The organism is Pseudomonas sp. FGI182 (genome assembly GCF_000511325.1).
Taxonomy (GTDB): Bacteria; Pseudomonadota; Gammaproteobacteria; order Pseudomonadales; family Pseudomonadaceae; genus Aquipseudomonas; species Aquipseudomonas putida_Z.
Genome location: NZ_CP007012.1, coordinates 1,493,503 through 1,547,258 on the forward strand (window position 1 = coordinate 1,493,503; position 53,756 = coordinate 1,547,258).

Annotated in this window: 56 protein-coding genes, 1 tRNA gene and 2 pseudogenes (1 of these 59 running past the window's edge); 25 read left to right on the plus strand and 34 right to left on the minus strand. The window is 63.9% G+C overall.

Going from position 1 to position 53,756, the window contains the following annotated elements; all coding sequences use genetic code 11:
* The 5 genes from C163_RS06710 to C163_RS06730 form a co-directional block, all read right to left on the minus strand.
* Nucleotides 1–39, minus strand: the 5' end (the start) of a protein-coding gene (locus C163_RS06710) for an undecaprenyl-diphosphate phosphatase (protein ID WP_025338140.1). 792 nt of this gene lie to the left of the window's left edge; only the first 39 of its 831 coding nucleotides appear in the window; its start codon is at nucleotides 37–39; the stop codon falls past the left edge of the window.
* 415 nt (nucleotides 40–454) lie between these two features.
* Entirely contained in the window at nucleotides 455–781 is a 327-nt protein-coding gene (locus C163_RS06715) for a hypothetical protein (RefSeq protein ID WP_025338141.1), read from the minus strand.
* Entirely contained in the window at nucleotides 778–1,293 is a 516-nt protein-coding gene (locus C163_RS06720) for a hypothetical protein (protein ID WP_025338142.1), read from the minus strand. Before C163_RS06720 ends, C163_RS06715 begins: the two co-directional genes overlap by 4 nt.
* Before the next feature lie 317 nt (nucleotides 1,294–1,610).
* Nucleotides 1,611–1,886, minus strand: a complete 276-nt coding sequence (locus C163_RS06725) for a DUF3077 domain-containing protein (protein WP_024086490.1) — start codon at nucleotides 1,884–1,886, stop codon at nucleotides 1,611–1,613.
* A gap of 672 nt (nucleotides 1,887–2,558) precedes the next feature.
* A complete protein-coding gene (locus tag C163_RS06730) occupies nucleotides 2,559–3,560 on the minus strand; it encodes an NADP-dependent oxidoreductase (RefSeq protein WP_025338143.1) in 1,002 nt (333 codons plus the stop codon).
* A gap of 175 nt (nucleotides 3,561–3,735) precedes the next feature.
* Between C163_RS06730 and C163_RS06735 the strand changes: the two genes are divergently transcribed.
* A complete protein-coding gene (locus C163_RS06735) occupies nucleotides 3,736–4,497 on the plus strand; it encodes an SDR family oxidoreductase (protein WP_025338144.1) in 762 nt (253 codons plus the stop codon).
* Between the two features lie 162 nt (nucleotides 4,498–4,659).
* Here the strand turns inward: C163_RS06735 and C163_RS06740 are convergent, their stop codons facing one another.
* Nucleotides 4,660–5,817, minus strand: coding sequence for an MFS transporter (locus C163_RS06740; protein WP_025338145.1), 1,158 nt, complete (start codon nucleotides 5,815–5,817; stop codon nucleotides 4,660–4,662).
* Between the two features lie 274 nt (nucleotides 5,818–6,091).
* Here C163_RS06740 and C163_RS06745 point away from each other — a divergent pair, with 274 nt between their 5' ends.
* From C163_RS06745 to C163_RS27655, 3 genes and pseudogenes are all read left to right on the plus strand, one after another.
* The gene (locus C163_RS06745) at nucleotides 6,092–7,489 is read left to right on the plus strand and encodes a PLP-dependent aminotransferase family protein (RefSeq protein WP_025338146.1); all 1,398 of its coding nucleotides are present in this window, start codon (nucleotides 6,092–6,094) and stop codon (nucleotides 7,487–7,489) included.
* A gap of 668 nt (nucleotides 7,490–8,157) precedes the next feature.
* Nucleotides 8,158–8,685, plus strand: a pseudogene (locus C163_RS27650) (HAMP domain-containing protein); the annotation flags it as partial.
* On the plus strand, nucleotides 8,683–9,546 hold the full coding sequence (locus C163_RS27655; protein WP_370290417.1) for a methyl-accepting chemotaxis protein: 864 nt from the start codon (nucleotides 8,683–8,685) through the stop codon (nucleotides 9,544–9,546). The pseudogene C163_RS27650 and the gene C163_RS27655, both read left to right, overlap by 3 nt.
* Nucleotides 9,547–9,851: 305 nt before the next feature.
* Here C163_RS27655 and C163_RS06755 read toward each other — a convergent pair whose 3' ends face one another.
* Nucleotides 9,852–11,042, minus strand: coding sequence for a benzoate/H(+) symporter BenE family transporter (locus C163_RS06755; RefSeq protein ID WP_025338148.1), 1,191 nt, complete (start codon nucleotides 11,040–11,042; stop codon nucleotides 9,852–9,854).
* Between the two features lie 146 nt (nucleotides 11,043–11,188).
* Here C163_RS06755 and C163_RS06760 point away from each other — a divergent pair, with 146 nt between their 5' ends.
* Nucleotides 11,189–11,791, plus strand: coding sequence for a glutathione S-transferase family protein (locus tag C163_RS06760; RefSeq protein ID WP_025338149.1), 603 nt, complete (start codon nucleotides 11,189–11,191; stop codon nucleotides 11,789–11,791).
* A 130-nt stretch (nucleotides 11,792–11,921) separates the two neighbouring features.
* Here the strand turns inward: C163_RS06760 and C163_RS06765 are convergent, their stop codons facing one another.
* The 5 genes from C163_RS06765 to C163_RS06785 all read right to left on the minus strand — a co-directional run bounded on the left by C163_RS06765 (nucleotide 11,922) and on the right by C163_RS06785 (nucleotide 14,689).
* Nucleotides 11,922–12,293 (minus strand): glutaredoxin domain-containing protein, encoded by a 372-nt coding sequence (locus C163_RS06765; RefSeq protein WP_025338150.1) that lies wholly within the window; start codon nucleotides 12,291–12,293, stop codon nucleotides 11,922–11,924.
* Nucleotides 12,294–12,352: 59 nt separating this feature from the next.
* Nucleotides 12,353–12,898, minus strand: coding sequence for a GTP cyclohydrolase I FolE (gene folE / locus C163_RS06770; protein ID WP_013971502.1), 546 nt, complete (start codon nucleotides 12,896–12,898; stop codon nucleotides 12,353–12,355).
* A gap of 70 nt (nucleotides 12,899–12,968) precedes the next feature.
* Nucleotides 12,969–13,529 carry a Smr/MutS family protein gene (locus tag C163_RS06775; RefSeq protein WP_025338151.1) on the minus strand — a complete coding sequence of 187 codons (561 nt, stop codon included), beginning with the start codon at nucleotides 13,527–13,529 and terminating at the stop codon, nucleotides 12,969–12,971.
* 163 nt (nucleotides 13,530–13,692) lie between these two features.
* Nucleotides 13,693–14,013, minus strand: coding sequence for a hypothetical protein (locus tag C163_RS06780; protein WP_024086500.1), 321 nt, complete (start codon nucleotides 14,011–14,013; stop codon nucleotides 13,693–13,695).
* A gap of 85 nt (nucleotides 14,014–14,098) precedes the next feature.
* Nucleotides 14,099–14,689 carry a cysteine hydrolase family protein gene (locus C163_RS06785; RefSeq protein WP_025338152.1) on the minus strand — a complete coding sequence of 197 codons (591 nt, stop codon included), beginning with the start codon at nucleotides 14,687–14,689 and terminating at the stop codon, nucleotides 14,099–14,101.
* A 180-nt stretch (nucleotides 14,690–14,869) separates the two neighbouring features.
* Between C163_RS06785 and prmB the strand changes: the two genes are divergently transcribed.
* Nucleotides 14,870–15,778 carry a 50S ribosomal protein L3 N(5)-glutamine methyltransferase gene (gene prmB / locus C163_RS06790; protein WP_015269350.1) on the plus strand — a complete coding sequence of 303 codons (909 nt, stop codon included), beginning with the start codon at nucleotides 14,870–14,872 and terminating at the stop codon, nucleotides 15,776–15,778.
* Nucleotides 15,779–15,931: 153 nt separating this feature from the next.
* On the opposite strand, the gene C163_RS06795 is transcribed toward prmB, so the two are convergent.
* Both C163_RS06795 and C163_RS06800 read right to left on the minus strand, forming a co-directional pair.
* Nucleotides 15,932–16,714 carry a hypothetical protein gene (locus C163_RS06795; protein ID WP_025338153.1) on the minus strand — a complete coding sequence of 261 codons (783 nt, stop codon included), beginning with the start codon at nucleotides 16,712–16,714 and terminating at the stop codon, nucleotides 15,932–15,934.
* A gap of 214 nt (nucleotides 16,715–16,928) precedes the next feature.
* The gene (locus tag C163_RS06800; protein WP_025338154.1) at nucleotides 16,929–17,891 is read right to left on the minus strand and encodes an alpha/beta hydrolase; all 963 of its coding nucleotides are present in this window, start codon (nucleotides 17,889–17,891) and stop codon (nucleotides 16,929–16,931) included.
* A 236-nt stretch (nucleotides 17,892–18,127) separates the two neighbouring features.
* Between C163_RS06800 and aroC the strand changes: the two genes are divergently transcribed.
* From aroC to C163_RS06815, 3 genes are all read left to right on the plus strand, one after another.
* Nucleotides 18,128–19,219: a chorismate synthase gene (gene aroC / locus C163_RS06805; RefSeq protein WP_025338155.1), complete on the plus strand. Its 1,092-nt coding sequence runs from the start codon at nucleotides 18,128–18,130 to the stop codon at nucleotides 19,217–19,219.
* Between the two features lie 132 nt (nucleotides 19,220–19,351).
* Entirely contained in the window at nucleotides 19,352–20,506 is a 1,155-nt protein-coding gene (locus C163_RS06810; RefSeq protein ID WP_025338156.1) for an MFS transporter, read from the plus strand.
* A complete protein-coding gene (locus tag C163_RS06815) occupies nucleotides 20,506–21,042 on the plus strand; it encodes an oxidase (RefSeq protein ID WP_025338157.1) in 537 nt (178 codons plus the stop codon). The genes C163_RS06810 and C163_RS06815 overlap by 1 nt, the downstream gene beginning before the upstream one ends.
* 124 nt (nucleotides 21,043–21,166) lie before the next feature.
* Here the strand turns inward: C163_RS06815 and C163_RS06820 are convergent, their stop codons facing one another.
* Entirely contained in the window at nucleotides 21,167–21,439 is a 273-nt protein-coding gene (locus tag C163_RS06820) for a DUF3509 domain-containing protein (RefSeq protein ID WP_025338158.1), read from the minus strand.
* A 265-nt stretch (nucleotides 21,440–21,704) separates the two neighbouring features.
* On the opposite strand from C163_RS06820, the gene C163_RS06825 reads away from it, so the two are divergent.
* Together C163_RS06825 and C163_RS06830 are read left to right on the plus strand one after the other, a co-directional pair.
* Nucleotides 21,705–22,229 carry an ankyrin repeat domain-containing protein gene (locus tag C163_RS06825; protein ID WP_025338159.1) on the plus strand — a complete coding sequence of 175 codons (525 nt, stop codon included), beginning with the start codon at nucleotides 21,705–21,707 and terminating at the stop codon, nucleotides 22,227–22,229.
* Between the two features lie 60 nt (nucleotides 22,230–22,289).
* Complete coding sequence (locus C163_RS06830) at nucleotides 22,290–22,820, plus strand: hypothetical protein (protein ID WP_025338160.1); 531 nt, start codon at nucleotides 22,290–22,292, stop codon at nucleotides 22,818–22,820.
* A gap of 123 nt (nucleotides 22,821–22,943) precedes the next feature.
* Here C163_RS06830 and C163_RS06835 read toward each other — a convergent pair whose 3' ends face one another.
* Nucleotides 22,944–23,882 carry a ZIP family metal transporter gene (locus C163_RS06835; RefSeq protein ID WP_025338161.1) on the minus strand — a complete coding sequence of 313 codons (939 nt, stop codon included), beginning with the start codon at nucleotides 23,880–23,882 and terminating at the stop codon, nucleotides 22,944–22,946.
* A 124-nt stretch (nucleotides 23,883–24,006) separates the two neighbouring features.
* On the opposite strand from C163_RS06835, the gene C163_RS06840 reads away from it, so the two are divergent.
* The 4 genes from C163_RS06840 to C163_RS06855 all read left to right on the plus strand — a co-directional run bounded on the left by C163_RS06840 (nucleotide 24,007) and on the right by C163_RS06855 (nucleotide 27,467).
* Nucleotides 24,007–24,198, plus strand: coding sequence for a PLDc N-terminal domain-containing protein (locus C163_RS06840; RefSeq protein WP_025338162.1), 192 nt, complete (start codon nucleotides 24,007–24,009; stop codon nucleotides 24,196–24,198).
* Between the two features lie 240 nt (nucleotides 24,199–24,438).
* Nucleotides 24,439–26,514: an LTA synthase family protein gene (locus C163_RS06845; RefSeq protein ID WP_025338163.1), complete on the plus strand. Its 2,076-nt coding sequence runs from the start codon at nucleotides 24,439–24,441 to the stop codon at nucleotides 26,512–26,514.
* 207 nt (nucleotides 26,515–26,721) lie between these two features.
* Nucleotides 26,722–26,958: a hypothetical protein gene (locus C163_RS06850; protein WP_025338164.1), complete on the plus strand. Its 237-nt coding sequence runs from the start codon at nucleotides 26,722–26,724 to the stop codon at nucleotides 26,956–26,958.
* A gap of 176 nt (nucleotides 26,959–27,134) precedes the next feature.
* Nucleotides 27,135–27,467: a ribonuclease E inhibitor RraB gene (locus tag C163_RS06855; protein WP_003260395.1), complete on the plus strand. Its 333-nt coding sequence runs from the start codon at nucleotides 27,135–27,137 to the stop codon at nucleotides 27,465–27,467.
* Nucleotides 27,468–27,590: 123 nt separating this feature from the next.
* Here the strand turns inward: C163_RS06855 and C163_RS06860 are convergent, their stop codons facing one another.
* Both C163_RS06860 and C163_RS27065 read right to left on the minus strand, forming a co-directional pair.
* Nucleotides 27,591–28,391 carry a cytochrome c gene (locus C163_RS06860; RefSeq protein ID WP_025338165.1) on the minus strand — a complete coding sequence of 267 codons (801 nt, stop codon included), beginning with the start codon at nucleotides 28,389–28,391 and terminating at the stop codon, nucleotides 27,591–27,593.
* Between the two features lie 66 nt (nucleotides 28,392–28,457).
* Nucleotides 28,458–28,700: a hypothetical protein gene (locus C163_RS27065; protein ID WP_128637193.1), complete on the minus strand. Its 243-nt coding sequence runs from the start codon at nucleotides 28,698–28,700 to the stop codon at nucleotides 28,458–28,460.
* Nucleotides 28,701–28,919: 219 nt separating this feature from the next.
* Here C163_RS27065 and C163_RS06865 point away from each other — a divergent pair, with 219 nt between their 5' ends.
* Entirely contained in the window at nucleotides 28,920–29,651 is a 732-nt protein-coding gene (locus tag C163_RS06865) for an amidotransferase (protein WP_025338166.1), read from the plus strand.
* Between the two features lie 132 nt (nucleotides 29,652–29,783).
* Here the strand turns inward: C163_RS06865 and C163_RS06870 are convergent, their stop codons facing one another.
* The 3 genes from C163_RS06870 to C163_RS06880 form a co-directional block, all read right to left on the minus strand.
* Complete coding sequence (locus C163_RS06870) at nucleotides 29,784–30,755, minus strand: magnesium and cobalt transport protein CorA (protein ID WP_015269363.1); 972 nt, start codon at nucleotides 30,753–30,755, stop codon at nucleotides 29,784–29,786.
* 64 nt (nucleotides 30,756–30,819) lie between these two features.
* Nucleotides 30,820–31,539, minus strand: coding sequence for a 1-acyl-sn-glycerol-3-phosphate acyltransferase (locus C163_RS06875; protein ID WP_025338167.1), 720 nt, complete (start codon nucleotides 31,537–31,539; stop codon nucleotides 30,820–30,822).
* A gap of 181 nt (nucleotides 31,540–31,720) precedes the next feature.
* Entirely contained in the window at nucleotides 31,721–32,410 is a 690-nt protein-coding gene (locus C163_RS06880; RefSeq protein ID WP_025338168.1) for a crotonase/enoyl-CoA hydratase family protein, read from the minus strand.
* Between the two features lie 198 nt (nucleotides 32,411–32,608).
* Here C163_RS06880 and C163_RS06885 point away from each other — a divergent pair.
* Nucleotides 32,609–32,698: transfer RNA gene (locus C163_RS06885), tRNA-Ser, on the plus strand.
* Between the two features lie 167 nt (nucleotides 32,699–32,865).
* On the opposite strand, the gene C163_RS06890 is transcribed toward C163_RS06885, so the two are convergent.
* From C163_RS06890 to C163_RS06905, 4 genes are all read right to left on the minus strand, one after another.
* The gene (locus tag C163_RS06890; RefSeq protein WP_025338169.1) at nucleotides 32,866–34,998 is read right to left on the minus strand and encodes a TonB-dependent siderophore receptor; all 2,133 of its coding nucleotides are present in this window, start codon (nucleotides 34,996–34,998) and stop codon (nucleotides 32,866–32,868) included.
* A gap of 202 nt (nucleotides 34,999–35,200) precedes the next feature.
* Entirely contained in the window at nucleotides 35,201–35,581 is a 381-nt protein-coding gene (locus C163_RS06895) for a hypothetical protein (RefSeq protein WP_025338170.1), read from the minus strand.
* A 159-nt stretch (nucleotides 35,582–35,740) separates the two neighbouring features.
* On the minus strand, nucleotides 35,741–36,928 hold the full coding sequence (locus C163_RS06900) for an MFS transporter (protein WP_025338171.1): 1,188 nt from the start codon (nucleotides 36,926–36,928) through the stop codon (nucleotides 35,741–35,743).
* A 160-nt stretch (nucleotides 36,929–37,088) separates the two neighbouring features.
* On the minus strand, nucleotides 37,089–37,838 hold the full coding sequence (locus C163_RS06905) for a 3-oxoacyl-ACP reductase family protein (protein ID WP_025338172.1): 750 nt from the start codon (nucleotides 37,836–37,838) through the stop codon (nucleotides 37,089–37,091).
* Nucleotides 37,839–37,956: 118 nt separating this feature from the next.
* Between C163_RS06905 and C163_RS06910 the strand changes: the two genes are divergently transcribed.
* Nucleotides 37,957–38,895 (plus strand): LysR family transcriptional regulator, encoded by a 939-nt coding sequence (locus C163_RS06910; protein WP_025338173.1) that lies wholly within the window; start codon nucleotides 37,957–37,959, stop codon nucleotides 38,893–38,895.
* 122 nt (nucleotides 38,896–39,017) lie between these two features.
* On the opposite strand, the gene C163_RS06915 is transcribed toward C163_RS06910, so the two are convergent.
* On the minus strand, nucleotides 39,018–39,488 hold the full coding sequence (locus C163_RS06915; protein WP_025338174.1) for a GreA/GreB family elongation factor: 471 nt from the start codon (nucleotides 39,486–39,488) through the stop codon (nucleotides 39,018–39,020).
* Nucleotides 39,489–39,490: 2 nt separating this feature from the next.
* Entirely contained in the window at nucleotides 39,491–39,889 is a 399-nt protein-coding gene (locus C163_RS06920) for a hypothetical protein (RefSeq protein ID WP_025338175.1), read from the minus strand.
* Between the two features lie 130 nt (nucleotides 39,890–40,019).
* Here C163_RS06920 and earP point away from each other — a divergent pair, with 130 nt between their 5' ends.
* Nucleotides 40,020–41,147 (plus strand): elongation factor P maturation arginine rhamnosyltransferase EarP, encoded by a 1,128-nt coding sequence (earP, locus tag C163_RS06925; RefSeq protein WP_025338176.1) that lies wholly within the window; start codon nucleotides 40,020–40,022, stop codon nucleotides 41,145–41,147.
* 48 nt (nucleotides 41,148–41,195) lie between these two features.
* Nucleotides 41,196–41,765 (plus strand): elongation factor P, encoded by a 570-nt coding sequence (efp, locus tag C163_RS06930; RefSeq protein WP_013971530.1) that lies wholly within the window; start codon nucleotides 41,196–41,198, stop codon nucleotides 41,763–41,765.
* A 223-nt stretch (nucleotides 41,766–41,988) separates the two neighbouring features.
* Here the strand turns inward: efp and C163_RS06935 are convergent, their stop codons facing one another.
* From C163_RS06935 to C163_RS06945, 3 genes are all read right to left on the minus strand, one after another.
* Nucleotides 41,989–42,417, minus strand: coding sequence for an organic hydroperoxide resistance protein (locus C163_RS06935; RefSeq protein WP_025338177.1), 429 nt, complete (start codon nucleotides 42,415–42,417; stop codon nucleotides 41,989–41,991).
* 141 nt (nucleotides 42,418–42,558) lie between these two features.
* On the minus strand, nucleotides 42,559–43,014 hold the full coding sequence (locus tag C163_RS06940) for a MarR family winged helix-turn-helix transcriptional regulator (protein WP_025338178.1): 456 nt from the start codon (nucleotides 43,012–43,014) through the stop codon (nucleotides 42,559–42,561).
* A 58-nt stretch (nucleotides 43,015–43,072) separates the two neighbouring features.
* Complete coding sequence (locus tag C163_RS06945) at nucleotides 43,073–44,026, minus strand: LysR family transcriptional regulator (RefSeq protein ID WP_025338179.1); 954 nt, start codon at nucleotides 44,024–44,026, stop codon at nucleotides 43,073–43,075.
* A gap of 114 nt (nucleotides 44,027–44,140) precedes the next feature.
* On the opposite strand from C163_RS06945, the gene C163_RS06950 reads away from it, so the two are divergent.
* Nucleotides 44,141–44,890 (plus strand): sulfite exporter TauE/SafE family protein, encoded by a 750-nt coding sequence (locus tag C163_RS06950; RefSeq protein WP_025338180.1) that lies wholly within the window; start codon nucleotides 44,141–44,143, stop codon nucleotides 44,888–44,890.
* Between the two features lie 111 nt (nucleotides 44,891–45,001).
* Here C163_RS06950 and C163_RS06955 read toward each other — a convergent pair whose 3' ends face one another.
* Entirely contained in the window at nucleotides 45,002–45,853 is an 852-nt protein-coding gene (locus tag C163_RS06955) for a LysR substrate-binding domain-containing protein (RefSeq protein WP_025338181.1), read from the minus strand.
* A 96-nt stretch (nucleotides 45,854–45,949) separates the two neighbouring features.
* Between C163_RS06955 and C163_RS06960 the strand changes: the two genes are divergently transcribed.
* Entirely contained in the window at nucleotides 45,950–46,168 is a 219-nt protein-coding gene (locus C163_RS06960; RefSeq protein WP_025338182.1) for a DUF1127 domain-containing protein, read from the plus strand.
* A 333-nt stretch (nucleotides 46,169–46,501) separates the two neighbouring features.
* On the opposite strand, the gene C163_RS06965 is transcribed toward C163_RS06960, so the two are convergent.
* Entirely contained in the window at nucleotides 46,502–47,848 is a 1,347-nt protein-coding gene (locus C163_RS06965) for a class II 3-deoxy-7-phosphoheptulonate synthase (RefSeq protein ID WP_003247094.1), read from the minus strand.
* Nucleotides 47,849–47,964: 116 nt separating this feature from the next.
* Between C163_RS06965 and C163_RS06970 the strand changes: the two genes are divergently transcribed.
* Nucleotides 47,965–48,720, plus strand: coding sequence for a spermidine synthase (locus C163_RS06970; protein WP_025338183.1), 756 nt, complete (start codon nucleotides 47,965–47,967; stop codon nucleotides 48,718–48,720).
* Between the two features lie 451 nt (nucleotides 48,721–49,171).
* A pseudogene (locus C163_RS06975) lies at nucleotides 49,172–50,885 on the plus strand (DEAD/DEAH box helicase).
* A 188-nt stretch (nucleotides 50,886–51,073) separates the two neighbouring features.
* Here C163_RS06975 and C163_RS06980 read toward each other — a convergent pair.
* The gene (locus tag C163_RS06980) at nucleotides 51,074–51,841 is read right to left on the minus strand and encodes a class III extradiol ring-cleavage dioxygenase (protein ID WP_025338185.1); all 768 of its coding nucleotides are present in this window, start codon (nucleotides 51,839–51,841) and stop codon (nucleotides 51,074–51,076) included.
* A 101-nt stretch (nucleotides 51,842–51,942) separates the two neighbouring features.
* On the opposite strand from C163_RS06980, the gene C163_RS06985 reads away from it, so the two are divergent.
* The gene (locus tag C163_RS06985) at nucleotides 51,943–52,593 is read left to right on the plus strand and encodes a thiopurine S-methyltransferase (RefSeq protein ID WP_025338186.1); all 651 of its coding nucleotides are present in this window, start codon (nucleotides 51,943–51,945) and stop codon (nucleotides 52,591–52,593) included.
* Between the two features lie 168 nt (nucleotides 52,594–52,761).
* Here C163_RS06985 and htpX read toward each other — a convergent pair whose 3' ends face one another.
* Nucleotides 52,762–53,649 carry a protease HtpX gene (htpX, locus tag C163_RS06990; RefSeq protein WP_003259721.1) on the minus strand — a complete coding sequence of 296 codons (888 nt, stop codon included), beginning with the start codon at nucleotides 53,647–53,649 and terminating at the stop codon, nucleotides 52,762–52,764.
* Nucleotides 53,650–53,756: the final 107 nt, after the last annotated feature.

The window sequence follows — 53,756 nt, forward strand, 5'->3', positions numbered from 1 at the left end:
TCCCAGGATGATTGCCTGGAAGGCAGTCCATAAATCCATTGATCCCCCCGTTGGAGCCGTGCTGCTTGCACGGCCCATGCTCTTGATTTACCTATGATTGCCGGTTGAGGCGGCGAAGATGTTGGTGCGCGCCGGATGCTACCAGAGCGACGGTGCGAAGACTTGTGTGGGGTTGTAACGGTGTGGAAGCGGCCTTGCACAAATTTTTGGCTTTGCGCAAGGCAGGCTCACATAGCAGAGCCAAGCTTCAGGGGCCTGCTCAGGACCTGTGGGAGCGTGTTCACCCGCGAAGCATGCGACGCGATGGATGGCACCGGCTTCGCCGATTAACCCGCTCCCACAAGGGAGGGCAAGCTTTGGACATTGAGCAAGCCAATAATCCCAATGGCGCAGCTGTTGGAAGTTTGTGCTAGCGGTTTCGTCCTCGAACTAAAGTACCCCTTGTAGCTTGAAATCAATAGTCGAAATCGTTCATGAATTTTTGGACATCGCTTTCCACATCGTTAGCGTTGGCGATGACCTCCTCAAAAAGTACTTTCATGTCTTTATAGTCTTGCTCTCTATCAGAAACGGAAAATGGCGTTGAGCCTGAAGCACCATTCAATCGAAACCAAAAGGTGGCGAGTTCTCTGTCTGGGTCGTAGTCAGATGAGATGAATAAGCTCATGTCCTTGTGGCTGGCTATATAGGAGCCGCCTTCCCCTTCGCGCCATTTCAACTTTCCGTTCCTGGTTTGAGTTAGAACGAAGTCCATAAATTTTGCAAACTGAACAGGAATCATACTGGCTCACCTACGTAATCATGTTTTGCGACTGAATGCGCCAAAAGATCATTTTGCATTCTTTTCAGGGCGTCGATCGTAAATTTGTGTGGGTGCTCACTGGCAGCCACATTGGCTTTCGGGTACTGGCTGGTATCGTACATTGGGTTGGGGCCAGTCTTTTTCCCCCTTGACTGGGCCACGTGTTCGTAGCTATCCAAAATCTCGAGATTGTCATGATATCGCTCGGGCGCATTACCTTTCGAGAATCGTGAAATATAGACTTGCTTAATTCTGGTAATGATGATGGTCGAAACCGCTTTCTTTTTTATAAGGTCCTCAAGCACAAGATTGATCAGCTCTTGGCAGGCTTCGGTTTCGCCATGTTCAATTTGTTGTTTAAGTTTGTTGTGTGAGGCCTCGGCGGCGCGAGCAACTTGGCTGGTCACTGAGCCAGTGCGAGCGATCTCAAGGATGGCCACAATTAAACCATAAAGAGTAATCCAAAAGCCTAAAAAGCCAAGAGTATTCACCGCGTTTTCAGTCAGTGTTGGGTAATTGATTTTTACGATGATTGAGATAATCGAAGGCTAAGAGTACTAAGGCGTATATCCATCGATTTAGAGGCTTTCCTTTCATTACTTGCATTCCAGTAGTTGAAGTGCGCCTAGCCAAGCAAGCGGTAAGTATAGACCTGTCAAGGCACAGACTCCATATGCAAAGGGGGGCCACCGATGTCAGGAGTTTCCGAGTTTATGATTGGCTATGAAAAAACCATGCCTTCCTCAGAGTCATAGGTTTCTAAGCAGGCCCAGCTCCTGTGCGGCCTCTGCTGCCAAGGTTTTGCAGGTCAGTGCAGCTTGTTCTTGGCCAGTTCGATGTCGTTCATCAGGGCCTTGGCGATGGCCAGCAGGTAATCGGCGGAGCCCAGCAGCTTGTGGTCATCCTCCATGTCGCCTTCGCGCACAAGGTGCTTGATGTAGCCCAGCAGGACTGACACATGCTCGTAGGCATCATCGATCGGTATGCCGGGTTGTACGCGGAGCAGGTCCAGGGTGGGGTTGCCGGCTTCGAGGAAGGTTTCCAGGCCTGCGGTTAGGATGGGGGAGGGGGTGTACTTTTTCATGGTTAAAATCCAGTGCGTGACGAGGAGCAACCACCCGGATCTTTCTCACGGACAAAGGTGGCAGCCATTGCGCAGGGTGAGAAACCGGTGCACTGACGCCGGCCAAGCCGAAGCCTGCCCGCGAATGGCTGCCATTGAACAGTGGAGCAGCAGTGCATAACAGGTTCTCACACCCGGTCACCAACATGGCGACCCGGTGAAGTTATCCCTGAGGGATTTCCCCGACAATTCAGCTGCTTCCGATCGCTGCGTAGGATAGTTCGCTTGCTGCTTCAAGCTGAAGCGGTGAGGGCAAGGTTCAGGAAAGTCTGACGATTCTGGAGGGGCTGACAGGTGTACGCCTCAAGTGCCTTAGCGCCTGTCAGATCGAGCGCCGCCCGCGCGGCGCTTCGCGGGGCAAGCCCGCTCCCACATTTGTTGCAACGTGGCCATGCCTGTGAGGCCATGGTTGTCAGCCTTGTTGGCATGACTGGACTTCGATTTGGGCATTGATGCCGCCCCACCTGTCTCAAGACCTGCACCAAGGCAGGCAACCATGGCCTGGCAGGTTCGGCACGTTGCAACAAATGTGGGAGCGGGCTTGCCCCGCGAAGCGCCGCGCGGGCGGCGCTCGATCTCACAGGCGCTGCAAAACCCAAGGCATACACCTGGACGCCCAATCGCAATCCCCAATCAAACCTTCAACACCAACTTGCCAAAGTTCTCCCCACTGAACAGCTTCAGCAAGGTCTCGGGGAAGGTCTCCAGCCCTTCCACCACATCCTCCTTGCTCTTCACCTGCCCGCTGGCCAGCCACCCGGCAATCTCCAGCGCGGCCTTGCCGTAATCCTTGGCGTAATCCATCACCACGAAGCCTTCCATGCGCGCGCGGTTCACCAGCAGCGACAGGTAGTTGGCCGGGCCTTTCACCGCTTCCTTGTTGTTGTACTGGCTGATCGCGCCGCAAATCACGATGCGTGCCTTGAAGTTGATGCGGGTCAGCACGGCGTCGAGGATGTCGCCGCCGACGTTGTCGAAGTACACGTCCACGCCTTTGGGGCATTCGCGCTTCAGGCCGGCCAGCACATCTTCGGCCTTGTAGTCGATCACCCCGTCAAAGCCCAGTTCGTCCTTCAGGTACTGGCACTTCTCGGCGCCGCCGGCAATGCCGACCACGCGGCAGCCTTTGATCTTGGCAATTTGCCCGACAATGCTGCCCACTGCGCCGGCCGCGCCGGAAATGACCACAGTGTCACCGGCCTTGGGCTGGCCGACGTCCAGCAGGGCGAAGTAGGCGGTCATGCCGGTCATGCCCAGCGCCGACAGATAGCGCGGCAGGGGCGCCAGGCTGGGGTCGATCTTGTGCAGGCCCTGGGGTTCGCCAGTGAAGTAGTCCTGCACGCCAAGGGCGCCGCTTACATGGTCACCCGGCTTGTAGGCGGGGTGGTTGGAGGCAACAACCTCGCCAACACCCAGCGCGCGCATCACCTGGCCCAGGGCCACGGGCGGGATGTAGGACTTGCCTTCGTTCATCCAGCCGCGCATGGCCGGGTCCAGCGACAGGTACAGGTTGCGCACCAGCACCTGGCCTTCGCCGGGTTGTTCGGCGGGCACGGTCTCGAAGCTGAAGTCGTCACGGCGCACGGTGCCGACCGGGCGTTTGGCGAGCAGGAAGCGGCGGTTGGTGTTGGTCATGGCGGGTCCTTGTGGGCAATGGAAGGGGGAGGCGTCAAATCTACCCTGTTGATGTAGGCAGGTCCTTAACATCACTGACAAGCATGGTAGCCCAACCGGTGGGGTGATGATGCTGCCCGGGCGGGTGGTGGCTGACTATGCTCTGAACCCCACCAAGCACGCTTTGGAGCACGCGATGAGCATGACCTTTTCCGGCCAGGTAGCCCTGGTCACCGGCGGCGCCGCCGGCATCGGCCGGGCAACCGCCCTGGCTTTCGCCCGGGAGGGCCTGAAGGTGGTGGTGGCCGACCTCGACCCGGCCGGTGGCGAGGCAACTGTGGCCCTGATCCACGCTGCGGGCGGGGAGGCGCTGTTCATTGCCTGCGACGTTACCCGTGACGCCGAGGTGCGCCAACTGCACGAGCGCCTGATCGCCGCCTATGGCCGGCTGGACTATGCCTACAACAACGCAGGTATCGAGATAGAGCAGGGCCGCCTGGCCGAGGGCAGCGAGGCGGAGTTCGATGCCATCATGGGCGTCAACGTGAAGGGTGTGTGGCTGTGCATGAAGTACCAGCTGCCGTTGCTGTTGGCCCAGGGCGGTGGGGCCATCGTCAATACCGCTTCGGTGGCGGGCTTGGGCGCGGCGCCGAAGATGAGCATCTACAGCGCCTCCAAGCACGCGGTGATCGGCCTGACCAAGTCGGCGGCCATCGAGTACGCCAAGAAGGGCATCCGGGTGAATGCGGTGTGCCCGGCGGTGATCGACACCGACATGTTCCGCCGCGCCTATGAGGCCGACCCACGCAAGGCCGAGTTTGCCGCTGCCATGCATCCGGTGGGGCGCATTGGCAAGGTCGAGGAAATTGCCAGTGCCGTGCTGTACCTGTGCAGTGATGGCGCGGCGTTTACTACTGGGCATTGCCTGGCGGTGGATGGTGGGGCTACGGCGATCTGAGCCGAAACCGCGTGGCCTTCTTCGCGGGTATATCACTGGCCCTGAGGGCCGTGTAGGAGCGGCCTTGTGTCGCGAGCGGGGTGCGAAGCGCCCCCAAAATCTCAGCTTCGCCGCATGATTTGCCGGGGCTGCTGCGCAGCCCATCGCGACACAAGGCCGCTCCTACACTGACCGCGCTGCCTGTGCGGTTTTCACCGAGCTGGATAGCAATGCCAGCCCTACAACCACACACCCAACCACCAACACCCCACCAAACACCAGCAACGCCAATCGTGACCCCAACCGGTCGCTCAGCAGCCCGGTAAAGATCACCGGCAGGCTGAACCCCAGGTACGCCAGCATGAAGAACCCGGCGCTGGCCCGTGTCTTCTCGCTGCCGGCCAGCTCGTTCACCGCCGCCAGCCCGCCCAGGTAGATAAACCCGTAGCACGCACTACTGGCCGCCACCGCACCCAGCAAGACCGCGTCCAGCTGGCCGCTGTCCGCACCCCAGGCCAGCACGGCATAGCTGCACGGCAATATCACCAGCCCCAGCAGCGTGGCCGTACGGCTGCTGAGGCGCCGGGCCATGGGCTGGAACAACAACCCGCAGCTGATCACGCAAAAGGTCGAGAACCCCGACCAGGCGCTAAGCCCGTGCTGGCGCAGGATACCTGGCAGCAGGGCGATCACCAGCCCCACGCAGGCCCATGCCAGCAAAATGGCCAGGCCATAGGCCACGCTGCCACGGGGGTAGCAGGGCAGGCGCAGCATGGGGTTGCGTGCTGCCGGGCGTGGGTCCGGCAGGCGCCACACCAGCAGCATGGCCAGCGCCGCCAGCAGCAGTTGCAGGTGGAAGCTGCCTGGGGTCAGGCTGGGGCCGCGCAGCAGGAACAGGCTGGTCAGTGCTGCACCCAGGCCAAAGCCCAGCGAGGTGCTGGCGGTAACCCAATTGGCGGCGCGGGCGTTGTCCGCGCCGCCCATCAGTTCACCCATGTAGGCGGTGGCCGTGGCCGAGGCCAGGCCGGTACCCAGGCCGAGGAACAGCCGCGCCAGGCCCAGGGTTTGCAGGCTGGGGGCCAGCAGCATCAGCACGGTGGCGACCATCGACAGGGCCAGTGCGGCGAGCACCAATGGCCGGCGCCCAACCCGGTCGGCCAGCCCGCCCAGGGCCAGTAGCACGGGTAGTACGCCGAGCACATAGCCGGAGAAGGCCACCGCGGTGGCGGCGGCGCCTTGGCCGGAGAGGTCGGCGTAGGTGATGTACAGCGGGGCCTGCAGGTTGACGGCCAGGGTGATCAGGCAGAGGGCGAAGGCCAGGCGGGCCGGGGCGGAGGGCATGGGTAGGGTCCTTGTCTGCAGGTGTAGGAAATCCAGGCATCATGCGGTTCTTGTAGGAGCGGCCTTGTGTCGCGATGGGCTGCGCAGCAGCCCCGAGATCTCCGCTCAAGCACAAATTGCCGGGGCTGCTACGCAGCCCATCGCGACACAAGGCCGCTCCTACAAGAACCGCGTCAGCCGGTTGAATGGTGATAACTCTGATTACCGCCCACCAGACACACCCTTACAGCATTTATGCTTAACTGTTCGCTCAAAACCAGCGAACACTTGCCCCATGCACTTGCCCCTCGACCGCACCAGCACCACCCCGCTGGTACAGCAACTCACCGACCACCTGCAAACCTGGATCGACCAGCAACGCCTGCGCCCCGGCGCGCGCCTGCCGTCTATCCGGGCCTTGGCCCGCAGCCAGGCGGTCAGTGCGTCGTGTGTGATCGAAGCCTACGATCGCCTGGTCGCCAGCGGCTGGCTGGAGGCCCGCCACGGCACTGGCTTTTTCGTCGCCGAGCGCAAACCCGGCCTGGCCGTGGAAGACGCCCAACCCTGGGGCGAGGCCGGCGACGGCAGCTGGCGGCAGTTTCGCGAGGGCCATGACGAGTTGCTCAAGCTGGGCTGTGGCTGGTTGCCCAGCAGTTGGCGCGCCGCCACCGAACTGGCCCAGGCAGTGCGCCAGGTCAGCCGCGGCAACCCACAGGACCTGTTCGACTATTGCCCACCTTTGGGCCTGGCCAGCCTTCGCCAGCAGTTGCACAAGCGCCTGGCGCAGCTGGGCATCGCCGCAGGGCCCGAACGTATCCTCACAACCCACGGCGCCAGCCACGGCCTCGACCTGCTGGTGCGCACCCTGCTGTACCCGGGCGACACGGTGCTGGTGGAAAACCCCGGCTACTACAACCTGTACAACCTGCTGCGCCAGCACCAGGTGCACATGCTGCCGGTGCTGCGCACTGCCGAAGGCCCGGACCTGGCCACCCTCGAAGCCCTGCTGGCGGCGCACAAGCCGCGCTGCCTGTTCATCAACAGCCTGTACCAGAACCCCACCGGCACCAGCCTGACGCCCAAGGTGGCGTATCGCCTGCTGGAGCTGGCCCGCGAGCACGACTTGCGCATCATCGAGGACGATATCTACGCCGACTTCCAGGAAGGCCCGGCCACCCGCCTGGCCACCCTCGACAGCGAACAGCGGGTAATCTACATGGCCAGCTTCTCGAAAACCCTCAGCAGCTCGCTGCGGGTCGGCTACCTGGTCGCCGACCCCGCGTTGCTGGCGCGCCTGGCCGAGTTGAAGATGGTCAGCGGCATCGGCACCTCGCGCTTTGCCGAGCAGGTGGTGGGGCAGATGCTGGCCAACGGCAGCTACCGCAAGAGCGTGCAGCGGTTGCGTGTGCGCCTGGGGCAGCACATGGCCAGGCTGCTCGGCCAGCTGGAACAGGCGGGCTGGCAGGTGTTCTGCGAGCCCTACGGCGGCATGTTCGTCTGGGCCTGCGTGCCGGGCCGGGATTTCGCCAGCCTGGAGCGCCTGGCGCTGGAACACGATGTGCTGCTCACCCCCGGCAGCGCCTTCGATTACCAGGGCGCGGCCAGCGCCTGGCTGCGCATCAATGTCGCCTACGGGCAGGACTCCCGCGCCCAGGCCTTCCTTCAGCACGCAGGGCGACCTCTGGCAAGCTGATAGCGACATGCTCATAGCTATTTGACACTATTCTGACGCCAGGCCCTTGTTCATCGGCTGGCAACGTTGCCACCCTTGGCCTTCGGGATAACCTCGCACGCAGAAGGGGAATCGGCATGGGCGCGAGCAAGCACGGTGTGCTGGCCAACCTGGGCATGGCCCGCAAACTCGGCCTGGGCTTTGCCCTGGTGCTGGTGCTGACCCTGGCGGTGGCGGCCATTGGCATTGCCGCGCTGCACAGCGTTGGCCAGCGCTTCGACAGCTTGCGCCAACTGGCTCAGTTCAATACCGACCTGCTGCGCTTGCGCCAGCACGAGCAGGCCTTTGCCCTGCGCTCCGACCTGCAGCAGGCCGAGGCCTTGCGCAGTGGCCTGCAGGGCCTGGCCGAACGCGCCCGTGGCCTGCCGGCGCTGGCGGCGGCGGAAACCGACCTGGCCGCCTATGGCCAGGCATTCGAGGCCTTTGTCGAAGCGGTGCAGGCCAAGGAGCTGGCGCTGGACATGGCCAGCTGGTCGGTGTCCAGCGTGGCCAACAACCTCGATGTGCTGCAGGCCGGCCTGGCTGATGACGGCGTGTATACCCTCAAGCAGTCCCAGGGCCAGCAGGGCGGCGCGTTCCTCGAGCAGGCCGGGCAGGTGGCGCAGGTGTCGCGGCTGATGCTGCAGGCCATGGACGAAGCGCGGGTACGCCTGGAAAAAAGCCGCAAGGGCGAAGAGGGCGTCAGCCAGGAACGCATCGCCCAGACCGTCGAGGCCGCCAGCCTGGTCAGCCAGTTGCAGGGCGCCGTCAGCGATGCCGGCTACCAGAGTGTGCTGGGCGAAGTGGCGGGGCACATCGGCAGCTTCTCGGAAAAGCTCAACGAATACACTGACCAGCTGGCCCGCGAGCAGGGCTTGAAGGCGCAGTTGCAGGCCAGTGCCGAACAAGTCACCAGCCGGGTCGACCAGGCTTACCTGGGGCAGGAGCAGGCCCTGCAGGGCGAACTGCAACGCAATGCTGTGGCCATCGGCTTGGCTACGGCATTGGCGCTGCTGGTAGGGGTGCTGGCCGCCTGGCTGATCACCCGCGCCGTGGTCGGCCCGCTCAAGCATGTGATTGCCCGCGCCCAGCGCATCGCTGCCGGGGAGTTGAGCTTTGACGCCCAGGCACCACGGCGTGACGAAGTAGGGCAGCTGATGCAGGCCATGCAGCAGATGGCGGCGGGCCTGTCGGGCATTGTCAGCGGTTTGCAGCAGGGCATCGAGCAACTGGCCGGCAATGCGCAGGCGCTGTCGGCGGTGACCGAGCAGACCAACCGCGAGGTGGGCAGCCAGAAGGAAGAGACCGAGCAGGTGGCCACCGCCATGCAACAGATGACCGCCACGGTGCACGATGTGGCGCGTAATGCCGAAGAGGCGGCGCAGGCGGCCCAGGCTGCGGACGAGAAGGTTGATTCCGGGCAGCAGGTGGTGCGCCAGAGCATGCAGCGCATCGAGCAACTGGCGGCGGCGGCGGAGACGGCCAGCGCCGGTATCGACAGCCTCAGTGCCGAGATCCACACCATTGGCGACGTGCTGGAGGTGATCAAGAGCGTGGCCGAGCAGACCAACCTGCTGGCGCTGAATGCTGCTATCGAAGCCGCCCGGGCTGGTGAGCAGGGGCGTGGTTTTGCCGTGGTCGCTGATGAGGTGCGTGCGCTGGCGCGGCGTACCCGGCAGTCTACCGAGCAGATCGAGACCCTGGTCGCCAGCCTGCGTGGCAATGCCCAGCAGTCGGTGGCGCAGATTCGCGGCAGTACCGAGCTGGTGCGTTTGGCGGTGGCCGATGCGCTGCAGACCGAAAGCGCGCTGGGCAGCATCGCGGCGGCGGTGTCGTTGATCCAGCAGATGAACCAGCAGATTGCCGCGGCGGCCGAGCAGCAGAGTTCGGTGGCGGAAGAGATCAGCCGCAGCGTCACGCAGATCCGTGGTAGTGCCGATCAGGCGGCGTTGGCGATGCAGGACAATGCCCGGTCGAGTATCGAGCTGGCACAGTTGGGGACCGATCTGAAGGGAATGGTGGGGCATTTCAGGCTTTAGGTGCCTGGCGTGGGATTTTCGTTGGTGTTGAGATCGAGCGCCGCCCGCGCGGCGCTTCGCGGGGCAAGCCCGCTCCCACATTTGTTGCAACGTGCCGAACCTGACAAGCCATGGTTGCCAGCCTTGGTGGGCTGGCTGGATTTCTGAGTTGGCACTGTTGCCGCCTTTTCTGTCTCAAGCCATGCACCAGGGCTGACAACGCTTCTCCCACAGGCATGGTCACGTTGCAACAAATGTGGGAGCGGGCTTGCCCCGCGAAGCGCCGCGCGGGCGGCGCTCGATCTCAACCCCACCCCAATCTACCGTCATACCCTACGTGGGTTCAAAATCACCAAGGCCAGTACCCCCGCCACAATCCCCCAGAACGCCGAACCAATCGAGAACAAGGTCAGCCCCGAAGCGGTCACCATGAAGGTAATCACCGCCGCCTCCCGCTCACGCGCTTCGCTCATGGCCACGGTCAGCCCGTTCATGATCGAGCCGAACAGCGCCAGCGCCGCAATCGACAGCACCAGCTCCTTCGGCAGCGCCGCAAACAACGCCGCCAAGGTCGCGCCGAACACCCCGGCAATGCCATAGAAAATCCCGCACCAGACCGCCGCGGTATAGCGCTTGGCCGGGTCTTCATGGGCATGCGGCCCGGTGCAGATCGCCGCGCTGATCGCCGCCAGGTTGACCCCGTGCGAGCCGAACGGTGCCAGCAGCAGCGAGGCAAAGCCGGTGGCCGAGATCAGCGGCGAGGCTGGCACCTGGTAGCCGTCCGCGCGCAGCACGGCCACACCCGGCATGTTCTGCGAGGTCATCGCCACCACGAACAGCGGAATGCCAATGCTGATGGTCGCCGCCAGCGAGAAGCTTGGCGTGGTCCACACCGGCGTGGCCGCTTCCAGGCGGAAGCCGCTGAAGTCCAGCAGGCCCAGGGCGCCGGACAGCACCGTGCCCACCAGCAACGCGGCCAGTACGCAGTAACGCGGCGACAGGCGCTTGACCAGCAGGTAGCTGAAGAACATGCCCAGTACCAGCAAGGTGCGGTGCTGGGCGGCAACGAAGATTTCGCTGCCGATCTTGAACAGGATGCCCGCCAGCAGCGCCGAGGCCAGCGAGGCCGGGATGCGCTTGACCAGGCGCTCGAAGCTGCCGGTCAGGCCACAGATCAGCACCAGCACGGCACAGGTGATGTAGGCGCCGATCGCCTCGCCATAGCTGACTCCGCCCAGGCTAGTGATCAGCAGGGCGGCGCCGGGGGTGGACCAGGCCACTGTGATCGGCGTGCGATAACGCAGCGACAGGCCGATGCTGCACACCGCCATGCCGATCGACAACGCCCAGATCCATGACGAAATCTGCGCGCTGGTCAGCCCGGCAGCCTGGCCGGCCTGGAACATCAGCACCAGCGAGCTGGTATAGCCGGTGAGCATGGCGATGAAGCCGGCGACCACCGCCGACGGGGAGCTGTCTGCCAGGGGCCGCAGGCGTGCGGAAGTGGCATCGGTCATGAACAAAATCCTTGTAAAGGTGTAAGCAGTTTTTTCAGACTACAGCGAGCAAGGTTGATCCTTGCCATACAGCGGCCATTGCTTTTAGCCGTACAGTCGCCAACTATTGGGCGCAAATGCAGAACTGCTTGGGGAGTGGAGGGGCGATGTACAAGGTCTATGGCGACTACCAGTCGGGCAACTGTTACAAGGTCAAGCTGATGTTGAGCCTGCTGGGCCGGCCATATGAATGGCACCCGGTGGACATCCTCAAGGGCGAGACCGAAACGCCCGAGTTCCTGGCGATGAACCCCAACGGCAAGGTGCCGGTGCTGGAGTTGGAAGACGGCAGCTACCTGTGGGAGTCCAATGCCATTCTCAACTTCCTGGCCGATGGCAGCGAGTTTCTGCCCACCGAGCCACGCCTGCGCACCCAGGTGTTGCAGTGGCAGTTCTTCGAGCAGTACAGCCATGAGCCGTACATTGCCGTGGCGCGTTTCATCCAGTTCTACCTGGGGTTGCCGGACGAGCGCCTGGAGGAGTACCGCAAGCTGCACAAGGGCGGTTACAAGGCCCTGAGGGTGATGGAGCGGCAGCTGCAGATGACGCCATACCTGGTCGGCGAACAGTATTCGATTGCCGATGTGGCGTTGTATGCCTACACCCATGTGGCGCAGCAGGGCGGGTTCGACCTGGCCGACTACCCGGCAGTGAGGGCCTGGCTGGAGCGGGTCAGCAGCCATCCACGGCATGTGCCGATGGTGGGCTAGTTTCTAGCCTGTGCCGGCCTCTTCGCGGGCATGCCCGCTCCCACAGGTATTCCACAATATTCAGCCCTGTGGTGAACCTGTGGGAGCGGGCGTGCCCGCGAAAGGGCCAGTACAGGCCGCCTGCAAACGGTCAGGCCGAAGCGAACCGCTCATCCAGGTAGGCAATGATCGCCTTGGACTCATACATCCAGGTCACCTTGCCCGCGTCTTCAATGCGCAGGCACGGCACTTTCACCCGGCCGCCACCTTCCTGCAGGGCCTGGCGGTGCACCGGGTCGTTCTTGGCATCGCGCAGCGCCACCGGCACGTTCAAACGGTGCAGGGTACGGCGGGTCTTGACGCAGAACGGGCAGGCGTGGAACTGGTACAGCGCCAGGCCCTGGGCCGCTTGCTCGACGCGGGCCTGGGCGGCGGCGTCGCGCTTGCGCTTGGCCGGGCGGCTGATCCAGTCGCCGAACACGATGAGCTGGCCGAGGCCAACCCGCAGGGCTTTGACGATCATGGGCAACTCCTGAAATGAAAAAGCCGACCCGGCAGGGTCGGCTCGGGGTCAGCAGCCAATCACTTGATCAGGCTGAGGAACTCGCTGCGGGTGGCGGCGTTTTCGCGGAACTCACCCAGCATCACCGAGGTGATCATGGTCGAGTTCTGCTTCTCGACACCGCGCATCATCATGCACATGTGCTTGGCTTCGATGACCACGGCAACACCGGCGGCGCCGGTTACCTGCTGCACGGCCTCGGCAACCTGGCGGCTGAGGTTTTCCTGGATCTGCAGGCGGCGAGCGTACATGTCGACGATGCGCGCCACCTTCGACAGGCCCAGTACCTTGCCCTTGGGCAGGTAGGCCACGTGCGCCTTGCCGATGAACGGCAGCATGTGGTGTTCGCACATCGAATACAGCTCGATGTCCCGGACCAGCACCATTTCGCTGTTGTCAGAGCTGAACAGCGCGTTGTTGGTGACTTCTTCCAGTGTTTGCTCATAACCGCGGCAAAGGTACTTCATCGCCTTTGCAGCCCGCTTGGGCGTGTCGAGCAGGCCCTCACGGGAGACGTCCTCGCCAATCTGGCTGAGGATCTCGGTGTAGTTCTGTTCCAGGGACATGGATCTACCTGTGGGAAAAAATCGCAAAAACGAAGGGTACGGCGGTGAGGGCGGCGCTGCAAGCGCGGCGTTACTCCTCGCGGCCTTCGAGCATGGTTCGCTTGAGCATCACATACACCGCGCCGGTGCCGCCATGGCGGGCGTTGCACGAGGCAAAACCGAGCACCTGCGGGTGCTGGCGCAGCCAGGTGTTGACGTGGCTCTTGATCATCGGGCGCTTGCCGTCCAGGCGCGCGGCCTTGCCGTGGGTAACCCGCACGCAGCGTACTTCCAGTTTGGTGGCTTCGGCGATGAAGTCCCACAGGGTTTCGCGGGCCTTTTCCACGGTCATGCCATGCAGGTCGAGGCTGCCCTCGAACGGGATCTGCCCCAGCTTCAGCTTGCGCAGCTGGCCTTCCTGCACGCCGTCGCGGCGCCACAGCAGCTCGTCTTCGGCGCCAACGTCGATGACGAACTGGTCGGACATGCCGTCGATAACCAGCGCCTTGTCACTGCGCACGGTCGCCGCCTGGCGCAGGCCGGCCAGCTTCTGGCGGTCGGCCTTGGGCTTGCCGACTTCGGCGCGGTCGTGCGTGATCGGTTTGACACCGCGCACTTCGGCCTTGAACAGGGAAAAATCGTCGTCTTGCATGATGCCTCCACGTGGGCGGCGTAGTTTACGCGACTGTGGGGCCTTGTGCAGCCTGTGTGGGCCCTATCGCCGGCAAGCCGGCTCCCACAGGATTACCAAGGGCCTGAGGACTTGTGGGGTACCTGTGGGAGCTGGCTTGCCGGCGATAGGGCCGGTACAGGTTTCAGTCATGCTTCTTCATCAGGTGCGGCGACAGGTTCAGTTCCCGCCCGCGGCGCAGGCGAATGCGGCTGCGCCGCCAGAAGCGCACGCCCAGCCAAAGCAGCAGCAGGCCGGCCACGGTGAGGATGCCGGCCAGCGGTTTGTTGGCATTGAGCTCCGCCAGGGCAGGGTAGTTGCCCAGCAGGCCGGCGACCCCGGCCATCGCCAGCAGCACGCCAAGGGTCGCCAGCATGGCCGACAGGCCGGCCGCCAGGCGGGCGCCCCAGTTACGCGGTTCGCGCGGGCGCAGGCGCTTGGCGTCGAAACTGCCTTTGAGCTTCATTCCGCTCTCCTCTGTGGATATCCGGAATTCGACCTGGAGCCGCCCATCGGGTTCCGCCCGGCTGCCGGGCGGTTGTACCAGCCGATCAGATCAGGCTGGCGGTGGGGGCCACGCAAGCGAAGTTGTCGGCCATCACGGCCATTTCGCACTGGTGGATCTGCGCGGCCGGGATCACCCCATCCTTGAATGCCAGGTCGCGGGTCGCCGAAGCGTCTTCCACCAGGGTGCAGCGGTAACCATAGTCCTTGGCGCGGCGTACCGTGGTGCTGACGCTGGAGTGGCTCATGAAGCCGCAGACGATCAGGTCCAGGTGGCCCAGCGCCTGCAGGGTCTCATGCAGTTGGGTGTTCTTGAATGCATTGGGCATGCGTTTTTCGATGACGATTTCGCCTTCCAGCGGCTCCAGCCCCGGAATGAACTGGCCGGCCGGCCCTTGTGGGTCGAAGCGGCCACCGACAGTGCCCAGGTGGCGAACGTGGATGATCGGACGGCCGCTCTTGCGCGCGGCGTCGAGCAACCTGGCGATGTTGGCCACGGCCTCGTCCATGCCCGACAGCGCCAGGGGCCCGCTGAGGTACTCCTTTTGCGCATCGATGATGATCAGGCTGGCGTGGCTCAGCTTGGCCGGCGGGTAGTCGCGGCCAGTGAGGCGAAACATCGTGGTTGGAACGGACATCAAGGGCTCCTTGGATAGGGCTTTTGTATACCTATTCTCCCCTGCCTTGGCGCCAATGGGAATGGTTGACAACGCAAGCGGCATGGTTACTGGCTTGTGGCTAGCCATTGGGTAAGGCAAAGGAACAAATGTGCGGGTGGGGCTGTTAGACTTTTGTCCGGTCTGAATTAGGAGTACCCCGTGATCACATCCCGCCTGCGCACGCTGCGCGACTACATCCGCTGGGCGGTCAGCCGCTTCCACGAGCACGACCTGTTCTTCGGCCACGGTGCCGACAACGCCTGGGACGAGGCCCGCCTGTTGGTACTGGGGGCGGTTCACCTGCCGTGGGAGGTGGCCGACAGCTACCTGGACTGCATGCTCGAGGACGACGAGCGGGTACGCCTGCAGCACCTGCTGAAGCGCCGTATCGAAGAACGCGTGCCGGCCGCCTACCTGCTGGGCGAGGCCTGGTTCTGCGGCATGTCGTTCATCGTCGACGAGCGCGTGCTGGTGCCGCGTTCGCCGATTGGCGAGCTGATCGAGAAACGCTTCGAGCCGTGGCTGGCGAGCGAGCCGGCGCGCATTCTCGACCTGTGCACCGGTTCTGGCTGCATCGGCATCGTTGCCGCCGATGTGTTCCCCGAGGCCGAGGTAGTGCTGGCCGACCTGTCGTTCGAAGCGCTCGAAGTGGCCAACCAGAACATCGAACGCCACGGCCTGGACGGGCGCGTGTACACCGTGCAGGGCGACGGTTTTGGCGGTTTGCCGGGGCAGCGTTTCGACCTGATCCTGTCCAACCCGCCGTATGTCGATGCCGAAGACTTCGACGACATGCCGGCCGAATACCACCACGAGCCCGAGTTGGGCCTGGCCTGCGGCAACGATGGCCTGGACCTGGTGCGGCGCATGCTGGCCGAAGCGGCGGATCACCTGACTGACAAGGGCTTGCTGATTGTCGAGGTGGGCAACAGCCAGGTGCATGTCGAGGCGCTGTACCCCGAAGTGGACTTTGCCTGGCTGGAGTTCGAGCGCGGCGGGCATGGGGTGTTCATGCTGACTGCCGAGCAGTGCCGCCAGCATCAGGAACTGTTCAAGGCCCGGGTCTGATTCATTGGGGCTGCGTTGCAGCCCATCGCGACACAAGGCCGCTCCTACAGGGATACGCGTCATCCCTGTGCTACGCGATCTCCTGTAGGAGCGGCCTTGTGTCGCGATGGGCCGCAAAGCGGCCCCAATTCCTAACGGCTAGGCGACGCGATGTCAGCGCGTGGCAATCCAGATCAGCAGCCCCGCCTGGAACACCGCAAACGCCACCAGGCAGGTGATGGTAAAGCGCAACCCGCTGTCCTCACGCTGGTACTTGGCAACCCGTTCATCCCGCTCACGCAGTTGCCCTTCCTTTTCCTGCAACTGCTGGTCAGCCTGCTGCAGCAGGCCGGCAGCATCCAGTATCCCCACTCGCTGCAAGCGCTCGCTGTTCCACGCGCCCTTGAGCTGGCCCACCGTCATTTCCACGGTACGGCCCTTCAGATGCTGGCTGTCCTCGTACTCCACCTCGATACCCATGCCGCGCAGGCAGTGGTCACGACGCAGGCGTGAGTCTTCGTTCAGCGCATCCTTGCTCGGCAGCGCCATGCCCTCGATCTGGTAGTGCGACCAATTGCGCTGCAGCCACTGCGCGGCCTGGGCCAGCAAGAAGCGGCCGATGCCACGGTTCAGCGGCTCCAGTTGCAGGCCATGTTCATTGCCAATGCGCACCCGGCGCGCGGTGTGGTCGACGCGAATGTCCAGTCGGTTCTGTTCCTTGTGCACCTTCTGCCCGGGCAACTGGATTTCCATGCGCAACAGGCTGTGGGCCTTGTCGTGGCGTTCGGCATAACCGAACTGCACAAAGCGCAGCGGCCGTGCGCCGGTGTTGCGGTCGGTGGGCAGGGCGGCCAGGCGCAACAGCTGGAAATGTTCGGCGGCCAGCTCGGCCCAGGGCAGGGCGGTGCTTTCCTCGGGCTCTTCGGCCGGCTCTACGGCGGCGGGGGCGGTTGTCATCAGGGCTTGTCCTCAAGTGCGTGCCGGCTGCAAGAGGGGGCACTGCGTGCCCCTTTCGCGACGCAAGGCCGCTCCTACAGAGGATCGCGCATCGCAGAGACGACGCGTAACGCTGTAGGAGCGGCCTTGTGTCGCGAAGGGCCGCGCAGCGGCCCCAATTTTCGCCGTTATCCACCCTATCGGCAGAAGCGCCCAGGACCTGAGCCTATTTCCCTTACGCCGAAGGCAAATGCTGGATAAACGTCACAATCTGCTCGCCAAGCTCCCTTGCCAGCGGCAGTTCAGGGTTGAGGTAGCTGTCGCGCTGCTGGCTCATTGCCTTGGGGCTGATGCGCAGCATGTGGTTCATGCCATCGATCAGCACCAGTTGGGCATCCGGCTTGGCAGCCTTCAGCCGTTCGGCGTCGACCACGCCCACCTGCACGTCGTTGCGCCCCTGCACAATGAGCGCGGGCATGGGCAGGCGGGCAAAGGCCGCCGCCGGGTTCTGCTGGAACAGCGAAATCAGGTAGGGCTGCACGCTGGGGCGGAACACCTGGCGCAGCGGCGCCGGCACCTCCAGGCTGGTCTGCCCGGCCTGCAGGCGGTCGAGCAGGGCGCTGCCACCGGCCAGTTGTGCCGGCGGCAGGCGCTGGGCCAGCTGTTCGCGCAGCACCTCGGCCAGCGGCCGGCCGCTGCCGGCCAGGGTAATCACCGCGCTGGCGCCGGCCTGCTCGGCGGCCAGGCTGGCGATCAGCGCGCCTTCGCTGTGGCCGATCAGGATCAACGGGCCAAAGCGCGGGTCGGCCTTGAGCTTTTGGCTCCAGGCAACCACGTCGGCCACGTAGCGCTCCACGCTCAGGTCACGCTCGTCGGGCGTGGCCGGCTGGCTGGCGGCCACCCCGCGCTTGTCGTAGCGCACGCTGGCGATGTGCTCGTTGGCCAGCAGCAGGGCCAGGCGCTTGAGGTTGTCGACCCGGCCTGACGCCGGGTTGTTGCCGTCTCGGTCGGTGGGGCCGGAGCCGGCGATGATCAGCACCACCGGTGGCGGGGTGGGCTGTTGCGGCAGCAGCAGGCTGCCGTGCAGCACGCCCTGGCCGGTGTCGAGGTCGATCGGGCGTTGCAGCACGGTGGGGGCGGCGGCCTGGGCCAGACCGGTGCACAGCAGGAAGAAGAGGGCGACGAGGCGCGACATCATGCGGTACTACATGGGGAGATGAGGGTTTGACCCAGTGTTTGCGGGAAGGTTCGAAGGGGAGGTTGCCTGTACTGGCCTCTTCGCGGGTAAACCCGCTCCCACAGGTACAGCACAATTTTCGCATCCTGTGACTGCCCTGTGGGAGCGGGTTTACCCGCGAAGAGGCCAGCACAGGCGATCAATCCATCTGTATACTGCCGCTTTCGTTCACTTCAGGCAGATCTCGCGGAGCGTCCATGTCCGGCAATACCTACGGCAAGCTGTTCACTGTCACCACCGCTGGCGAGAGCCATGGCCCGGCGTTGGTCGCCATTGTCGATGGATGCCCACCGGGCCTGGAAATTTCCCTCGCCGACCTGCAGCACGACCTCGACCGGCGCAAGCCCGGCACCAGCCGGCACACCACCCAGCGCCAGGAAGCCGACGAGGTGGAGATCCTCTCCGGCGTGTTCGAAGGCCGCACCACCGGCTGCTCGATCGGCCTGCTGATCCGCAACACCGACCAGAAGTCCAAGGACTACTCGGCGATCAAGGACCTGTTCCGCCCGGCCCACGCCGACTACACCTACCACCACAAGTACGGGATCCGCGACTACCGCGGCGGTGGCCGCAGCTCGGCCCGTGAAACCGCCATGCGCGTGGCCGCCGGTGCCATCGCCAAGAAATACCTGGCCACCCAGGGCATCACCGTGCGCGGCTACATGAGCCAGTTGGGCCCGATCGAAATCCCGTTCAAGACCTGGGAGTCGGTGGAGCAGAATGCCTTCTTCAGCCCAGACCCGAGCAAAGTGCCGGAGCTGGAGGCCTACATGGACCAGCTGCGCCGTGACCAGGACTCGGTGGGTGCCAAGATCACCGTGGTCGCCGAAGGCGTCATGCCGGGCCTGGGCGAGCCAATCTTCGACCGCCTCGACGCCGAACTGGCCCATGCGCTGATGAGCATCAACGCGGTCAAGGGCGTGGAAATCGGCGCCGGCTTCGCCAGCGTGGCCCAGCGCGGCACCGAGCACCGTGACGAACTGACCCCGGAGGGCTTCCTCAGCAACAACGCTGGCGGCATCCTCGGCGGTATTTCCTCGGGCCAGCCGATCGTTGCTCACCTGGCGCTGAAGCCGACCTCCAGCATCACCACCCCGGGCCGCTCCATCGACATCGACGGCAACCCGGTGGACGTCATCACCAAAGGCCGCCACGACCCGTGCGTGGGCATCCGCGCCACGCCGATCGCCGAGGCGATGATGGCCATCGCGCTGATGGACCACCTGCTGCGCCACCGCGCGCAGAATGCCGATGTGAAGGTGAATACCCCGGTGCTGGGCCAGCTCTGATTCCCCCGTACCGGCCTCTTCGCGGGCGCGCCCGCTCCCACAGGAATATCACTGGGCCTGAGGGCAGTGAGGTTCCTGTGGGAGCGGGTTTACCCGCGAAGAGGCCGGCACAGGTCCCCACAAGGCCACCCCATGCAACCAATCCCCTACTGGCGCCTGTCCAGCTTCTATCTGTTCTACTTCGCCCTGCTCGGTTCCACCGCCCCGTTCCTGGCGCTGTACTTCGACCATCTGGGCTTCTCTCCAGCACGCATCGGCGAGCTGGTGGCCATCCCCATGCTCATGCGCTGCATCGCCCCCAACCTGTGGGGCTGGCTGGGTGACCGCACCGGCCGGCGCCTGCTGATCGTGCGCCTGGGCGCATTGTCGACCCTGGCCACCTTCGCCCTGATCTTCCTAGGCAAAAGCTACGCCTGGCTGGCGCTGGTCATGGCCCTGCACGCGTTCTTCTGGCATGCGGTGCTGCCGCAGTTCGAGGTCATCACCCTGGCTCACCTGCACGGGCAAACCGCGCGCTACAGCCAGGTGCGCCTCTGGGGCTCGATCGGCTTCATCCTCACCGTGGTCGGCCTGGGCCGGCTGTTCGAGTGGCTGAGCCTGGATATCTACCCGGTGGCGCTGGTCACGATCATGGCCGGCATCGTCGCCGCCAGCCTGTGGGTACCCAATGCCCAGCCGGTGGAGCAGGGCGAGCGCAGCGGCGCGGGCGGCTTCCTGCAGCAGCTGCGGGCGCCCGGTGTGATCGCGTTCTACGCCTGCGTGGCACTGATGCAACTCAGCCACGGGCCGTACTACACCTTCCTCACCCTGCACCTGGAACATCTGGGCTATGCCCGGGGTGCCATTGGCTTGCTGTGGGCACTGGGGGTGGTGGCCGAAGTACTGGTGTTCATGGCCATGAGCCGCATCTTCGCGCGCTTTTCGGTGCAACAGGTGCTGCTGGCCAGCTTCGTGCTGGCGGCGCTGCGCTGGCTGTTGCTGGGCAACCTGGCCGGCGAGCCGGCGGTGCTGGTGTTCGCCCAGGTGCTGCATGCTGCCACCTTCGGCTGCTTCCATGCCGCCAGCATCGCTTTCGTCCAGGCAAGCTTCGGCGCCCGCCAGCAGGGCCAGGGCCAGGCGCTGTATGCGGCGCTGTCGGGCACTGGCGGTGCGCTGGGGGCGTTGTATTCGGGTTACAGCTGGAAACTGCTGGGGCCCACCTTCACCTTTGGTATGGCCAGTGCCGCAGCCTTGGCTGCAGCCGTTATCATTGCCCTTTGTTCGCAACCGACCAGGACCCGCCCCTGATGAGCATTCTCAGCGTTTTCCACCCCTCCAGCCCGGAACTGCCGAACAAGGTGCTGACCCACCACGACGACATCGCCGCCACCCTGGCCGAGCAGGGCGTGCGCTTTACCCAGGCCGAGCATGGCCTGCGGGTGCGCCCGGGCACGGCCCAGGACGAGGTGCTGGAGACCTGTCGCGATCACCTGGACCAGTTGATGACGGCGCATGGCAGCAAAGCCTTCGTGGTGCTCAACCGTGACGGCGAGGCCCCGGCGCAGGTGGACGTGCGGGATGAGCATGTGCATGACGCCGACGAGGTGTTTGCCATGATCAGCGGGCGGGCGCAGGTTGGCCTGCGTTTGGGGGATTGGGTGTATTCGGTGCTGTGCGAGAAGGGTGACCAGCTGGTAGTGCCAGCGGGGACCCGGCGCTGGATCGAGCTGGGCGATGCGCCGTTTTGCCTGGCGTTGCGGTTGTATGGCAGCGAGCAGGGGATGCAGCCGAGGTTTACCGGGGATGTGACTGCGCGGGCGTTTCTGGGCATTGATGAGTTGTAAGGCTTTGCCGGCCTCTTCGCAGCACAAGGCTGCTCCTACAAGTAAAACGCGAAGCCTGAGGTCGACGCGGGCACTGTAGGAGCAGCCTCGTGCTGCGAAGAGGCCAGATAAACCAACACAAAACTCAGCGATAAGTCGGTAAGGCAAACCGCTGCTGGCTCTGCAGCATCGAAATCACCGGCAGTTCACTGGCCTGTTCCGCCAGATCCCGGCGAATTGCACTGATCGCCCACGAAAGCTGTTCGGCACTGTGCAATTGTGTATAGGTCAGTACACGGCGGGTGACCTTGCCATCAGCAGCGCGCAGGGTCAGCAGCACACCGCCGTCGGGCCGGGCCTGGGTATTTACCTGGTAGGCCGAAAATACCGAAACGAACTTTTCCTGGATGAGGTCCATATCAACTCCTGGCTGTTGCGTGGCAGACGTGAGTTGATCGTTGCAGTGACCGTGCCAGGAAGTTTTTTATGGAAAACTTATTTAATTTCAGTCAGTTACGCATTTTTTCTCAAAACGCTGTCGTGCAAGCTGCACGGTCGTGCATTTTGCACAGTGCATATTGCACGACCCGTGGCCAGCTATCGCCCCGATAGAATCTGAACCTTTGACCCGGCAGCCTTGCCTGACAAAGACTTGGGCAACGATTTCTGCCAGGAGGTTCCAAATGTCCAGCCAACCCACGCCTGCCACCATGACCGACGACGAAACCGCCGCCTTCGCCGAGCAGGTGTTCGAACGTGCTCGCCAAGGCGATGCCGAGATGCTCGGGCGCCTGCTTGCCAGCGGCCTGCCGGCCAACCTGCGCAACCACAAGGGTGACACCCTGCTGATGCTGGCCAGCTACCACGGCCACCACGACGCAGTGCGCGTGCTGCTGGCGCATGGCGCCGACCCGCTGATTGCCAACGATAACGGCCAGCTACCCATCGCCGGTGCCGCGTTCAAGGGCGACCTGGCCATGATCCGCCTGTTGCTGGAGCACGGCGTACCGGTGGATGCCGCCGCGCAGGATGGCCGCACCGCGCTGATGCTGGCGGCCATGTTCAACCGCAGCGAAATCCTCGACTACCTGCTGGCCCAGGGGGCCGACCCGGCCCGTCAGGATGCCCGTGGTACCACCGCGTTGATGGCAGCGCAAACCATGGGGGCCGTGGACGCCGCAGCGCGCCTGCAAGTGCTGGCCGGCTAACCGCAAGGGGGCATTTGCGGCTATCCTTGGCGACTTTTCACCCGTCGCAGGCCCCCTTTCATGAAAACTCAGTTGCTCGAATTCATCAGCCTCATTGGCGCTGGCTGCATGCGCGAGGAAGACATCGAGCGCATCGCCGACGAGGCCGCCCAGGCCTACGCCGACCCCGCCGCCTTCCTGGCCGCCAACCCAGACATCAACTACGACGACAGCTTCCCCATCCCGCTGGGCGAATGGGTGGTGCTGGGCAGCCTGCCGGACACCGTGGTGTTCCAGGCCGACAGCTACCAGGGCCTGTTCCAGCAGATCAGCGATTCGTTCGACCAGAGCGTGCCGTTCACCCTCAAGCCCAAGCAGCTGGCCCGCACCGAGCCGCTGACCGCACTCAACCGCATCCAGGTGCAGATGGGCGCGCTGAACAAAGAGGCGGGTGGTTATGTGCTGCTCAACTTCAGCCAGTTGCTGGATGACGAGCTGCAGATGGTGATGGTGGGGCAGAACGACCTGGCGCGGGTGCTGGAGCTGGGGGCAGAGGTGGGGATCAAGGTCGAGCCGGCCCTGGAGGCCCTGAAGGTCGCCGTGCACGTCTGATTTCCGCGTTTGCTTCTTAGCGGGCATGCCCGCTCCCACAGGATAATCACTGGGCCCGAGGGCAGTGGAGTCCTGTGGGAGCGGGCAAGCCCGCGAAGAGGCCGGTTCAGGCAACCTGAATAGTCAGCCCAGTGCGGTATCCAGGAACATCATCACCGCAAACCCACCCATCAACCCCAGGGTCGCCGCTGTCTGGTGCCCATTGCGGTGGGTTTCGGGAATCACCTCGTGGCTAACCACAAAGATCATCGCCCCCGCCGCCAGCCCCATGCTCACCGGGTAGGCCAGGGCAAAGCCGGTCGAAATCCCCAGGCCGATCACCGCACCCAGCGGCTCCATCAGCCCCGACCCGATCGCCACCAGCGCAGCCTTCAGGTTCGACAACCCGGTAGCGCGCAAGGCCAGCGCCACGGCCAGCCCCTCGGGGATGTCCTGGATGGCGATGGCGCTGGTCAGCGGCAGGCCGATGTTCATGTCGCCATTGGCAAAGCTCACGCCAATGGCCATGCCCTCAGGCAGGTTGTGCAGGGTAATCGCCAGCACGAACAACCACACCCGGCTGATGCGCTCGGCCTCCGGGCCGCACGGGCCGGTGCTTTCGTGTTCATGCGGGGTGAAGCGGTCCAGGCCCAGCATCAGCAGCACGCCCAGGCTCATGCCCAGCACCACGGTAAAGGCCGCGGCCGGGCCGTTGCCGGTAATTTCGCGGGCGGCATCCAGGCCCGGCAGAATCAGCGAAAACGAACTGGCCGCCAGCATCATGCCGGCGGCAAAACCCAGCATCACATCCTGGGTGCGCGCCCTGACATCGCGCAGCACCACCGCCAGCACCGCGCCCAGCGCCGTGGCGCCAAAGCCGGACAACCCGCCCAGTGCGGCCAGGTGCAGGTTTTCGGCGTGGTCGCCGTTCACTGCGTTCCACAGGCTTGCCCCCAGCAGTACCAGTACCACCAGCAGGCTCAGGGCCAGGCCGGCACCTATCCATGGGTTGTCGTGCATCTGTTGGCGCCAGGCGCTGACGGGCGAGGGCAGGGCAACGGGGTGGGTATGAGCGGGGGGCATGGCAACCTCGAAATCAATGGATACAGCAGTTTAAGCAGTGACCCACGCAAACGGCCAAGGATTCCCTTCTATCGACGTGATAGCTGGCTATGCTGTGGCAAAGCCTCTGGACAGGAGTTTAGGCATGGGGTCGACGTTCAACAGCCTTGTCGGGCTGATCATCCTGGCGCTGGATATCTGGGCCATCCTCAATGTGATCAAGAGTGGCATCGAAGTGGGCATCAAGGTGTTGTGGATCTTGCTGATCGCCTTGCTGCCGGTGGTGGGCCTGGTGATCTGGGCGATTGCCGGGCCGCGGGGGAATGTGCGGATCTGAATGGCTGTGCTGGCCTCTTCGCGGGCACGCCCGCTCCCACAGGGATATCACCGGCACCGAGGGCAGTGATCCCCTGTGGGAGCGGGCGTGCCCGCGAAGAGGCCGTAACAGACAAAAGCGGCAACACCCCCGTGACAAAATTTTCACATTGGTTTAAACAGAATCCGCACCCGCACAATGCTGCGTTGGTATACACCTGCGCCATCTCCGCAAACCCGCAATCCTAGGACCTTCCCATTCATGGCTAACCCGGACGCCTTGAAGCAACGGGGCGCGCGAGCGTCGTTCTCGCCCACCCTGAAATCCCACCTGGCCTACACGCTGCTCAGCGGCCTGGTGATCATGCTGATGCTCAGCCTCGTGCGCCTGGCGCTGCTGGTCTACAACAGCGACATGATCGGCGATACCCCCAATGCGACCGTCGCCGAAGGCTTCCTCAACGGCTTGCGCTTCGACCTGCGGGTGGTGGTGTACATCAGCATTCCGCTGCTGCTGGCCATCCTCAGCCCCTGGGCCATGGCCCGGCGTGGCCTGTTCCGTTTCTGGCTGACCATCACCTCGAGCGTGGTGATGTTCCTCGGCCTGATGGAGATGGACTTCTATCGCGAGTTCCACCAGCGCCTCAACGGCCTGGTGTTCCAGTACATCAAGGAAGACCCGAAAACCGTGCTGAGCATGCTCTGGTACGGCTTCCCGGTGGTGCGCTACCTGCTGGCCTGGCTGTTCGGCACCTGGCTGCTGAGCCTGCTGTTCAAGGGCATCGACCGCATGACCCGTGGCAATGGCGACGGCGAGGTCACCCTGCAGCGCCGCGCGGCGCCGTGGTACAACCGCCTGGCGGTGTTCATGGTGATCCTGCTGGTGGCCGTGGTCGCCGCCCGTGGCACCCTGCGCCAGGGCCCGCCGATGCGCTGGGGTGATGCCTTCACCACCGATTCCAACTTCGTCAACCAGCTGGGCCTGAACGGCACCCTGACCCTGATCGATGCTGCCAAGAGCCGCTTCGGCGAAGACCGCGCCAACATCTGGAAACCGGTGCTGGAGCAGGACGTGGCCACGCAGAGCGTGCGCGAGCAGCTGCTGACCGCCAACGACACCCTGGTCGATGCCGACGAGGCTGCCATCCGCCGCGACTTCGTGCCGCCGGCCGAGCGCACCCTGCCGATCAAGAACGTGGTGGTGATCCTGATGGAAAGCTTCGCCGGCCACTCGGTTGGCGCGCTGGGCAGCCCCAACAACATCACCCCGTACTTCGACAAGCTGGCCAAAGAGGGCCTGCTGTTCGACCGCTTCTTCTCCAACGGCACCCATACCCACCAGGGCATGTTCGCCACCATGGCCTGCTTCCCCAACCTGCCAGGCTTCGAATACCTGATGCAGACCCCGGAAGGCGGCCACAAGCTGTCCGGCCTGCCAGCGTTGCTCAGCGCCCGCGATTACGACGACGTGTACGTCTACAACGGTGACTTTGCCTGGGACAACCAGTCCGGGTTCTTCGGCAACCAGGGCATGACCACCTTCATTGGCCGTAACGACTTCGTCAACCCGGTGTTCTCCGACCCGACCTGGGGCGTGTCCGACCAGGACATGTTCGACCGCGGCGCCGAAGAGCTGGCCAAGCACGATGGCAAGAAGCCGATCTACGCGCTGCTGCAGACCCTGTCCAACCACACCCCGTACGCGCTGCCCAAGGACCTGCCGGTAGAGCCGGTAACCGGCCAGGGCCGCCTGGACGAGCACCTGACCGCCATGCGCTATTCGGACTGGGCGCTGGGGCAGTTCTTCGAGAAGGCGCGCAAGGAGCCGTACTTCAAGGAAACCCTGTTCGTCATCGTTGGCGACCATGGCTTTGGCAACCACCAGCAGGTCACCGAGCTGGACCTGGGCCGCTTCAACGTGCCGCTGCTGCTGATTGCCCCGGGCATCCAGGAGAAGTTCGGTGCGGTCAACCACACCGTGGGCACCCAGGTCGACATCGTGCCGACCATCATGGGCCGCCTGGGTGGCCAGGCCCGTCACCAGTGCTGGGGCCGCGACCTGCTCAACCTGCCTGAGGGCGACCAGGGCGTGGGCATGATCAAGCCATCGGGCAGCGAGCAGATCGTCGGCCTGGTGCAGGGCGACCGCATCCTGATCGAGTCCAAGGACATGACCCCGCGCATGTACCGCTACCAGCTGGGCAGCGAGTTCAAGGCCGAGCTGATCGAAAGCCCGGACCAGCCGGAAATGCTGAAGAAGCTGGAAGCGTATATCCAGACCGCGACCAAGAGCTTGCTGGATAACACTGCCGGTGTAGTGCACGGCACGCCGAAGTAGATCGGGGCCGTTTCACGGCCCATTCGCGGGCACGCCCGCTCCCACAGGTACAGCACAGGTTTCGGACCTTGTGGTGGCCCTGTGGGAGCGGGCGTGCCCGCGAATGGGCCCAACACAAATCCCTCAGACTGAACATTCTCCCCACCTCAAGGTCACTTGTTTCAGGCATCACACACCCGGTGTTCGTTGACTTAGAGGGTTCGTTCAATGAAAGAGTGGGAAGTCATCTTTGCCGACCAGAAGGGCGTGCTCACCACCCTGACGCTGCACGGCGACCAGTGCCCCAGCGAGGAGGACGCCGCGCGGGCCATCCGTTCGCACCTGTTCCCGGTGATGGACGAGCTGGACCTCAACGACTTCCAGGATCGCACTGTTTCACCCACCGCACGCTGGCTCAAGGAACAGAGTGGCGTGACCATCACCAGCATCCACGAAACGCCCTGAACCACACGTTTGCGTGGCGCCCTGGCAGGCACTACGCTGCAAGAAGGTGCCGGCCTATTCTGCGGGTTGGCACCGCATCCCTTCGCGTCTTGCATCAGCTCGAACTGCCCGGCCGCTGCCGGCAGGTGCGTAGTGCACGGAAAGTCTATCCATCGCATTATTCAGGAGGACGTTTCATGAGCAGCCAGAACGACGATATCAGCAGCAACGTCCTGCGCCAGATGAAGGCAGGCGGTTTCGACTTCACCCAGATCCACCCCATCGAGTTCTACGCCATATTCCCCGACGAAGCAGGGGCGCGCCGCGCGGCCGGGCAGTTTCGCGGTGAATCGCTGAATGCCCAGGTGAAGGAGCTGGGCGACGGTGCCTGGCATCTGGAGCTGAGCAAGGTCATGTATGCCACCCATGGCGGGATTGGCGACTTCGAAGAGGCCTTCGAGCAGCTGGTGACACCTTATGGCGGTGAGGTGGAAGGGTGGGGGGTCAAGCAGGAGCGGCCCATAGCCTGAGATTTTGGGAATTTGGGGCCGCTTTGCGGCCCATCGCGACACAAGGCCGCTCCTACAGGCGTGCGCGTACCCTTGTAGGAGCGGCCTTGTGTCGCGAAAGGGGCGCAAAGCGCCCCCAGGTTCTCAAGGCCTGCGCCCGGCCATATGCCTCAAATAGGCCAGCAATTCATCCAGCTCCGTTTCACTCAAGACACTTTCTGCAAACCCCGGCATCTTCGCCTGTGGCCACTGCCGCAGGCTCTGCGGGTCCCGAATCAGCTGGCGTAGATATTCAGGCCGAAAATACTCGGTCGGGTTATGCGGCACATTCAGGTCCGGCCCCATCTGCGCATCCCCCGCGCCATTCAGCCTATGACACGCCAGGCAGTTTTGCTGGAACAAGGCAAAGCCCCGGCGCACCGGGCTGTCGGCCGACAGCTTCGGGTCGGGCAGCAGCGCCGGAAAACGCGCCTCGACAGAAGCCAGCTTGCGAATCGTGGAGATCTGGAACGGCCACTGCTCCGGGCGGATGCCGCTGGCCTGCGGTGCAGTCCACACCAGGTAGAACGGCCCCGCACTTGGCTTGCCCTGGCCCAGTGGTGGCCACGGCCGGCCCGGCTCCTCCACCGCCAGCCAGGCCTGTGCCGGCCCGTGCTGCAACAGTGGCGCCGCCGGCATTTCGGCGGCAAAACCGTCCAGCGCCACCGCCTGCAGGTGGTCGCTGGCGTTCACGCCATCCAGCAGCGCGGCCAGCGGCACCGCCCGATAATGCATGGGCTGCTTGTAGGAAACGTCCTGGTCGATGCTGATGTCCCGGGCCTGCGGGTGGTCGAGCAGTTCGGCACTGCTCCACTGGCGCGTCGTGGCGCCCAGTTCAAGGTGCAGTTGCGCCGCCGACAGCGGCAGGCTCAGGAGCAACACTAACAGTGCAAGGCAGTGGCGCATGGGTAATCTCCGACCATCAAGGCCAGCAGGTTACCTGTGCGTTGCCTGTTGGCGCCACAGCGGCAGTCAGCCGAACAAACGTGTGAGGTTCGGCAGGATCAGCAGCAAAGTCGTGGCGAAGAGAATGAGCCCAGCTTGGCGAATTTTCGATTGTCTGAACATGGCGGACCGCCTTCTTGTTGTTATTCCTGAATACCCGTTGGCTTCCCTGTCGCGCTTCGGGTCGATCGCAGTGGCGTTGCGTGACGCCTGAACTGCCTGCCTCTTGAAAGTGGATATACAACCAACAGTAGGGTGTGCGTCATCCATGTTTGAGAACCCTTTGTTCTAATACTGTAGTTCGTTGATTTCGTCTGGCTATGAGGCCAAGTGCCAGCCGGCTGGCATGCTCTGGCTAGACGGTGGCGCAAGTGCCAGCAGGGCACCGACGAAATGTGACCGTTCGTCAGTGCGGCCTACTTGCTTGTACGTGCCTTTCGCGTCAGTCTCTACAGCAGATTCCCACCCATGTCGTTCAGGACTACCCCTATGTCGTTACGCATCTGCATCCTTGAAACCGATGTCCTGCGACCGGAGTTGACCGCGCAGTACCAGGGCTACGGCAGGATGTTCGAGCAGCTCTTCTCGCGTCAGCCGATCGCCGCCGAATTTCGTGTGTACAACGTGATGAATGGCGATTATCCCGCCGACAACGAAGTGTTCGATGCCTACCTGGTGACGGGCAGCAAGGCCGACTCGTTTGGTACCGACCCGTGGATCCAGACCCTCAAGGCCTACCTGCTGAAGCTGTACGAGCGTGGCGAGAAGCTGCTGGGTGTGTGTTTTGGCCACCAGTTGCTGGCGTTGACCCTGGGTGGCAAGGCCGAGCGTGCCGAGCAGGGCTGGGGCGTGGGTATCCACCGCTATTCGCTGGCGGCCCATGCGCCGTGGATGGACCCGGAGGTGTCGGAGCTGACCTTGCTGATCAGCCACCAGGACCAGGTGACCGAGCTGCCGGAAGGCGCCACGGTGATCGCCTCCAGCGATTTCTGCCCGAACGCTGCGTACCACATTCGTGACCAGGTGCTGTGCTTCCAGGGGCACCCCGAGTTCGTGCACGACTACTCCCGTGCACTGCTCGATGCGCGCCAGCAGTATCTGGGTGATGAGGTGTACCACAAGGCCGTGGCCAGCCTGGCCACCGAGCACCAGGGCGACCTGGTGGGGGAGTGGATGTTGCGGTTTATCCAGCAGCCGGTGAGCAAAGATACCGCAGCGTGATGGCTGGGGGCTGCTGTGCAGCCCATCGCGACACAAGGCCGCTCCTACAGGGATCGCGAATAATCTGACTGGCGCGCCCCCCTGTAGGAGCGGCCTTGTGTCGCGATGGGCCGCAAAGCGGCCCCGACAATATCAAAGCCAGCCAGACTTCTTGAAGCTGGCATACAACGCGGTACAGCCCAGCCCGATCACCCCCAGCACCCCGAAGTACCCATAGTGCCACCCCAGCTCCGGCATGTTCTGGAAGTTCATCCCGTAAACCCCGGCAATTGCCGTGGGGAACGCCAGGATCGCTGCCCAGGCTGCAAACTTGCGCTGCACGATGCTCTGCCGTGACGACTCCAGCAGCATGCCGATCTCGATGGTCTGGCTGGCGATGTCGCGGATGCCAGCCAGGTCTTCCATCTGCCGCGTCACATGGATCTGCACATCACGGAAGTACGGGCGCATGTTCTTGTCGATGAACGGGAAGCTCAGGCGCTGCAGTTCCTCGCTCACTTCCACCATCGGTGCCACGTAGCGGCGCAGGCGCAGGATGTCGCGGCGCAGGCTGTGCAAGCGGCGGATATCGTCCTCTTGCAGCGAACCGCCAAGCACGCTCTGCTCCAGCTCTTCGATCTCGCCATGAATGGCCTCGCTGACCGGCTGGTAGTTCTCGGTGACGAAGTCGAGCAGGGCGTACAGCACGAAGTCTTCGCCGTGCTCCAGCAGCAACGGCCGCGCCTCGCAGCGCTGGCGCACCAGGGCATAGGATTTGGAGTGGCCGTTGCGGCAGGTGATGATGTAGCCGTTGCCGGCGAAGATGTGGGTTTCGATGAACTCCAGCTTGCCTTCGTGGCGCACCGGCGAGTAGGTGACAATGAACAGGGCGTCTCCAAAGGTTTCCAGCTTGGGCCGGCTGTGCTTTTCCAGAGCGTCTTCGATGGCCAGTTCGTGCAGGTTGAACTGGCACTGCAGGTTGGCCAGCTCCTCTGCGTTGGGCTCTTCCAGGCCGATCCATACAAAGTGCCCCGGCTTGCGCGCCCACTCGCTGCCTTCATCGATGCTGATGTTGGTGACCTTTCTGCCGGCGCTGTACACCGCCGATGCCACGACTCGACCCATGGTTGTTCGCTTATTCCGGTTGGACACGGGTTACAGCTTGGGCTGTAGTGGGCTCAAGAGCAACCTAGCGCTTGGCCAGTTCCCCTTCCATGCGGTCGATGCATTGCTGCATCTGCCCCCGGCACTGTTCGATCAGCGCCGGCAGGTCCTGCAGGGTCATGCCCGCCGTGGCGATCGGTGGCAGCGAGCGCACGATCACCGTGCGCTGGCGCCAGCTGTTCAGGCTCAGGCGCCCGGCATAGCGGCTGACGCATACCGGCACGATCGGCACACCGGCCTCGATGGCCATGTGAAACGCGCCTTTCTTGAAGGCCAGCAGGTGCTCGCCGGGATTGCGCGTGCCTTCGGGGAAAATCCAGATCGAGGTATCGTCCTGCAGCACCCGGGTGGTCTTCTGCATGGCCTTGCGTGCCTGGTAGGCGTTCTTGCGGTCGACCAGCACGTTGCCACCCAGCCAGAACAGCTGGCCGAACAGCGGGATCCAGCCCAGGCTTTTCTTGCCGATGGCGACGGTGCGCTGCGGCACCACCTGGCCTAGCACGAACAGGTCGAAGTTGGACTGGTGGTTGGCGACGATCACGCAGCCTGGCGGCTGGTCCCACAGCGGGCCGACTTCGGCCTTGACCCTGATGCGCATCAGCCAGGTGGCCGGCAGGCTATAGAGGCGGGCGAACAGGCGGCTGTTGTCGGGGTTGAAGGGACGGCACAGGCCAATGACCAGGCCCAGGGTACCAACCACAAGGAAATGCAGCGCCAGCAGGAACATGCGCAATGAATAAAGCATGGTACGACTCACACCAGACAGTCGCCGGGCAGTGTACGGATGTGCACTGGTTGGGGCAAACCCTGGTGTAAGCCTGTTGCGGCCTCTTCGCGGGCTTGCCCGCTCCCACAGGTACAGCGTTGCCATCGGCTCTGGCGCTGTCCCTGTGGGAGCGGGCACGCCCGCGAAGAGGCCGGCCCGGCTAACCCATATGCTGCTGGTCCAGCTCGATCGCCTTGTCCAACGCTTCCAGCAGCCCTTTGCGCACCTTCAGCTTGGTGTTCTTGTGCGCCAGCATGTTCAGCTTCTTCAGCTCTCGCGCCGCCGCCAGTGCCGCTTCCTGCAACTGCTCGGCCGGCACTACCTTGTCGAGGAAGCCTGCGTCCACCGCGCCCTGCGGGTCAAACACCTCGGCATTGATCACCGAGCGGTGGAAGGCCGAGCGGCGCAGGCGGTCGCGGGCCAGTTCGATGCCGGCATGGTGCATGGTCATGCCGATCTGCACTTCGTTCAGGCACACCTTGTACGGCCCTTCGACGCCAATGCGATAGTCGCCCGACAGCAGCAGGAAGGCACCCTTGGCCACGGCATTGCCCGGGCAGGCGACTACCACCGGGAACGGGTGCGAAAGCAGGCGGCGGGCGAGGGTGGAGCCAGCGGTGACCAGGCTGACTGCTTCCTTGGGGCCGCTGGTCATCACCTTGAGGTCGTAGCCGCCAGACAGGATGCCGGGCTGCCCGGTGATGATCACCACCGCGCGTTCTTCGGTGGCGCGGTCTAGCGCGGCGTTGAAGGCGGCGATGACGTCTGGCGAGATGGCGTTGACCTTGCCGTTGTTCAGGGTCAGGGTAACGATGCCGTCTTCGGCGTGGTAGGTAATCAGCTCGCTCATGGCAGAGTCCTTTTGTTGGCGTGGCGACGACGTTACCCAGCGCCAGGGGCGAGGTAAAGCAGTAAGGCTGACTGGTCGGTCAGCGTTCGCCGGGGCTCAAATGCAAATGCATGAAAAAATTGAAAAAAATGCTTGCCAAAGGGAAGGTCTTTCACTAAATTAGCGCACCTCGACAGGCTGCAAGGCTTGAAGAGAAACGGTGAAGTGTCCGAGTGGTCGAAGGAGCACGCCTGGAAAGTGTGTATACGAGAAATCGTATCAAGGGTTCAAATCCCTTCTTCACCGCCACATTCTACGAAGAGCCCCCGAGCTGAGAAGCCGGGGGCTTTTTGTTTTTGCGCCTTTGGGGGCCGCTTTGCGGCCCTTTCGCGACACAAGGCCGCTCCTACAGGGGACCGCGTACGCCTGTAGGAGCGGCCTTGTGTCGCGAAGGGGCGCAACGCGCCCCCAAAATTCTAGAAACTCACCGAAGCCGAAAGCCGAGCCGTCCGCGGCGCTCCCTGGAACAGGTAGTTATCCCCCAGGTAATCCCCCACATCGCGCCAATAACGCTTGTCGAACACGTTATCCACAGTCAGCCGCAGCACCGTGTCATACCCACCAATGCGCGTGCGGTAGCGGCTACCCACATCGAACACCGTATACCCACCAACTTCCACATTCCCCGCTTGGCTCGCATACTTGCTGGCGCTGTAGCGCGCCCCGCCCAGCAGTGCCAAGCCCGGTACCGGCAGGGTGTATTCCGCCTGCAGCGCCGCCCGGAACCTGGGCACGTTGATCGCCTGGTGGCCTTCATAGGCATCGGTGTCGCTGTTCTGCACCCGCGCCCGAATCGCCGCAGCGCTGGCCTGCACCTGCAGGTTCGAGGTCACCCAGCCGCTGGCGCCCAGTTCCAGGCCGGTGTTCTTCTGCTGGCCTTGTTGCACATAGGTGAAAGTGCCGGCGCCGTCCGGGCGCGCGTACTGGTATGCCTGGCGTATCTGGAACAGTGCGGCGCTGAAGCTCAGGCCTTGCCAGTCATGCTTGAGGCCCAGTTCCAGTTGGTGCGAGGTCGTCGGTGCCAGGATTTCGAATTTGTTCTCGGCGAACCACGGTGCGGTGCCGCCTGCCGACAGGCCTTTGGAATAACTGGCATATACCGTGGTATCCGGCTGCGGCTTGTAGATGAGCGCGGCGTTGGGCAGCAACTCGTACTGCCGGGTATGGCGACCGGCAACGCCGTCCTCATTCCAGGTTTTCTCGTCCAGGCGTACTTCACGGGCACCCAGTACGGTCTGCCAGTGCTCGTTGAAGCTGATGCGGTCGCTCACGAACAACCCGTACTGGCGGCTGTCCAGGCGACGTTCGCTAGACCTGATGGGCTTGTCGGATGGGTCAAAGGCCGGTGCACCCGTGTAGATGTTGCCTGTACCTACCCATTCCATATAGCTGGGGCGCTGATCCAGCGTGCGCCGCTGCGCACTGGTGCCCACGGTCAGCTCATGCCCCACGCCCAGCGCATCGAAACGCCCGTTGAGCATGGCCTGCGCCTCGTCGGTACGGCGGGTGTCGTCGGGGCTGCGGAAGTCGTAGATGTCGTAGTCGCCGTTGCTGCCGAAGAACGCGCCTTCGCTCGAACCCCAGGCAAACGAGCTGTAGTCATCGATAACCACCTTGCTGCGCGAGGCGCTCAAGGTCCCGGTCCAGGCTTCGTTGAAACGGTACTCGAAGCGCCCACCCAGGTTCAGCGAATCGTTCTGCACCGGCTTGGCCCAGTGCTGGTAGGCCAGGCGGTCGTCGGGGTCGATGCCATGGGGGACTCCGCTGCCACCGAGCAGCTGGTATCCCGGCACCGAGCGCTGTTCGCGATGCTGGTATTCGGCATCCAGCTGCAGGGTGGCATCCGGGTTGATCTGCCAGTCGAAGGCCAGCGAGGCGAAGTCGCGCTTGCCGTCGGCGTGGTCGACGTAGGAGCGGATGTCTTCATGGGCCAGGTTGGCCCGCAGGCCGAACTGCCGCTCGCTGCCGAACCAGCCGCCCAGATCGGTGGCCAGGTAGCGCTCGCCTTGTTCGTTGGTCGACACCGTGACGCTGTGCACGTCTTCGGCGCGCTTGGTCACGTAGTTGATCAGGCCGCCCGGCTCCGACACACCGCTCTGCAGCCCGGACAAACCCTTGAGCAGCTCCACCTGCTGCTTGTTCTCCACGGCCACGTTCTGCTCGCCGGCGATGGTCTGGCCATTGATGCGGTAGCTGCTGGCGGCATTCAGCTCGAAGCCGCGCACGTTGAAGTTTTCGTAGTAGCCGATGGGGGCGTAGCTTTCGCCCACCGAGGCGTCGCTTTGCAGCACCTCGCTGAGCTGGCGTACCTGGCGGTCTTCCAGCAGTTGCTGGCTGAACACGCTGATCGAGGCCGGGGTGTCGAGCAGGGGCGCGGGCTGGAAGCCGCCTACTGTTGCCTGGCGTGCCTGGTAGCCGTCGTTGGTGTAGGTATCGGACACCTGCAGCGGGGCCAGTAGCACGCTGTCTTCGGCAAGCACATGGGGGCAATGCAGGGCCAGGCCCAGACTGAGCAGGCTCAGGGGCAGGCGGGGGTGACGCGGGGGCATGCGGTGGGGCTCCTGGATGCGCGACACCTGTGCCGGCCTCTTCGCGGGTGAACCCGCTCCCACAGGAAAATCACTATCCTCAGGTGCAGTGATATCCCTGTGGGAGCGGGTTTACCCGCGAAGAGGCCGGCACAGGCCATGAAAAAGGCGGCATCTTACAGCCGCCTTCAACATAAAACGATCCGGGCCCTGCGATATCCAGTCAGCCTTTGCGGGCCGGCCGCCTGTGCTGCCGCCAGTTGTCATCGATCTTCGACCAGGTCTTGCCATCGGTAATGGCCATGAGCTTGCGCCCGTCCTTGAAGGTGGCCAGGAAGGTGGCTTCCTCTTCCTTGCCACCCAGCCACAGCCCGGCCAGCAATCCCACCGGCCCGGCCACCAGGGCCCCGGCCACGCCCCAGCCCAGGGCACTGCCCAGGCTACGGCTGGATTCCAGGCTGGCCAGCCGCAGCTCGCTGATGCGTGCCAGGGAAATCCGCTCGCCCGGGGAGGGGCTGCGCGGGGTCTTGAGTGTGAGCGATCCGTTGCGATACTCGCCTTCGCCTTGCAAGAAATCGCCGGATTGCACCGTGAGTCTTGTCATAACGTCGTCCTGTCAGGGAAAGGGCATTGACCAGCGCCTACTGAGCGCTGCCCGGGCAGGCAAGTCAACGGCCATGCGACGGAGGGTCGTGCGGTGCATTGTCGCCATGGCTGATGGCCTCTTCGCGGGCACGCCCGTGAAGAATCCAACAAAAATTTTTCAGGCCGCTTGCAAAGCGCTCCTGCGCTTGCGCTCCGCCAACCCCCACGCCAGCAACGCCAGCCCGCCAATCACCAACCCGGCCAGCACAATCCCCATCCAGCCCTGGCGCTGGAACAACTGCGTACCCAGCAACGACCCCAAGGCCCCGCCAATGAAGTAGCAGGTGATATACCCGGCATTCAGCCGCGTGCGCGCCTCGGGCCGCAGGGCAATCACCGCGTTCTGGTTGCTCACGTGCACCAGCTGCACTGCCAGGTCGAGCATCAGCACGCCCAGCAGCAAGGCCAGCAACGATTGCTCGGCAAAGCCCAGCGGCACCCACGACAGCAGCAATACCACCAGGCCCACGGTGGTGCCCAGCGAACCCTTGCCACGGTCGGCCAGGCGGCCCGCCCAGTTGGCCGACAGCGCACCCGCTGCACCGGCCAGGCCGAACAGGCCTATCACCGCGTCCGAATAGTGGTATGGGCCTTTCGCCAGCAGGAACGCCAGTGGCGTCCAGAACAGCGCGAACAGGCTGAATGCCAGCAGGCCGAGCAGCGAGCGCAGGCGCAGCACCGGTTCTTCAACGAACAGGCGGAACACCGAGCCGATCAGCGCCGGGTATTTCAGCCCGGCATGGCTGTGGTGTTGCGGCAGGCTGCGGTACAGCGCCACGGCGGTGATGGCCATCAGCACTGCAGCCAGCACGTAGATGCTGCGCCAGCCACCCAGTTCGGCCATGAACCCGGCGGCGGTACGTGCCAGCAGGATGCCCAGCAGCAACCCGCTCATCAACGTGCCGACCGCGCGCCCGCGCTGGTGTGGCTCGCTGAGGGTCGCGGCCATGGGCACGAGGATCTGCGCCACCACCGAGAACAGCCCGGTCAGCGCCGTGCCAAGGATCAGCCATGGCAGGCTCGGTGCGCAGGCGCTGATGATCAGGCCCAGGGTGGAAATGGCGGTCATCACGGTGATCAGCCGGCGCTGCTCGAACAGGTCGCCCAGCGGCGCCAGCAGCAACAGGCCGGCGCCATAGCTCAGTTGCGCGGCAATGACGATGCTGCCGGCACTGGCGGTGCTCAGGCCGAACTGCTGGGCGATGCTGTGCAGCAGTGGTTGCGCATAGTAGTTGCTGGCCACGGCCAGGCCGGTGGCGGTGGCCATCAGCAGGATCAGGGCGCGGCTGAGCGTGGGGGTATTCATGGGGTTCTCGTGGCAGACGGGAGGTAGGAGCGGGGTCAACCTGTGCCGGCCCCTTCGCGGGCTTGCCCGCTCCCACAGGATTATCACAGGGTTTGAGGCCGGTGGGATACCTGTGGGGGCGGGCGCGCCCGCGAAGAGGCCGGAACAGGCAACCCTTCAATCAGGCAGCAAACCCGCCATCGACCGTCAGGCTGGCCCCAGTGACATACCCCGCCTCAGGCCCCGCCAGGTAAGCCACGAAGCTGGCAATCTCATCCGCCTCGCCATAACGCCCGATCGCCATCAGCGGGATCAGGCTGTCAGCGAACTCGCCGCTGGCCGGGTTCATGTCGGTGTCCACCGGCCCTGGCTGCACGTTGTTCACGGTAATGCCTTTCGGCCCCAGGTCACGGGCCATGCCGCGGGTCAGGCCGACCAGCGCCGATTTGCTCATGGCATAGGGGGCGCCGCCGGCAAACGGCATGCGCTCGGCATTGGTGCTGCCAATGTTGATGATGCGCCCACCTTGGCCCATGTAGCGTGCCGCGGCCTGGCTGGCGACGAATACGCTGCGCACGTTCACCGCCAGCATGTGGTCGAAGTCGGCCAGGTCGAATTCGGTCACCGGCGCTACCGCCAGCACACCGGCGTTGTTGACCAGGATATCCAGCCGGCCGAAGGCCTTCACAGTGTCATCCACGGCCAGTTGCAAGGCCGCCGCGTCGGCGCTGTCGGCCCGCAGGGCCAGGGCCTTGCCGCCGTTTTCGGTAATTTCCTCAGCCAGCGCCTGCGCCGGGCCGGCGGAGCTGACATAGGTGAAGGCCACCTGCGCGCCTTCGCGGGCCAGGCGTCGCACGATGGCTGCACCGATGCCGCGGGAACCGCCCTGTACCAGTGCTACTTTGCCTTCGAGGGTGTGTTGCTTGGACATGCTGATCTCCTGCTGGAAGCCAGGCCGGAATGCCTTGGATGGGCGCAGTATCGGCGCTTGATTACCTGCTGATAAGATGGCAATCACTATCAGCAGAGTAAACCTTTGGTTGCCAATCATGGCCATGGAATCGTTCAACGCGTTGGAATGCTTCATCCGCAGTGCCGAAGTCGGCAGCTTTGCCGAGGCCGCCAGGCGCCTCAGCATTACCCCGGCTGCCGTGGGCAAGCATGTTGCCCAGCTGGAAGCGCGCCTGGGGGTGCGGTTGTTCCAGCGTAGTACCCGCAAGCTGACCCTGACCGAGGCCGGGCAGCGATTTCTGGGGGAGGTCAGTGACAGCTTCCGCACCATCCAGTACGCCGTGGCCAACCTGGCCAGCAGCGAAGGCCAGCCGGCCGGGTTGTTGCGGGTGAGCATGGGCACGGTGTTCGGGCGCTTGTATGTGTTGCCATTGCTGGCCGAGTTCCTGCGTCGCTACCCGGCCATTACCCCGGACTGGCATTTCGACAACCGCCAGGTCGACCTGATCGGCCAGGGCTTCGATGCGGCGATTGGTGGTGGCTTCGATCTGCCGCCGGGGGTGGTGGCGCGCAAGCTGACCCCGGCGCACCGGGTGCTGGTGGCGGCGCCGGCGTACCTGGGCCGGCACGCGCCGATTGACGACCCGCAGGTATTGCAACGGCATGACGGTATCCTGATCCGCTCGCCGCAGACCGGGCGGGTGCGTTCATGGCCGCTGACCAGCCGTTGGCAGGTGCAGCAGCCATTGCAGTTGCGCCAGGCGATGACCATGAGCGATTCGGATGCGGCTTGCGCGGTGGCCGAGCAGGGCTTGGGGATTGCCTTGGTGAGCCTGCCGTTTGCAGTGCCGTACCTGGAAGGCGGGCGGCTGCAGCGGGTGCTGCCGGACTGGTACGTGGACGATGGGCATATCAGCCTGTATTTCGCCGAGCACAAGCTGTTGCCGGGCAAGACCCGGGCGTTTATCGATTTTGTGGTGGAACAGTTCGAAGAGCAGGGGTTGGCGCGGCGGTTCGATGCCTTGCAATCCGTGTAGGAGCAGCCTTGTGCTGCGAAGAGGCCGGTAAGGCAAATACTTTCTGTGTTGCTCATGGCCCCTTCGCAGCACAAGGCTGCTCCTACACGGGGATCACTGGCCTGGGCGGCGAAGAGGCCGGTTCAGACAACATCGACTATGAACAATGCCTGTGCCCCCAGGCTCACCTCATCATCAACCTTCCTGCCGACCAACTGCTGCCCCAGCGGCGAGCGCGGGGTAATCACCGTCACCAGCCCATTCCCCTCGCCAATCTTCAACCCCGCCGCCTCGGGCCCGAGGAACAGTCGGCGTTGCCCGCCATCTTCATCCTCCAGCGTTACCAGGTTGCTCACCTGCACCCCGCGTGCCGGGTCGTAATCGCGCAGCAGCAGTTGCTGGTAGGTCACCAGCGCCTTGCGGATCTCGGCGCTGCGGCGGGCTTGGCCGGTAGCCAGGTACGAGGCTTCCAGGCCCAGGGTGTCGTACTTGTTTTCGGCGATGTTCTCTTCGGCAGTGGCGGCTTCGTACGCGGTTTGCGCCGCGCGGGTCAGCACATCCAGGTCATGCTCGAGGGTGGCGACGATCTGCGCCAGCAGGCTGGGCTTGTCCATGGTCAGTAACAGAACTCCAGCACGTTGGCCTGGCTTTTGTCGGTGGGCGCGGTGCGGTTCTGCTGCAGCCAGAACTGGCACTTGGGGCTGTTGAGGTTGCGCGGGTTGCCCTGGGCGGCCTCGGCGGCCTGTTGCACCTCCTGCTTGTGCAGGATGTCCTTGTAGCGTTCGAACATTTCCGCCTGGGCATCCGCCGCAGGGGCTGGCGCTGGCGGCGCGGCAGGCCGGTACGCGGCGGGGGCCACGGCCTGGGCCAGTGGCTGTACCTGCTGTGGCCACAGTTGCAGGGCCAGCCACAGGCTGGCGGCGATGGCCACGGCGCCCAGCCACAGGCCAAAGGCAACGCACACGATCAACGGCAGCGGCTTGAGGGTGATCTTCAGTTCACGGTGGCGCGGCATGGCAGCCTCCTGGCAGGGTGTTCGGGGTGCATTGTCGCATGCGTCTGGGCATTTTTCCGCGCAGGTGCTTTTGTCCGCGACAATTTATGCGCAGAATGCGCGGTTTTTCCGCTGGGCGAGGGCAGGGCACATGAAAGCCACCTGGGACATCTTCTGCAGCGTCGTCGACAACTACGGCGATATAGGCGTGACCTGGCGCCTGGCCCGGCAGCTGGTGGCCGAGCACGGCCTGGCAGTGCGCCTGTGGGTGGATGACCTCAATGCGTTCACGCCCATGTGCCCCGGGGCCGATGCCTCCGCCCCACAGCAGTGGCAGCACGGTGTGGATGTGCGTCAGTGGCCGGTGACCTGGCTGCCGGTGGCGCCGGCTGATGTGGTAATCGGTGCCTTCGCCTGCCAGTTGCCTGCAGCTTATGTAGAGGCGATGCGTGCTCGCGCCACGCCGCCGCTGTGGTTGAACCTCGAATACCTCAGTGCCGAGGACTGGGTGGAGGGCTGCCATGGCTTGCCTTCGCCGCAGCCCAATGGCTTGCGCAAGGTGTTTTTCTTTCCCGGCTTTACCGAAAAGACCGGTGGCTTGCTGCGCGAGGGCTCGCTGCTGGCGCGGCGTGATGCGTTCCAGCAAGGCGCACGGCAGGCCTTCTTGCAGGGGCTTGGCGTAAACCCTGAAGCGGGGGCGTTGCTGATTTCCCTGTTCGCCTACGAAAACCCGCAACTGGGCAACTGGCTTGATGCCTTGGCCTCAGGCGAGCAACCTTGCCACCTGCTGGTGCCGCAAGGGCGCGTCGTCGCGGGGCTCGGCCAGTGGCTTGGCGAGGCGGCCCTGCAAGTGGGCAGCGTGCGCAAGCGAGGGGCGCTGACCGTGCAGGTGCTACCTTTCGTCAGCCAGGATGACTACGACCGGTTGCTGTGGAGCTGTGATTTCAACGCCGTGCGCGGCGAAGACTCGTTCGCGCGCGCGCAGTGGGCCGGGCAGCCGATGCTGTGGCACATCTACGTGCAGGACGAGAATGCCCATTGGGAAAAGCTCGAAGCGTTTCTCGCGCATTATCGACAGGGGTTGTCAGGCGATGCCGATGCCGCGCTGCTTGGCTTGTGGCGTGCCTGGAACATGGACCGCGACATGGGCCAGGCCTGGCAGGCGGCCCGCCAGCACTGGCCGGAACTGCAGCAGCATGCCCGGCTTTGGGCAGCGCGACAGGCCGCTCAGCCGGACCTTGCCACAGCGCTAGTACACTTTTACCGAAATTCGCTATGATACGCGGCCTCGATTTTTATAAATCCATCCAGATTCGGATACTTCGTAATGAAAACTGGTAAAGAACTGAAACCCGGTACCGTCCTGCGGATCGACAACGACCCGTGGCTGGTTCAAAAAGCTGAGTTCACCAAGTCGGGCCGTAACAGCGCGATCATGAAGACCAAGCTGAAGAACCTGCTGACCGGCTACAAGACCGAAACCGTCTACGGTGCAGACGACAAGCTGGACGACGTGATCCTGGATCGCAAAGAAGCGACCCTGTCGTTCATCAACGGTGACGAATACACCTTCATGGACACCACCGACTACACCATGTACGAACTGAACGCCGAGGACATCGAAGCCGTTCTGCCGTACATCGAAGAAGGCATGGAAGACGTCTGCGAAGCCGTGTTCTTCGAAGGCCGCCTGGTATCGGTTGAACTGCCGACCACCATCAGCCGCCAGGTTGTCTACACCGAGAACGCTGCACGCGGCGACACCTCGGGCAAGGTGATGAAGCCTGCCAAGCTGAAGAACGGTACCGAGATCTCGGTTGCCGACTTCATCCAGATCGACGAGTGGATCGATATCGACACTCGCGACAACAGCTTCAAAGGCCGTTCCAAGAAGTAATCTTCTTGTAAAACGCAAAAAACCCGGCCTTGGCCGGGTTTTTTAATGCCTGCAAACTTCCAGGCCGCGGCACGCTTCCCTTGTAGGAGCGGCCTTGTGTCGCGATGGGGCGCGAAGCGGCCCTGACGATCCCACAGGAATACTTGCTTTCGCAGGCCGATCCTGGGGCCGCTTCGCGGCCCATCGCGACACAAGGCCGCTCCTACATGAGGCGCTGCAAGCCTTACACGGTCACGTGCAGGCGCACATCCACATTGCCGCGGGTGGCGTTGGAGTACGGGCATACCTTGTGCGCCTTTTCCACCAGCCCTTCGGCATCGGCCTGGGCCAGGCCCGGCAGGTTGATGTGCAGGTCGATGTCCAGGCCGAAACCACCTGGAATCTGGCCGATGCCCACCTTCGCGGTGATCGAGGAGTCCGCCGGCAGGGTTTTTTTCTCCTGCCCGGCCACGAACTTCAGTGCACCGATGAAGCACGCCGAGTAACCGGCGGCGAACATCTGCTCGGGGTTGGTGCCGTCACCGCCTGCGCCGCCCAGTTCCTTGGGGGTGCTCAGGCTGACCACCAGCTTGCCGTCGCTGGAACGGGACTTGCCGTCGCGCCCACCGGTGGAGGTAGCTTCTGCGATGTACAGCGGAGTGACCTTTTGCATCTTGAGCCTCGCTAATGTGCTGTGCGCTCCCCGTCTGGAGGAGGGCGCGGGTTGGTGTGGGATTTAAATTAGCGCGCAATTAGTTAGCGCGCAAGATAAATCGTCACCGCTCATCCGAACGGCCATTGCACAGCATAGCTGTCAGAGGGTTTTCTGCAGGTTCTCGCGCAGCGCCAGCAGGTCGGCCTGCAGCTGTTGCAACTGTTCCAGGCTGCGCCCGCTGGCCTTGAGGATGCACTGCGGCACTTCTTTGGCCTGCTGCTGCAAGGCGCGGCCCTTGTCGGTCAGCTGCACCAGTACCACCCGTTCGTCCTCGCGGCTGCGGTTGCGCTGCAGCAGGCCTTCGCTTTCCAGGCGCTTGAGCAGGGGGGTCAGCGAGCCGGGGTCGGTGAGCAGGTGCTGGCTGATCTCGCCTACGGTCAGGCCGTCGTGCTCCCACAGCACGAGCATGGCCAGGTACTGCGGGTAGGTCAGGCCCAGGGCCTGCAGCAGCGGTTTGTAGACCTTGGTCATCAGCAACGAGGTGGAGTGCAGGGCGAAACAGACCTGGTTGTCCAGCAGCAGCTCGTCACAGGAGGCTTGGGTGTTGGCGTTCATGCAGGTCCTTGAAGGTAATCAATGGGAAAGTCTGGCACGCGGATCGTTAGTGCGCGCTTTATTCGCGCAGTTCACTGCGCAAGGCCAGGTCCCAGGGTGGAATCGGGCTGAAGCGGCTCTTGAGAAATTCGAGCAGCAAACGACTGCGAGAGTTCGTTTCATGTTCCAGGCGAAGCGCGTAGATACCGCTGGTTTCCGCTTGGGGCAAGCCACCGTCGCAAAACAAAGGTATCAGCTCGCCACGCAGCAGGTATTCACTGATCAGCCAAGTGGGCAGGTGGGCTATGCCTAAACCGGCGAGGGCGCCGAACAGCAGGGTTTCGGCGTTGTTGGCGGCCATGCGCATGCGTGAGGGGCGGTACAGGCGGGTTTGCCCGGCCACGTTGAAACGCCAGGCGAATGGCGGCGCCAGGCCGTCCCAGTCCAGGCCGTCGTGCCCGGGCAGTTCGCTGGGGCAGGTGGGCATGCCGCGGCTGGCCAGGTAGGCCGGGCTGGCGCAGGCAATGCGCACCATGTAGGCCAATGGCGTGGCGACCAGCCGGGTGTCGGCCAGGGGGCCGGCGCGCAGCACCAGGTCGACTTCGCCCAGGTGGCTGCCATGCAGGTCGACGAAGCTGTCGATCAGGCGCAGTTGCACATCAAGGCCTGGGTAGGCGACCAGGAAATCGGCGATGGCCGGGGCCAGGTGGCGGCGGCCGAATGCGGCGGGGGCGTCGATGCGGATCAGGCCTTCGGGGGCATTGCTCAGCGACACCGCTTCGGCGCGTGCCAGGCGCAGCTCCTCGATGATGCGCCTGGCCCGTTCGGCAAAGGCGTTGCCGGCAGGTGTGGCGCGCACGGCGTGGGTGCTGCGGGTGAACAGGCGGCTGCCCACGGCGCTTTCCAGGTTGTCGATGCGCCGGGCCACGGCGGACGGGGTCAGCGGGTGGCGGCGGGCGGCGGCAGAAAAACTGCCGGTTTCCAGCACATCGAGGAACAGGCTTAGCTGGTCGGTCAGGGTATCGGGGCTCATGGCTGCCTTGCTTTTGCGAAAAACGCACAGCCATTGTGCGCTGCTGTGCGTTTCCCCGCCAGCCCGCAATCGTTAGCATGCTCGCATTATGTGTAAAGGCGGATGAGGCCCCTGATGATCGAGTGGTTGTTGTATATCGTGCTGGGCGCAGCCCTGGGGACCATGGGTGGCCTGTTCGGCATTGGCGGCGGGCTGATCGCGATTCCGGCGCTGGGCGTGCTGTTCGGCCTGGACCAGCAGTTGGCGCAGGGCACTGCGCTGGTGATGGTAGTGCCCAATGTGCTGCTGGCGCTGTGGCGTTATCACCAGCGTAACCGCATCGAGCTGCGCCATGCGGTGCCGCTGTCGCTATGCAGCTTCGTGTTCGCCTGGCTGGGGTCGATCTGGGCGGTGGGGCTGGATGCGCAATCCATGCGCCTGGGCTTTGTCGGCTTCCTGGTGGCCCTGGCGGTGTGGAACGTGGCGCGGATGTTCATGAAGGTGACGCCGCCCAGCGCCGAGTTGCGCTATGCCTGGCCGTGGCTGGGTGTGCTGGGCAGCTTTGCCGGCACCATGGGCGGCTTGTTCGGGGTGGGTGGGGCCGTGGTGGCCACGCCGATCCTGACCAGTGTGTTCGGTACCACCCAGGTGGTGGCGCAGGGGCTGTCGCTGGCGCTGGCGGCGCCGAGTACCTTGGTAACCTTGGTGACCTATGGGGTGCACCACAGTGTTGACTGGGGGGTGGGGGTGCCATTGGCGGTGGGCGGCCTGCTGAGTATCAGCTGGGGGGTGAAGTTGGCCCATGCGCTGCCGGAGAAGGTGTTGCGGGCGATGTTCTGTGTGTTTTTGGTGGGGTGTGCGGTGATGCTCGGGTTCGAGCTTTGAGATTTTGGGGCCGCTTTGCGGCCCATCGCGACACAAGGCCGCTCCTACAGGGGATCGCGTGCCCTTGTAGGAGCGGCCTTGTGTCGCGATGGGCTGCGCAGCAGCCCCGGCTCACTTGAACCCTTCGACAATGTAGTCGGCCATGCAATCGGTGATCGGCGAAGGGTTCTGGGTACTGCGCACCAGCATCACATTGGCCACCGGCAACTGCGGCAACCCTTCGCTCTCGCCCAGAATGCGGATGTTCCCGCCAATCAGGCTTTGCAACTGTGCGGTCACCGCCAACCCAGCGGTGACAATGGCGAAGATCGCTGCCAGGCTCGGGCTGGTATAGGCGATGCGGTAGTCGATGCCCTGGGCCTCCAGGGCATTGCAGGTCCAGGCCCGGCAGAAGCAGTCGGTGTTGAACAAGGCTACCGGCATGGGGCGTTGCTCCTGCGGGCAGAAGCCTTCCGCGGCGGCCCAGACCAGGCGTTCCTGGCGCAGCAGCTGGCCAATCTCGTTACCCGGCTCACGGGTGACGATGGTCAGGTCCAGGTCCTGGCGCAGCATCAGTTGTTTGGAGGAGTCGCAATGCACCTCCACCTGCACCAGCGGGTAGGCTTGGGCAAAGCTCGACAGGATGGTCGGCAGGAAACGCATGGCATAGTCGTCCGGCGTACCGATGCGTACGATCCCGACCATGTGTGGCATGCGCAGGGTGTTGAACACTTCCCCATGCAACTTGAGGATGCGCCGCGCATAGCCGAGCAGCACCTGGCCTTCGGCAGTCAACCGCACCTGGCGGCCGTCGCGCTCGAACAGTTGGCGCTGCAGAATGTCTTCTTCCAGGCGTTTCATCTGCATGCTCACCGCCGACTGGGTGCGGTTGACCACCTCGCCGGCGCGGGTGAAGCCGCCCTGCTCGGCGATGGCCACGAAGGTGCGCAGTACGTCCGCATCGAGGCTCTGGTACTGGGACATTGCATCAATCTCCGAGATGCATGGCATCAGAAACATTCGTTGGATTGATCTTATGCCTGGCAGGAGACTGGAGCCATCAACACGGAGGGCTTCACGATGAAAGGTCATGTCAGCAGCATCCAGCAACCTGTCTTTTCCCTGAACCACCTGTGGCATGCCGCCCTGCAGCGCCCGGCGCGCTGGCTGCAGCTGTACCGCCAGCGCCAGGAACTGGCCAGCCTGAGTGATGCGACCCTGCACGACCTGGGGTTGAGCCGGGCGGATATCCAGCAGGAGGCCGAGCGGCATTTCTGGGATGATCCGCTGAGGAGGTGAGTTGGGGCGCAGAGGTGTTTGGCTGGAGGTTTTTAGCGCCTGTGAGATCGAGCGCCGCCCGCGCGGCGCTTCGCGGGGCAAGCCCGCTCCCACATCTGTTGCAACGTGCCGAACCTGCCAGGCCATGGTTGCCTGCCTTGGTGCATGGCCTGAGGCAGGCGGGGCGGCATCAATGCCCACCTTGAAATCCAGTCATGCCAACAAGGCTGCCAACCATGGCCTTACAGGCATGGTCACGTTGCAACAAATGTGGGAGCGGGCTTGTCCCGCGAAGCGCCGCGCGGGCGGCGCTCGATCTCACAGGCGCTGAAAATCCCAAGGCATGCCCCAACCTCAGCGCCGCACCTGCTTGAGGGTTTCGGCAATCAGGAACGCCAGCTCCAGGGACTGGTCGGCATTCATCCGTGGGTCGCAGTGGGTGTGATAGCGGTCGGACAGCGCATCCTCGGTGATCGGCCGGGCGCCGCCGATGCATTCGGTGACGTTCTGCCCGGTCATCTCGATGTGGATGCCGCCGGCATGGCTGCCCTCGGCCTGGTGCACCTGGAAGAACTGTTTCACCTCATCCAGGATCTGCGCAAAGTCGCGGGTCTTGTAGCCGCTGCTGGCCTTGATGGTATTGCCATGCATCGGGTCGGAGCTCCACAGCACCTTGCGCCCTTCGCGCTCGACCGTGCGGATCAGCCCCGGCAGGTGGTCGCCGACCTTGCCGGCACCCATGCGCACGATCAGGTTCAGGCGCCCGGGGTCGTTGGCCGGGTTCAGCGTGTCGATCAGGCGGATCAGTTCTTCGGGGTTCATGCTCGGGCCAACCTTCACCCCGATCGGGTTGTGCACGCCGCGCAGGAACTCCACATGGGCACCGTCCAGCTGGCGGGTGCGGTCGCCGATCCACAGCATGTGCGCCGAGCAGTCGTAGTAGTCGCCGGTCAGGCTGTCCTGGCGCACGAAGGCTTCTTCATAGTTCAGCAGCAGTGCTTCGTGGGCGGTGAAGAAGCTGGTTTCGCGCAGCTGCGGCGCGCTGTCCAGGCCGCAGGCGCGCATGAATGCCAGGGTTTCGTCGATGCGGTTGGCCAGCTGGTGGTACTTGTCGGCCAGCGCCGAGTTGGCGATGAAGTCCAGGTTCCACTTGTGCACCTGGTGCAGGTCGGCAAACCCGCCCTGGGCGAAGGCGCGCAGCAGGTTGAGGCTGGCAGTGGCCTGGTGGTAGGCCTGCAGCAGGCGCTCCGGGTCGGGGATGCGGCTTTTCGCGTCGAAGCCGATGCCGTTGACGATGTCGCCACGGTAGGCGGGCAGGGTGATGTCGCCGATGGTTTCATCGCCCGATGAGCGCGGCTTGGCGAACTGCCCGGCCATGCGCCCGACCTTGACCACCGGGCAGCCGGCGGCGAAGGTCATGACGATGGCCATCTGCAGCAGCACCTTGAAGGTGTCGCGGATTTTCGCCGCCGAGAACTCGGCGAAGCTCTCGGCGCAGTCGCCACCCTGCAGCAGGAAGGCGCGGCCTTCGGTGACCTCGGCGAACTGCCGGCGCAGCTCGCGCGCCTCGCCCGCGAACACCAGCGGCGGGTAGCTGGCCAGGGTCTGTTCGACCTTCAGCAGGTGCGCGGCATCGGGGTAGGTCGGTTGCTGCTGGATCGGCAGGGCGCGCCAGCTGTCGGGGCTCCACGGTTGGTTCATCTCGGGCTCGGTCTTGTCGGTTGTAGGCTATGGGCCATGGTAACAGTTGGCGCTGCGCTTGTTGCATCGAGGGTGTTGACGGACAATGCGCGTTTTTGCGCGGGTGGGTGGTGAGCATGGCGGCGGAACGGGAAGAGCGGCTACTGGCACGGGTGGAGGACGCCTTTGGCGTCATCAGCGTGTATGAAGTCGACGACTACCGCTTTCTGGAATTCGGCGATGCGATCGAGCAGAGCTGCGTGTTCACGGCCGACCCCAGCTGGCTGGAGTACGACTATACCCGCGCCATGCTGGTGGGGGCACTGTGCCACGAGCAGCCGGAGAGCGCGCTGTTTCTCGGCCTGGGTGCCGGCACGCTGACCCAGGCCTGCATGAAGTTCCTGCCGCTGGACGACATCGAGGCCATCGAACTGCGCCCGGACGTACCGCGCCTGGCCATGGAGTACCTGGGCCTGGACGACGACCCGCGGCTGTATGTACGCATCGGCGATGCCCTGGAGCTGTTGCCCACGGCGGAGAAGGCCGACCTGCTGTTCGTCGACCTTTACACCGACCATGGGCCAGGGGTGGGCCACCTGGCGTGGAACTTCCTGGAGAACTGCCAGCAGCAGCTGAACCCGGGTGGTTGGCTGGTGATCAACCAGTGGGCCACCGACGATGGCAAGCCGCTGGGCGCGGCGTTGCTGCGCGGGTTGTACCACCGGCATTACTGGGAACTGCCGGTGAAGGAGGGCAATGTGATCCTGCTGGTGCCGGCGGACCTGGAGCAGACGCTGGACCTGGATGGGCTGAAAGCCCGGGCCGAGGCGCTGGCGCCGCGCCTGGGGTACAGCCTCGAGGGGCTGATCCGCGAGATTCGGCCGGCTACCTGAATGGCTGGCGCGGCCTATGCGATACCTGTAGCGGTTCGTGTAGGAGCGGCCTTGTGTCGCGAAAGGGGCGCGTAGCGGCCCCGGATTCCAGCGTCAATGCAAATATTGCCGGGGCCGCTCTGCGGCCCTTTCGCGACACAAGGCCGCTCCTACAAGGACCGCGCCAGGCTCCAGGGGATTATCGATTCAGCTTGCTGTGATTGATGGCCCGACACTGGCCAGGCACCCTGAAAATATTCCTCACGTCTGCGCACGATTTCGGGTATAGTACGCGCCGGTCTTTTAGCGGACCGCAAAATCAGGTGGTGCAAACCCTCCGAGTCCAGCTTCGGCTGCACGTCCGCTAGGCGGACTTTCCCACGTTTTCTTTTTCAATCGTTTTCGCAAATCCCCGCCGCCAAAGCTGCCTGGGTGACCTGTCGGTCTTTCATGGCTTGTGCAGCTTTGGAGCATGGGTCTTTGCGGATGCACCTAGAGGCAGACCCATGACCCAGGAAACCGGCGGCTTCGCCGCTCTCGATCTCAATCCGAATATTGTTGCTGCCGTTCTGGCGACCGGCTACGAAGAGCCGTCCGCCATTCAGCAACAATCGATCCCGATCATCCTCGCCGGTCACGACATGATCGGCCAGGCGCAGACTGGCACCGGCAAGACCGCTGCCTTCGCCCTGCCGATCCTCAACAAGATCGATGTGAGCAAGCGCGAACCGCAAGCCCTGATCCTGGCGCCAACCCGTGAGTTGGCGCTGCAAGTTGCTACCGCTTTCGAAACCTACGCCAAGCAGATGCCGGGCGTGAACGTGGTCGCCGTCTACGGTGGTGCCCCGATGGGCCCACAGCTGCGTGCGATCCGCAACGGCGCGCAAATCGTCGTGGCCACCCCGGGCCGTCTGTGCGACCACCTGCGTCGTGACGAAAAAGTCCTGTCGACCGTGCAGTACCTGGTACTGGACGAAGCCGACGAGATGCTCAAGCTGGGCTTCATGGACGACCTCGAAGTGATCTTCGATGCCATCCCGGCCAGCCGCCAGACCGTGCTGTTCTCCGCCACCCTGCCGTCGTCGATCCGTTCGATCGCCGAACGCCACCTGCGCGAGCCCAAGCACGTCAAGATCCAGAGCAAGACCCAGACCGTTACCGCGATCGAGCAGGCCCACCTGATGGTCCACGCCGACCAGAAGATCCCGGCTGTGCTGCGTCTGCTGGAAGTGGAAGAGTTCGACGCGCTGATCGCCTTCGTGCGTACCAAGCAAGCCACCCTGGACCTGGCCTCCGCGCTGGAAGCCAAGGGCTACAAGGCTGCCGCGCTGAACGGCGACATCGCCCAGAACCAGCGTGAGCGCGTGATCGACTCGCTCAAGGATGGCCGCCTGGACATCGTTGTCGCTACCGACGTCGCTGCCCGTGGCCTGGACGTACCGCGCATCACTCACGTGTTCAACGTCGACATGCCGTACGACCCGGAGTCCTACGTACACCGTATCGGCCGTACCGGCCGTGCCGGTCGCGATGGCCGTGCACTGCTGCTGGTCACCCCGCGTGAGCGCCGCATGCTGCAGGTGATCGAGCGCGTAACTGGGCAGAAAGTTGCCGAAGCCCGCCTGCCGAATGCCCAGGCCGTGCTGGATGCCCGCATCAAGAAGCTGACCTCGAGCCTGGCGCCGCTGGTTGCCGAAGCGGAAGCCACCCACGGCGAGCTGTTCGACCGCCTGACCGCCGACCTGGGTTGCAGCGCGCGTGCCCTGGCTGCTGCCCTGCTGCGCAAGGCCACCAATGGCCAGGCGCTGGACCTGGCTGCGGTAGAGCGTGAACAGCCGCTGGTGCCGAGCTTCGCCCCGCGTGGTGAGCGTACCGAACGTGGTGAGCGTGGCGAGCGTCCGGAGCGTGGTGACCGCGAGCGCCGTGCGCCGATGCCGCTGGCCGAAGGCCGTGTGCGTTGCCGTACTGCCCTGGGTGCCCGTGACGGCATCGCTGCCAAGAACCTGCTGGGCGCGATCCTCAACGAAGGTGGCCTGGCCCGTGACGCCATTGGCCGCATCCAGGTGCGCGACAGCTTCAGCCTGGTCGAGCTGCCGGAAGATGGCCTGGAGAAGCTGCTGTCCAAGCTCAAGGACACCCGCGTGGCTGGCAAGCAGCTGAAGCTGCGTCGCTACCGCGAGGATTGATCCTGGCGCAATGAAAAATCCCCGGCTTTGGCTGGGGATTTTTTTGCCTGTGCAATTTGGGGGCTGCTTTGCAGCCCATCGCGACACAAGGCCGCTCCTACAAGGGATCGCGTACCCCATGGTGACGCGTAACCTCTGTAGGAGCGGCCTTGTGTCGCGAAAGGGGCGCAAAGCGCCCCCGGCTATCTTCAGTCGAACCGATAAATGTCCATCCCCAACGCCCCCAAGGTAAACCCTTGGTGCACCACCCCGAACTTGCCCCCAGCCCCCAGGGCAAAGAACAGCGGCAGGAAATGCTCATCACTGGGATGGTTGCGCACCGCAAACGGCGCCTGCTGCCGATAACCCAGCAACGCTTCCTGATCATCCGCCCGCAGCTTTTCCACCACCCAATCCCTGAACGCCAGTGCCCAAGGCTCGATCACATCCGGCCCGGCATGCCAGTCCAGTTCGCCCAGGTTGTGGGTAATGCTGCCCGAGCCGATCAGCAGCACGCCCTGGTCGCGCAAACCCGCCAACGCCTGGCCTACCTTGACCTGCAGCGCCGTCCCCATGTGGCTGGGCAGTGAAACCTGCACCACCGGAATATTCGCATCCGGGTACATCAGCGACAGCGGTACCCAGGCGCCGTGGTCGAACGGCCGCTGCGCGTCCAGCCGGGCAGGCAGCCCGGCAGCCTTCAGCAATTCACTGACCTGGTCGGCAAGGGTGGGGTCACCCGGCGCCGGGTACTGCACCGCATACAGCGCCGGTGGGAAACCGTAGAAGTCATGCCAGGTCTCTGGCTGCGCGCTACCAGTGACCAGCAGTTCGCTGCTTTCCCAGTGCGCCGACACCACCACGATCGCTTTCGGCCGGGGCAGGGCGTTGGCCAGCCCGGCCAGCGCCGGCCCGCTGGCGCCGGGTTGCAGGGCAAGCATGGGGGAACCATGGGAAATGAACAGGCTGGGCAGCATGGCAGGGTCCTGACGGTTAAGATGCACTCATCTTCGATCAACTACAGATCGAAATCCAAACCAACTTTTACCGACAAACCATCTAAAAATCGGGAGTGATCATGGAGCCAGCGTTCTGGCAGCAGCGGTGGGCCGACAACCAGATCGGCTTTCACCAGGCGCAGGTGAACCCCTATCTGCAGAAGTATTGGCCAGCGCTTGGCCTGGCGCCGGGTAGCCGCGTGCTGGTGCCATTGTGCGGCAAGAGCCTGGACCTGGCCTGGCTGGCCGGGCAGGGGTACCGCGTGTTGGGCGTAGAGCTGTCGCGGCGGGCGGTGGAGGCATTCTTCCGCGAGCATGGGCTTGAAGCCGAGGTGCAACAGCGCGGGGCTTTCGAAGTTTGGCGCAGTGGTGACGTGGAGCTCTGGTGTGGGGATTTCTTTGCGTTGCAGGCAGGGGATATCGGCAACTGCGCGGGGCTGTATGACCGGGCGGCGCTGATTGCCTTGCCGCCGCAGATGCGTGTGGCTTACATGCAGTTGTTGTCGGGCTTGCTGCCGGCGGGTTGCCAGGGGGTGGTGGTGACTCTGGGTTATGACCAGGCTTTGCTGGGCGGGCCGCCGTTTTCGGTGGGGGATGAGGAGCTGCGGCAGGGGTTTGCCGGGTGGCAGGTGGATGAGCTGGAGGCAGTGGAGGTGATTGAGGAAAGCCCGAAGTTCCTGCAGGCCGGAGCTTCCAGTTTGTTGGAGCGGGTGTACCGGGTTAGCCGATGACAGGTGTGTAGCCTGTTCCGGCCCCTTCGCGGGCACGCCCGCTCCCACAGGTCTTCCATAGGCCTTGAAAACTGTGGGGTACCTGTGGGAGCGGGCGAGCCCGCGAAGAGGCCGGCACAGGTGTACAAAAAGGGCGACCGAAGTCGCCCTTTTGTTTTACCGGTTGGATCAACCGCGACGGCGCAGGGCCTCGATACGGTCTTCCAGCGGCGGGTGGCTCATCAGCAGCCCGGCCAGGCCGTGCTTCAGGCCACCATTGATGCCGAAGGCCTTCATGGTGTCGGGCATGTGCACCGGCAGGCCTTGCTCCACGCGCAGGCGCTGCAGGGCGCCGATCATCGCCGCGGTACCGGCCAGCTGCGCACCGGCTTCGTCGGCGCGGTATTCGCGGCGGCGCGAGAACCACATCACGATCATGCTGGCCAGGATGCCCAGGATCAGCTCGGCAACGATGGTCGCCACGTAGTAGGCAATGCCCTGGCCTTCTTCGTTCTTGAAGATGACCTTGTCGACGAAGTTGCCGATGATGCGTGCGAAGAACATCACGAAGGTGTTCACCACGCCCTGTACCAGCGCCAGGGTGACCATGTCGCCGTTGGCCACGTGGCCGATCTCGTGGGCCAGCACTGCACGCACTTCATCGGGCGAGAAACGCTCCAGCAGGCCCTGGGACACGGCTACCAGCGCGTCGTTGCGGTTCCAGCCGGTGGCGAAGGCGTTGGCCTCGTACGCCGGGAAGATACCCACCTCGGGCATCTTGATGCCCGCTTCACGGGACAGCTCTTCGACCGTTTGCAGCAGCCACTGTTCGTGGCGGGTGCGCGGCTGGCTGATGATCTGGGTGCCGGTGGTCATCTTCGCCATCCACTTGGAGATGAACAGCGAGACGAGGGAGCCGGCAAAGCCGAACACGGCGCAGAACACCAGCAGGCTGCTGAGGTTCAGGTCGACCCCGTTGGCGGCCATGAACCCGTTGAAACCGAACAGGCTCAGGGTAATGCTTGCAACCAGCACCACCGCGAGGTTGGTGGCTACAAACAACAGAATGCGCATCATGGTTGTTACGTTCTCCTGACGGATGAGTTGTCGCTTACTGCGGGGTATATAAGGTGCCGGCCGTGCCGATTCAATCGGGCGACTATTTCAAACTGTGTACGGCGGAG

Excerpts from the sequence above, each read along its gene's own strand:
- C163_RS06950 (WP_025338180.1), top strand. The coding sequence starts at position 44,141 with ATGATCGAGTGGTTGTTGTATATCGTGCTGGGCGCAGCCCTGGGGACC.
- C163_RS06780 (WP_024086500.1), bottom strand. The coding sequence starts at position 14,013 with ATGAAGCTCAAAGGCAGTTTCGACGCCAAGCGCCTGCGCCCGCGCGAA.
- folE (WP_013971502.1), bottom strand. The coding sequence starts at position 12,898 with ATGTCCCTGGAACAGAACTACACCGAGATCCTCAGCCAGATTGGCGAG.
- C163_RS06840 (WP_025338162.1), top strand. The coding sequence starts at position 24,007 with ATGGGGTCGACGTTCAACAGCCTTGTCGGGCTGATCATCCTGGCGCTG.
- C163_RS06905 (WP_025338172.1), bottom strand. The coding sequence starts at position 37,838 with ATGTCCAAGCAACACACCCTCGAAGGCAAAGTAGCACTGGTACAGGGC.
- aroC (WP_025338155.1), top strand. The coding sequence starts at position 18,128 with ATGTCCGGCAATACCTACGGCAAGCTGTTCACTGTCACCACCGCTGGC.
- htpX (WP_003259721.1), bottom strand. The coding sequence starts at position 53,649 with ATGATGCGCATTCTGTTGTTTGTAGCCACCAACCTCGCGGTGGTGCTG.
- C163_RS06940 (WP_025338178.1), bottom strand. The coding sequence starts at position 43,014 with ATGAACGCCAACACCCAAGCCTCCTGTGACGAGCTGCTGCTGGACAAC.
- C163_RS06875 (WP_025338167.1), bottom strand. The coding sequence starts at position 31,539 with ATGCTTTATTCATTGCGCATGTTCCTGCTGGCGCTGCATTTCCTTGTG.
- C163_RS06920 (WP_025338175.1), bottom strand. The coding sequence starts at position 39,889 with ATGCCGCGCCACCGTGAACTGAAGATCACCCTCAAGCCGCTGCCGTTG.
- C163_RS06740 (WP_025338145.1), bottom strand. The coding sequence starts at position 5,817 with ATGCCCTCCGCCCCGGCCCGCCTGGCCTTCGCCCTCTGCCTGATCACC.
- C163_RS06715 (WP_025338141.1), bottom strand. The coding sequence starts at position 781 with ATGATTCCTGTTCAGTTTGCAAAATTTATGGACTTCGTTCTAACTCAA.
- C163_RS06850 (WP_025338164.1), top strand. The coding sequence starts at position 26,722 with ATGAAAGAGTGGGAAGTCATCTTTGCCGACCAGAAGGGCGTGCTCACC.
- C163_RS06895 (WP_025338170.1), bottom strand. The coding sequence starts at position 35,581 with ATGACAAGACTCACGGTGCAATCCGGCGATTTCTTGCAAGGCGAAGGC.
- C163_RS06985 (WP_025338186.1), top strand. The coding sequence starts at position 51,943 with ATGGAGCCAGCGTTCTGGCAGCAGCGGTGGGCCGACAACCAGATCGGC.
- C163_RS06810 (WP_025338156.1), top strand. The coding sequence starts at position 19,352 with ATGCAACCAATCCCCTACTGGCGCCTGTCCAGCTTCTATCTGTTCTAC.
- C163_RS06835 (WP_025338161.1), bottom strand. The coding sequence starts at position 23,882 with ATGCCCCCCGCTCATACCCACCCCGTTGCCCTGCCCTCGCCCGTCAGC.
- C163_RS06760 (WP_025338149.1), top strand. The coding sequence starts at position 11,189 with ATGTACAAGGTCTATGGCGACTACCAGTCGGGCAACTGTTACAAGGTC.
- C163_RS06735 (WP_025338144.1), top strand. The coding sequence starts at position 3,736 with ATGAGCATGACCTTTTCCGGCCAGGTAGCCCTGGTCACCGGCGGCGCC.
- C163_RS06815 (WP_025338157.1), top strand. The coding sequence starts at position 20,506 with ATGAGCATTCTCAGCGTTTTCCACCCCTCCAGCCCGGAACTGCCGAAC.
- C163_RS06860 (WP_025338165.1), bottom strand. The coding sequence starts at position 28,391 with ATGCGCCACTGCCTTGCACTGTTAGTGTTGCTCCTGAGCCTGCCGCTG.
- C163_RS06865 (WP_025338166.1), top strand. The coding sequence starts at position 28,920 with ATGTCGTTACGCATCTGCATCCTTGAAACCGATGTCCTGCGACCGGAG.
- C163_RS06795 (WP_025338153.1), bottom strand. The coding sequence starts at position 16,714 with ATGACAACCGCCCCCGCCGCCGTAGAGCCGGCCGAAGAGCCCGAGGAA.
- C163_RS06945 (WP_025338179.1), bottom strand. The coding sequence starts at position 44,026 with ATGAGCCCCGATACCCTGACCGACCAGCTAAGCCTGTTCCTCGATGTG.
- C163_RS06880 (WP_025338168.1), bottom strand. The coding sequence starts at position 32,410 with ATGAGCGAGCTGATTACCTACCACGCCGAAGACGGCATCGTTACCCTG.
- C163_RS06800 (WP_025338154.1), bottom strand. The coding sequence starts at position 17,891 with ATGATGTCGCGCCTCGTCGCCCTCTTCTTCCTGCTGTGCACCGGTCTG.
- C163_RS06955 (WP_025338181.1), bottom strand. The coding sequence starts at position 45,853 with ATGTCCCAGTACCAGAGCCTCGATGCGGACGTACTGCGCACCTTCGTG.
- C163_RS06730 (WP_025338143.1), bottom strand. The coding sequence starts at position 3,560 with ATGACCAACACCAACCGCCGCTTCCTGCTCGCCAAACGCCCGGTCGGC.
- C163_RS06755 (WP_025338148.1), bottom strand. The coding sequence starts at position 11,042 with ATGACCGATGCCACTTCCGCACGCCTGCGGCCCCTGGCAGACAGCTCC.
- C163_RS06960 (WP_025338182.1), top strand. The coding sequence starts at position 45,950 with ATGAAAGGTCATGTCAGCAGCATCCAGCAACCTGTCTTTTCCCTGAAC.
- C163_RS06970 (WP_025338183.1), top strand. The coding sequence starts at position 47,965 with ATGGCGGCGGAACGGGAAGAGCGGCTACTGGCACGGGTGGAGGACGCC.
- C163_RS06855 (WP_003260395.1), top strand. The coding sequence starts at position 27,135 with ATGAGCAGCCAGAACGACGATATCAGCAGCAACGTCCTGCGCCAGATG.
- C163_RS06900 (WP_025338171.1), bottom strand. The coding sequence starts at position 36,928 with ATGAATACCCCCACGCTCAGCCGCGCCCTGATCCTGCTGATGGCCACC.
- C163_RS06965 (WP_003247094.1), bottom strand. The coding sequence starts at position 47,848 with ATGAACCAACCGTGGAGCCCCGACAGCTGGCGCGCCCTGCCGATCCAG.
- C163_RS06765 (WP_025338150.1), bottom strand. The coding sequence starts at position 12,293 with ATGATCGTCAAAGCCCTGCGGGTTGGCCTCGGCCAGCTCATCGTGTTC.
- C163_RS06935 (WP_025338177.1), bottom strand. The coding sequence starts at position 42,417 with ATGCAAAAGGTCACTCCGCTGTACATCGCAGAAGCTACCTCCACCGGT.
- C163_RS27065 (WP_128637193.1), bottom strand. The coding sequence starts at position 28,700 with ATGGATGACGCACACCCTACTGTTGGTTGTATATCCACTTTCAAGAGG.
- C163_RS06745 (WP_025338146.1), top strand. The coding sequence starts at position 6,092 with ATGCACTTGCCCCTCGACCGCACCAGCACCACCCCGCTGGTACAGCAA.
- C163_RS06910 (WP_025338173.1), top strand. The coding sequence starts at position 37,957 with ATGGCCATGGAATCGTTCAACGCGTTGGAATGCTTCATCCGCAGTGCC.
- C163_RS06775 (WP_025338151.1), bottom strand. The coding sequence starts at position 13,529 with ATGCAAGACGACGATTTTTCCCTGTTCAAGGCCGAAGTGCGCGGTGTC.
- C163_RS06830 (WP_025338160.1), top strand. The coding sequence starts at position 22,290 with ATGAAAACTCAGTTGCTCGAATTCATCAGCCTCATTGGCGCTGGCTGC.
- C163_RS06845 (WP_025338163.1), top strand. The coding sequence starts at position 24,439 with ATGGCTAACCCGGACGCCTTGAAGCAACGGGGCGCGCGAGCGTCGTTC.
- C163_RS06980 (WP_025338185.1), bottom strand. The coding sequence starts at position 51,841 with ATGCTGCCCAGCCTGTTCATTTCCCATGGTTCCCCCATGCTTGCCCTG.
- C163_RS06870 (WP_015269363.1), bottom strand. The coding sequence starts at position 30,755 with ATGGGTCGAGTCGTGGCATCGGCGGTGTACAGCGCCGGCAGAAAGGTC.
- C163_RS06725 (WP_024086490.1), bottom strand. The coding sequence starts at position 1,886 with ATGAAAAAGTACACCCCCTCCCCCATCCTAACCGCAGGCCTGGAAACC.
- C163_RS27655 (WP_370290417.1), top strand. The coding sequence starts at position 8,683 with ATGGCGGCGGGCCTGTCGGGCATTGTCAGCGGTTTGCAGCAGGGCATC.
- C163_RS06785 (WP_025338152.1), bottom strand. The coding sequence starts at position 14,689 with ATGTCCGTTCCAACCACGATGTTTCGCCTCACTGGCCGCGACTACCCG.
- C163_RS06890 (WP_025338169.1), bottom strand. The coding sequence starts at position 34,998 with ATGCCCCCGCGTCACCCCCGCCTGCCCCTGAGCCTGCTCAGTCTGGGC.
- earP (WP_025338176.1), top strand. The coding sequence starts at position 40,020 with ATGAAAGCCACCTGGGACATCTTCTGCAGCGTCGTCGACAACTACGGC.
- C163_RS06820 (WP_025338158.1), bottom strand. The coding sequence starts at position 21,439 with ATGGACCTCATCCAGGAAAAGTTCGTTTCGGTATTTTCGGCCTACCAG.
- efp (WP_013971530.1), top strand. The coding sequence starts at position 41,196 with ATGAAAACTGGTAAAGAACTGAAACCCGGTACCGTCCTGCGGATCGAC.
- C163_RS06825 (WP_025338159.1), top strand. The coding sequence starts at position 21,705 with ATGTCCAGCCAACCCACGCCTGCCACCATGACCGACGACGAAACCGCC.
- C163_RS06915 (WP_025338174.1), bottom strand. The coding sequence starts at position 39,488 with ATGGACAAGCCCAGCCTGCTGGCGCAGATCGTCGCCACCCTCGAGCAT.